Source organism: Psychrobacter faecalis, assembly GCF_016107575.1.
Lineage (GTDB): Bacteria > Pseudomonadota > Gammaproteobacteria > Pseudomonadales > Moraxellaceae > Psychrobacter > Psychrobacter faecalis.
The window spans coordinates 1-47755 of record NZ_JABAST010000023.1 but is presented as its reverse complement, the minus strand read 5'-3'; the positions used below and the strand labels follow the sequence as shown (position 1 = coordinate 47755).

At 44.5% G+C, this 47755-nt stretch carries 36 protein-coding genes and 1 pseudogene; 12 read left to right on the top strand and 25 right to left on the bottom strand.

Annotated elements, in window-relative coordinates; translation table 11 throughout:
• Positions 1-153: 153 nt before the first annotated feature.
• The 3 genes from JFC07_RS08560 to leuA all read right to left on the bottom strand — a co-directional run bounded on the left by JFC07_RS08560 (position 154) and on the right by leuA (position 3477).
• Complete coding sequence (locus tag JFC07_RS08560) at positions 154-672, bottom strand: helix-turn-helix domain-containing protein (protein ID WP_198328863.1); 519 nt, start codon at positions 670-672, stop codon at positions 154-156.
• Positions 673-793: 121 nt separating this feature from the next.
• A complete protein-coding gene (locus JFC07_RS08555; RefSeq protein ID WP_198328862.1) occupies positions 794-1405 on the bottom strand; it encodes a hypothetical protein in 612 nt (203 codons plus the stop codon).
• 287 nt (positions 1406-1692) lie between these two features.
• A complete protein-coding gene (gene leuA / locus JFC07_RS08550) occupies positions 1693-3477 on the bottom strand; it encodes a 2-isopropylmalate synthase (RefSeq protein ID WP_198328861.1) in 1785 nt (594 codons plus the stop codon).
• Between the two features lie 227 nt (positions 3478-3704).
• Here leuA and JFC07_RS08545 point away from each other — a divergent pair, with 227 nt between their 5' ends.
• Positions 3705-4193 carry an Lrp/AsnC family transcriptional regulator gene (locus tag JFC07_RS08545; protein WP_068408697.1) on the top strand — a complete coding sequence of 163 codons (489 nt, stop codon included), beginning with the start codon at positions 3705-3707 and terminating at the stop codon, positions 4191-4193.
• Here the strand turns inward: JFC07_RS08545 and JFC07_RS08540 are convergent.
• From JFC07_RS08540 to JFC07_RS08520, 5 genes are all read right to left on the bottom strand, one after another.
• Positions 4190-5518 carry a YbfB/YjiJ family MFS transporter gene (locus JFC07_RS08540; protein ID WP_198328860.1) on the bottom strand — a complete coding sequence of 443 codons (1329 nt, stop codon included), beginning with the start codon at positions 5516-5518 and terminating at the stop codon, positions 4190-4192. The two genes, JFC07_RS08545 and JFC07_RS08540, sit on opposite strands and share 4 nt — an antisense overlap.
• Positions 5519-5637: 119 nt before the next feature.
• Positions 5638-6993 (bottom strand): ABC1 kinase family protein, encoded by a 1356-nt coding sequence (locus JFC07_RS08535; RefSeq protein ID WP_068408695.1) that lies wholly within the window; start codon positions 6991-6993, stop codon positions 5638-5640.
• A gap of 69 nt (positions 6994-7062) precedes the next feature.
• The gene (locus JFC07_RS08530; RefSeq protein ID WP_068408693.1) at positions 7063-7857 is read right to left on the bottom strand and encodes a HesA/MoeB/ThiF family protein; all 795 of its coding nucleotides are present in this window, start codon (positions 7855-7857) and stop codon (positions 7063-7065) included.
• 102 nt (positions 7858-7959) lie between these two features.
• Positions 7960-8868, bottom strand: coding sequence for a peptide chain release factor N(5)-glutamine methyltransferase (prmC, locus tag JFC07_RS08525; protein ID WP_068408692.1), 909 nt, complete (start codon positions 8866-8868; stop codon positions 7960-7962).
• 65 nt (positions 8869-8933) lie between these two features.
• Positions 8934-10850 carry an AmpG family muropeptide MFS transporter gene (locus JFC07_RS08520; RefSeq protein ID WP_198328859.1) on the bottom strand — a complete coding sequence of 639 codons (1917 nt, stop codon included), beginning with the start codon at positions 10848-10850 and terminating at the stop codon, positions 8934-8936.
• Positions 10851-11324: 474 nt separating this feature from the next.
• Here JFC07_RS08520 and JFC07_RS08515 point away from each other — a divergent pair, with 474 nt between their 5' ends.
• The 3 genes from JFC07_RS08515 (at position 11325) to JFC07_RS08505 (ending at position 13785) form a co-directional block, all read left to right on the top strand.
• Positions 11325-12254: a LysR substrate-binding domain-containing protein gene (locus JFC07_RS08515; protein ID WP_198328858.1), complete on the top strand. Its 930-nt coding sequence runs from the start codon at positions 11325-11327 to the stop codon at positions 12252-12254.
• A gap of 328 nt (positions 12255-12582) precedes the next feature.
• Complete coding sequence (locus JFC07_RS08510) at positions 12583-13584, top strand: LLM class flavin-dependent oxidoreductase (protein WP_068408687.1); 1002 nt, start codon at positions 12583-12585, stop codon at positions 13582-13584.
• A 48-nt stretch (positions 13585-13632) separates the two neighbouring features.
• The gene (locus JFC07_RS08505; RefSeq protein ID WP_156508559.1) at positions 13633-13785 is read left to right on the top strand and encodes a hypothetical protein; all 153 of its coding nucleotides are present in this window, start codon (positions 13633-13635) and stop codon (positions 13783-13785) included.
• 119 nt (positions 13786-13904) lie between these two features.
• Here the strand turns inward: JFC07_RS08505 and JFC07_RS08500 are convergent, their stop codons facing one another.
• From JFC07_RS08500 to ispF, 6 genes and pseudogenes are all read right to left on the bottom strand, one after another.
• A complete protein-coding gene (locus JFC07_RS08500; RefSeq protein WP_198328857.1) occupies positions 13905-14864 on the bottom strand; it encodes an AEC family transporter in 960 nt (319 codons plus the stop codon).
• Positions 14865-15087: 223 nt separating this feature from the next.
• Positions 15088-15291, bottom strand: coding sequence for a ChaB family protein (locus JFC07_RS08495; protein ID WP_193029968.1), 204 nt, complete (start codon positions 15289-15291; stop codon positions 15088-15090).
• Between the two features lie 203 nt (positions 15292-15494).
• Positions 15495-17390 (bottom strand): tRNA uridine-5-carboxymethylaminomethyl(34) synthesis enzyme MnmG, encoded by a 1896-nt coding sequence (mnmG, locus tag JFC07_RS08490; RefSeq protein ID WP_198328856.1) that lies wholly within the window; start codon positions 17388-17390, stop codon positions 15495-15497.
• Positions 17391-17649: 259 nt separating this feature from the next.
• Entirely contained in the window at positions 17650-18198 is a 549-nt protein-coding gene (locus JFC07_RS08485; protein ID WP_102077193.1) for a hypothetical protein, read from the bottom strand.
• A gap of 201 nt (positions 18199-18399) precedes the next feature.
• Positions 18400-18750: a Grx4 family monothiol glutaredoxin gene (grxD, locus tag JFC07_RS08480; protein ID WP_068408679.1), complete on the bottom strand. Its 351-nt coding sequence runs from the start codon at positions 18748-18750 to the stop codon at positions 18400-18402.
• A 217-nt stretch (positions 18751-18967) separates the two neighbouring features.
• Positions 18968-19444: pseudogene (gene ispF, locus JFC07_RS08475) on the bottom strand (2-C-methyl-D-erythritol 2,4-cyclodiphosphate synthase); the annotation flags it as partial.
• Between the two features lie 289 nt (positions 19445-19733).
• Between ispF and mnmA the strand changes: the two are divergent.
• Together mnmA and purB are read left to right on the top strand one after the other, a co-directional pair.
• Positions 19734-20960 (top strand): tRNA 2-thiouridine(34) synthase MnmA, encoded by a 1227-nt coding sequence (mnmA, locus tag JFC07_RS08470; RefSeq protein WP_198328865.1) that lies wholly within the window; start codon positions 19734-19736, stop codon positions 20958-20960.
• Positions 20961-21048: 88 nt separating this feature from the next.
• Positions 21049-22440, top strand: a complete 1392-nt coding sequence (gene purB / locus JFC07_RS08465; RefSeq protein WP_198328855.1) for an adenylosuccinate lyase — start codon at positions 21049-21051, stop codon at positions 22438-22440.
• A 145-nt stretch (positions 22441-22585) separates the two neighbouring features.
• Here the strand turns inward: purB and JFC07_RS08460 are convergent, their stop codons facing one another.
• Positions 22586-22777, bottom strand: a complete 192-nt coding sequence (locus JFC07_RS08460) for an NF038104 family lipoprotein (RefSeq protein ID WP_068408670.1) — start codon at positions 22775-22777, stop codon at positions 22586-22588.
• A 152-nt stretch (positions 22778-22929) separates the two neighbouring features.
• Between JFC07_RS08460 and JFC07_RS08455 the strand changes: the two genes are divergently transcribed.
• Positions 22930-24102: a cupin domain-containing protein gene (locus JFC07_RS08455; protein WP_198328854.1), complete on the top strand. Its 1173-nt coding sequence runs from the start codon at positions 22930-22932 to the stop codon at positions 24100-24102.
• Between the two features lie 256 nt (positions 24103-24358).
• Here the strand turns inward: JFC07_RS08455 and guaD are convergent, their stop codons facing one another.
• From guaD to JFC07_RS08420, 7 genes are all read right to left on the bottom strand, one after another.
• The gene (gene guaD / locus JFC07_RS08450) at positions 24359-25804 is read right to left on the bottom strand and encodes a guanine deaminase (protein ID WP_198328853.1); all 1446 of its coding nucleotides are present in this window, start codon (positions 25802-25804) and stop codon (positions 24359-24361) included.
• 70 nt (positions 25805-25874) lie between these two features.
• Positions 25875-26867: a xanthine dehydrogenase accessory protein XdhC gene (xdhC, locus tag JFC07_RS08445; RefSeq protein WP_227678249.1), complete on the bottom strand. Its 993-nt coding sequence runs from the start codon at positions 26865-26867 to the stop codon at positions 25875-25877.
• Entirely contained in the window at positions 26860-29430 is a 2571-nt protein-coding gene (xdhB, locus tag JFC07_RS08440) for a xanthine dehydrogenase molybdopterin binding subunit (protein WP_198328852.1), read from the bottom strand. The genes xdhC and xdhB overlap by 8 nt, the downstream gene beginning before the upstream one ends.
• A gap of 40 nt (positions 29431-29470) precedes the next feature.
• A complete protein-coding gene (locus tag JFC07_RS08435) occupies positions 29471-31126 on the bottom strand; it encodes a xanthine dehydrogenase small subunit (protein ID WP_198328851.1) in 1656 nt (551 codons plus the stop codon).
• A 705-nt stretch (positions 31127-31831) separates the two neighbouring features.
• Positions 31832-32524, bottom strand: a complete 693-nt coding sequence (locus JFC07_RS08430; protein WP_198328850.1) for a 1-pyrroline-5-carboxylate dehydrogenase — start codon at positions 32522-32524, stop codon at positions 31832-31834.
• An 11-nt stretch (positions 32525-32535) separates the two neighbouring features.
• Positions 32536-35769: a bifunctional proline dehydrogenase/L-glutamate gamma-semialdehyde dehydrogenase PutA gene (gene putA / locus JFC07_RS08425; protein ID WP_198328849.1), complete on the bottom strand. Its 3234-nt coding sequence runs from the start codon at positions 35767-35769 to the stop codon at positions 32536-32538.
• A gap of 885 nt (positions 35770-36654) precedes the next feature.
• A complete protein-coding gene (locus tag JFC07_RS08420) occupies positions 36655-37950 on the bottom strand; it encodes an NCS2 family permease (protein WP_191690933.1) in 1296 nt (431 codons plus the stop codon).
• Between the two features lie 519 nt (positions 37951-38469).
• Between JFC07_RS08420 and tolQ the strand changes: the two genes are divergently transcribed.
• The 4 genes from tolQ (at position 38470) to JFC07_RS08400 (ending at position 42211) form a co-directional block, all read left to right on the top strand.
• The gene (gene tolQ / locus JFC07_RS08415) at positions 38470-39219 is read left to right on the top strand and encodes a protein TolQ (protein ID WP_198328848.1); all 750 of its coding nucleotides are present in this window, start codon (positions 38470-38472) and stop codon (positions 39217-39219) included.
• On the top strand, positions 39216-39674 hold the full coding sequence (tolR, locus tag JFC07_RS08410) for a protein TolR (RefSeq protein WP_198328847.1): 459 nt from the start codon (positions 39216-39218) through the stop codon (positions 39672-39674). The genes tolQ and tolR overlap by 4 nt, the downstream gene beginning before the upstream one ends.
• A 94-nt stretch (positions 39675-39768) precedes the next feature.
• Positions 39769-40785, top strand: a complete 1017-nt coding sequence (locus tag JFC07_RS08405; protein WP_198328846.1) for a cell envelope integrity protein TolA — start codon at positions 39769-39771, stop codon at positions 40783-40785.
• Between the two features lie 133 nt (positions 40786-40918).
• Complete coding sequence (locus JFC07_RS08400; RefSeq protein WP_102076756.1) at positions 40919-42211, top strand: beta-propeller domain-containing protein; 1293 nt, start codon at positions 40919-40921, stop codon at positions 42209-42211.
• 188 nt (positions 42212-42399) lie between these two features.
• Here JFC07_RS08400 and JFC07_RS08395 read toward each other — a convergent pair whose 3' ends face one another.
• The 3 genes from JFC07_RS08395 to JFC07_RS08385 all read right to left on the bottom strand — a co-directional run bounded on the left by JFC07_RS08395 (position 42400) and on the right by JFC07_RS08385 (position 46374).
• Positions 42400-43032: a c-type cytochrome gene (locus JFC07_RS08395; RefSeq protein WP_102076762.1), complete on the bottom strand. Its 633-nt coding sequence runs from the start codon at positions 43030-43032 to the stop codon at positions 42400-42402.
• 76 nt (positions 43033-43108) lie between these two features.
• Positions 43109-44710, bottom strand: a complete 1602-nt coding sequence (locus JFC07_RS08390) for a flavin monoamine oxidase family protein (protein WP_102076755.1) — start codon at positions 44708-44710, stop codon at positions 43109-43111.
• Between the two features lie 209 nt (positions 44711-44919).
• Positions 44920-46374: a cytochrome c gene (locus JFC07_RS08385; protein ID WP_198328845.1), complete on the bottom strand. Its 1455-nt coding sequence runs from the start codon at positions 46372-46374 to the stop codon at positions 44920-44922.
• A gap of 940 nt (positions 46375-47314) precedes the next feature.
• On the opposite strand from JFC07_RS08385, the gene JFC07_RS08380 reads away from it, so the two are divergent.
• Positions 47315-47755: helix-turn-helix domain-containing protein (locus JFC07_RS08380; protein WP_198328844.1), on the top strand; the 441-nt coding region annotated here is incomplete at its 3' end.

The window sequence follows — 47755 nt, the reverse complement described above, 5'->3', positions numbered from 1 at the left end:
CATATCGACCTTTATGGTGATGGTAGATATCACGGATACGCTGTTTAAGATCGGCGTATTTATCTTTACTAGTAAGACTCGCTCTATGGTAGTAGAAGCTGCTCCGCGCAAGCTTTGCTATGGCGAGTAGATCAGATAATGGATGATGCTCTCTTAATCCTTCGATGAGCCTTGCTTTGTCTGGTTGGCTTTCCTCTCTTTGAGCAAGGCATCGAGCTTTTTTAAATAAGCATTCTCCGCACGCAAATACTCATTCTCGCGTTTGATCTCTTCTATACTCTTTTCATGGTCAGGTTTGTCAGTGAGATAAGGATGCTTCACAGTGGGTCGTCCTTTAGCTTTAGCAGTTAAGCCTAGCATACCATGACGGGCATAGGAGCTACGCCAAGCACTGATTAAAGCAGGTGAGCTAATGTTAAACCTCAAAGCGGCTTGTGATTGACTTAAACTTTCACCTGCCATTGTGGTCAGGACTTGAAGCTTGAACTCACGACTGTAGATGGCTTTGCCAGTTTTAGGTTTGATTGCAAGTATACCGTCTTTTAAGTACTGGTTGACCCACTTAAAAACATCTTTATCATTAATATTAAAATGCTTTGCGGTAGCATAAGCGGAATGACCTTGCTGATAATAGACGATCACTCTTATCTTAAAGTCTATGTCGTATTTCATAAAATAACCCCCAAAAGTTGTGTCCAACTTATGGGGGTCAGTTCAAAAAGATAGCGGTTTTTTTATATGTCTAAATTTTATAAAGTGCTGCTTAAATTTTATAAATAACGCTAAAAGAATGCTAAGGTAATATTCTGGTGAAATTCATAAAGCATTCTGTACCCTCAGGATCGGCGCACCACTGCATTTTATTGCCTTCATGGTTCAAAAACGCTATTAATGCCTCGCCAGTTTGATCTACCTGATTACCCGAGCAATCGACTTCGTTATTATCATAAACCGTTTTTAGCGCAATAATAGGTAAGCCTTCATCACGATGGGTGACTAAGTAACGCCCGTAAGTCCACTCTTTACCACTGACTGCCCACATCTCATTATCGGCCGCAAAATTATAAATTTCCCGACATTGAGTAGACTTAGCGGTTAGCAGGTTTTTACTGCTAGTTGGCTGCACCTTGACGATACGCTTTTCATTTTGGATCAACACGCCACCCTCAGCGCCAGTGCCTACTTTTGGTTCATCAATTTTGCCCAGCTCCATCTTTGACGCCGCCTGCTTAGCTTGCGCTTCTTTGGTCATCGTGATGCCACTGTCTAAATCTATCTCCCACTGTCCGGCGATAGCGGGACTGATATGGGTGGTAATGGTAGGTTTACTAACCGCTTCACCGTTCACTGGCAGTGACGCTAAAATAGAAGCCAATGAAAATGAAGCAAAAGATATAGGTTCCATAATTAACCTTTTTTAATATTATAATAATAAATAAGACGTACATTAGCGTAAGTCTTAGACACCAAAAACACAAGTAACATTATGCTATTAGTCGTACGACTTTGATCAACCATGACCTCAACGTAACCCTTCATCAATAAATTCATGCCCAATATTGTTTTTAAAACTCACCTACCAAATATTAAGTGTATATACACAAAAATAACGCCATGGCTAATTTGCAAAAGCCATGGCGTTATAGACTAACATCGTAAATCGAACTATTTTATTATCGGCTAAAGGCGATATTAAGCAGCAACTGGACTAGCCGCTTGAGCAAAAGCAGATAACGCGCCTTTCAGCATCGCTGATACCGTGCTACTACAAGTGCCGATGCCTGAGTAAACATCACCGTCAACATTTAGTTGAATGTAAGCCGCGGCATTGGCGTTGGTTTTATTGTCATTATTGGTATCATCATCGATACCATTACCGCTGTTGTGCTGCGGATTAATCGCATGCTCAGCGTAGTTGATGACATGGATAGATTTACCTGTGTGCTGCGCAAGCCCATCAATAAACGATGACAAAGGACCATTACCGGTTCCGTCAATAGTAATGGTGTCGCCATTCATCTGTACTTGACCGTTAAAGTAGACCTCGCCGCCTTTGTTATTGACACTATAATCTAGAAGCTCGAAGCTGCCTTGCTGTAGATATGTCTCTTCAAAGGCTTGTAAGATTTCATCGTTTTGCAATTCACGAGCAGCGCTTTCCGCTTGTTTTTGGACCACGCCGCTAAAGTCAATTTGCATCCAGCGCGGTAAATTAAAGCCATAATTGCGCTGCAAGATATAAGCAACGCCACCTTTACCAGATTGGCTATTGATACGCACCACATCTTGATAGCTGCGACCGATGTGCGCCGGATCAATCGGCAGATAAGCAACGTCCCAAACGTTATTGGTTTCATCTTGATGTTTTTCATTGTAATCAAGAGATTTTTTAATAGCATCCTGATGCGAGCCGCTGAAGGCGGTAAACACAAGCTCACCAACGTACGGATGGCGCGGATGTAGGGGCAAGTTATTACACTCGCTCACCACTTGTACAATCTCGCTCATATTACTAAAATCAAGCTCGGGGTCAATACCTTGACTAAACAAGTTCATCGCCATCACCATGATATCCATATTACCCGTACGCTCGCCATTGCCAAGCAAAGTGCCCTCGATACGATCGGCACCAGCAAGCACGCCAAGCTCGGCAGCAGCTACCGCACAGCCACGGTCGTTATGTGTATGTAAGCTTACCGTGACATGCTCACGCTGGGCAATATGACGACAAAAATACTCAACTTGGTCGGCAAATACGTTTGGCGTTGATGCTTCAACCGTCGCCGGCAAGTTTAAAATCACTTCTTGGCCGTTTTCAGGCTGCCAAACCTCACACACCGCGTCACAGACTTCGACCGCATATTCCGTTTCTGTTTGGCTAAAGCTTTCAGGCGAATACTGAAATACCCATTCTGTTTCAGGATATTTGGCTGCGTATTCAACCAATAAATTAGCGCCAGCAATGGCTATTTCTTTAATTTCTGCTTTATCCTTAGCGTATACTTTTTCGCGTTGTACGCGGCTGGTTGAGTTATAAACGTGGACGATAGCACGCTTCGCGCCTTTTAATGACTCAAAAGTACGGGCAATCAAATGCTCACGCGCCTGCACCAATACTTGCAAGGTCACATCGTGAGGGACATGATTTTCTTCAATCAACTTGCGAGCAAAATCAAACTCTACTTGCGCCGCCGACGGAAAACCAATTTCAATCTCTTTAAAACCCACATCGACCAAGGTTTTAAAAAAGCGCATTTTTTGTTCAATGGTCATCGGATCAATCAGCGCCTGATTGCCATCACGCAGGTCCACGCTTGCCCAAATTGGTGATTTCTCAATCGTCTTGCTCGGCCATGTACGATCTGCTAGCACAGGAGCAAACGCAAATGGACGATATTTACGGAAATCAAAAGCGGCATTTTTTGGGGTGACTTTTGCAGGCGCGCGGTCTGCATTGCGTGTTGCTTGATTAGGCATAATCAATCCTTAGATAACATAAAGAGCTGAGTTGAAGTATAGTTTTAACTGGGCAACTAATGACCAAGCACTCTTTATCATACGAGATAATAAAAGTTTATGCCATTATAATAACAAAGTTTCTGTGCTAGAAATCAGCTTTATTTAGCTACTATTTATAAAATTTTAGTGAAATAGACCACTGTCTCACCTATAATTAGATTATTCCACTAGATAGGTGATATCCGATGTTAAATAATCATACGAACAATGTTTTACCTATAGATATTGATGCTACCGACAAACAGTTATTACGCTTACTACAAACCCAAGCACGTATGAGTATTACCGAGCTTGCCGAGCAGGTGAATTTATCGGCGACCCCTTGCGCGCGCCGTATCAAACGCTTGGAAGAAGCAGGTATTATCACCGGCTACCATACCCAGACCGATGCGCAAAAACTTGGCTATCCTTTAGCCGTTTTTATTGCGATTAGCATGGATCGCCATACTGCAGATCGCTTTGAGCATTTTGAAGAGAAAATTCAAAGTTTCGATGAAGTGGTGAGCTGTAGTATTGTCACCGGTCGCACCGAAGATTATCTAATCAAAGTACGGGTGCGTGATATGGCACATTATGAAGAATTTTTATTACATAGGCTCAATCGCATCGAAGGCGTCGCTCAAGTGCATACCAGTTTTGAGCTACGAGAAGTCTTTAGCCGTAGCGTGGTCTAGTTTAACTGCTTTTGAGCTTGACGCTGAAAAAAGAAGACTAAAACCAATCCCACTAATAAACCGCTCGCTGCGACCAATAAACCCGCGTTAAAATTATCCTGTTTCCCTGCCAGCGCTACCGTGACCAGCGGCCCTATGAACTGCCCTATGGCATAGGCCAAAGTTGCCAGTCCAATCAGCAAATTTGAGTAAGCGGGATTGATATTTTTAATTAAATTTAGCGTCATTGACACCATACCGACAAAGGTTAATCCTAAAATCACCGCATTACCGTACAAGCCAATAGCGCCATCAAACCATAGCGGTAAACACATGCCAAACGCTTGTAATAACGTCAACCCCATCAAGGTTCTGCTTTCGCCAATACGCTTGGCAAGCGCGCCCCAAATAGGGTTCGATAGCATGGCAAAGATACCAACCACCAACCAAATCAGTAGCCCTGCATAGCTTTGTGCTGTCAGGCGCTGCGTTGCCATGACTGGCAAAAAAGTCGCCGACGTAATATAACCAAACCCCGCCAGCACATAACTTGCCGACAGTAATGCAATCGCCTTGCTATGACCAGCGGCCGCTTCATATAACGAACGTTTAAAATTACGATAAGCTTGCGGTACAGATAGGTTTTGATTGTTATGGTTTAATTCGGCAGGCTTCGATTTGAGAGCCTTTTGCTGAAAGGATTGTAAATTAGAGGACGTGGATTGAGATGAGTGTGAAGCGGACGAAATCAAGCTTTGTGGTCTGATAGCATAAAGTAGCCATAATAACGGCAGACTGATAACTCCTGCTACCAGCCAAATAATATCAAAATGATAACCGAGCGTTAATAGCCACCATGTCAAGACGGCAGAGGCACTGATACCGACGCCAATCCCCGCATAGTGCAAAGCTGAGAGCACTGAGCGGCGCTCATTGCTAAAGTTTTGAATAACCAGCGATGAGCTTAAAATCATGGCCACACCGCTGGCGATACCCGATAGTAACCGAATAACATACCAGCTATTTAATGACAGATTTGGCACCACCAATAGCATGGTGGTCACGATGCTGACGGCTGTCCATGTTATGAGCATTTGCCATGTCAAACGCTGGGGCACAAACATCGCAATCAGCGCCCCAATAAAATAACCACTATAATTGACCGAAGCCAGCCAACCTGCAATGACCGTCGATAACGATAATTGCGTCATGATATCAGGTAAGGTGGCGGTAAATAAAAAGCGCCCAAACCCCATCACTACTGCCAGACAATACAACCCTATGCAAGCAATCGCCGTTTGATGGGTAATAATAGTAGCAGCACGGCTTTTAAGAGCAGTCATCATGACAGAGCCATTTTGTGGCAAAACGCCCACAATCCTTTGTGTTAAAAAAAGCCATACCTAACCAATTAAAAATAGAAAAACGTCTCAATACAACACTTACTGCTATCACGTGCTTACTACTAAGAAATATTGCGAATTGGATTGCTTGCTTGTTCAGCTGCTTTTGTCTGCCCTAGCATTTGCACGCGCTGATCGCTAAACATATCCATGTCAGGGGCAAGCGTGCGCATAAAGCGATCAAAATAGAGCATTTGCTTGGTCAATAAGGCAAAGTCACGTGGGAAATGAATACCATGACGCTTGCCGACCTCAACAATCTCTAGCATCATTTTATTGAGCTCATCAGCTTGCTCTTTACTATTAAAAGGCACACCGCTGGTAAAGGCTTTGTCTTCTGCCATGATGGTTTTCATCATACGCTGCAAATCATTGCCCAATGCCGCGACGTCAACCTGATTGCCGCCATGAGTCATTTCCATATCAACCATATGGCGCGCCATTGCTTGATAATCACTGTCTTGCATTGCTTGCATCATACCCATACAGGCGCGCCAGCTTTCCGCTTTTAATTTACCAACGATACCGAAGTCTAAGAAACCAATACGCCCATCGGTTAATAGCATCAAGTTACCCGCGTGCAAATCTGCATGGAAACTATTACACAGCATCAAACTGGCAAACCAAGTATTAAGGGTATCTGCCATCACTTGCGCCGGATCATTACAATACTGACGCATGGCGGCTTCATCTACCATAGAAACGCCGTATAAGCGGCTCATAGTCAGCACGCGCTTGGTGGTCAGCTCCTCATAGACAGTTGGCGCAACGACGCGTGTATTTCCTGATATCGCTAAAAACTGCTGAAAATCACGGATATTTTGCGCCTCAGCAATAAAATCGGTTTCGGCAAGCATCCGCAGACGAATCTCATCGATGATTGGCGCAATACTGGCAAAGCGCATCGAAGGCATTAGTAGCTCAACCAACTTGGTCATAGCGTGCAAGACGCCCAAATCGGTTTGCATAATCGTTTCAACGCCTGGTTTTTGTACCTTTAGCACTACTTCATCGCCATTATGTAAACGCGCGGCATGCACTTGGGCAATAGACGCTGAAGCGAGTGGTTTTTCGTCAATATAAGCAAAAATCTCTTCAAGCGACAGGCCAGCGGCGGCCAGCTCTTCTTTTAATACCTGTTCAATATAGGCATAGGATAAGGGCGTCGTTTGATCTAAACAGCTTTGAAACGCCTCTACATATTCGCGCGGAAATAATGACGGCGTACTGGCGATAAACTGCCCGATTTTAATATAAGTCGTGCCCAATTGCTCAAAGGTTTCTTTTAACAGCATCGCATCGGGTTTTTCACCCTTTGCCACTCTCAGTGCTGACAAACCAGCAACGCTTGCGGTTTGGCGCACACGATTAACGACATTAAAGGTATGCTTTAATAAATGCGGACGATGAATTTTCATAAAAAAACAACTATGGTAATAAAAAGGAGGTTATGAGGATAGGAAGAGTTAAAAAGCTTGAGCAACTTGCTAATGTTTGGCACAAATCGGACAATGCACATCTTTGCGATAGCCCATCAGTCGTTGCTGCATCTGGCTACCATCCCATATTAACAGCTTATTTGTCAGTGGATTTTTGGTTAATCCTAGATATTGTAGCGCTGCATTGGCTTGCAAGTTACCCATAATAGCGGGCGTAGTGGCGAGTACCCCTGAATTGGCACAAGTACGTTCATCCGCTGCTGCATCGACTGTTACCGAACCAAAGACGCAATGATAGCAGCCGGTATTTAAGTGCGGCTCATATAGTGCCAATTGTCCTTGCGTGGCTATCGCTGAAGCTGATAATAACGGAATCTGGTAACGCACACTAATGCGGTTGATGATATCGCGAGTGGCAAAATTATCCGTGCAGTCTAAAAGTAAGTCAGGCTTACCAGATGCCATCTCAAGCAGCTCATAAGCATTGTCTTCACTCAATCTGGCCACGGTCCCACGCGCCCTAACCAAAGGGTTAATTTTGTTCAGCATATGAGCCGCTGTCAGCGCCTTAGGTTTGCCAATATCTTCAGGTAAAAATAGCGTTTGCCGTTGTAGATTACTGGCTTCAATCACATCATCATCAATCAGCTGCACTTGCCCAAGCCCTGCCCGCACTAACATCTCAGAAGCAGGACAACCGAGACCGCCTGCGCCAATCATCACGACTCGCGAGGCTTTTAAACGTAGCTGCGCATCGATATCCCAGCCATCAAGTAATATCTGCCGCGCATAACGCAGCAGCTCTGCATCTGTTAGCTGTCCTGTTTCTTTGGAGTGCGTCATACTTTCTACCACTATTTTTCACCACAAGTTATAAGCAAAATATCCATTATTAAAAACCTATTCTTAAAGACTCACCTTTAAAAACGTACTCTTAAAAACCAATTATAACAGCTGACCTAAAGTCACCCTGTCATTACCGCCAAAGTCCTGCACAGTATGAACAGACTCAAAACGATTGTCCAAAAATAGCTGACGAACTTTCGCACCTTGATCAAAACCATGCTCAATTGCTAAAAGCCCACCTTTACGTAAGTGTTGCGGCGCCTGCTTAACAATATGCGCTATATCGGCAAGTCCATGATTGGGGGCGCTTAAGGCGCTAATCGGCTCGGCGACCAGTCTTGCTAAATGCTCATCTTCTTCATCAATATAAGGCGGATTAGACACAATCACATCAAATAATGGCTCATCCTGAGCAGACAGCACTTCATACCAACTGCTTTGGATAAACTTAATATCAGCAGCAACCTCATTTACCATTGCATTATGCCTAGCGACTTTTAACGCTTCTAGCGATAAATCAACGGCAACCACTTGCCATTTCTCAGCCTTATTGTTTGGCTGACGCTTATCTAACTCATGCGCGAGGCTAATCGCTATACAGCCAGAGCCAGTGCCCAAATCTAAGAGGCGATTTGGTTTATTATTGCCATCGGCACTTTTTGGTTGAGAGTTTATCCAAGCTAATACTTGTTCGATCAATACTTCAGTATCGGGCCTCGGTATCAATGTATGCTCATTGACTTTAAAATTCAGCGACCAAAATTCTTGCTGTCCCGTTAAATACGCCAAGGGCGTGCCCTGCTGCATCTTAGTCACACCCGCATGAAATTGCGTAAGCTCGCTATCGGTCAGTTGATAGTTTTCATCCGTGATTAAAAAAGAGCTTGGCTGCTCAATGACAAACAACAACCAATCAGTGAGCCAAAACGAGGGCAAATGACTGCTTGCAGCTGCATTCGTCAATTGCTGAATTTTTTGTTTTATTTGCCCAATGGTAGCTGCTTTCATAGATAACTCGTAAAATTACTGTTTACTAAATAAGCCTGTTGAACTGGCTATATGTCATGCATTAACTACTCTGAAGCGCGGGGCGGCTCTTTGGTATCCGTTAGGTTTGGATTGGCTTTGGTTAACTTATCGCCAATACCGCTGCCGCCTTCACCATCGCTATCGCTATCGCCATAAATATCGTCGTTATCACCAATAACGATATATTTATCAACAAAGTAAATCAGCGCTAAAATTGGAATACCAATCGCAAAGGTAAAAATAAAGAAGAACGGATAGCCCATACTATCAACGATAGAGCCCGAATAGCCACCCATGACTTTAGGTATCAAAGTCATCAATGAAGAAAAAATAGCGTATTGTACCGCGGTAAAACGTATAGAGGTCAATGCCGATAAGAAAGCAATAAATACGGCGCTGGCAAGACCAGCGGCTAAATTATCAAATATCACCGCCATATACATGATCGGCAAGCTGCCAGGGTTGTAAGTCAGCACCACAAATAATAAATTGGTCGCACAAGCGAGAATAGCGCCAATCATCATCGCGTGCATGATACGAAAACGCTGCGCCAACAGCCCACCTAAGAAACCACCAGCAATCGCCATAATGACGCCAACCAGTTTGACCGCATTGGCAATATCGGTTTTACTAAAGCCCATGTCTTGATAAAAGACGTTTGATATCACCCCTGCCACGATGTCTGAGATACGGTACAAACCAATCAAGGCCAATAACAATAACGCCTTTTTACCATAGCGTCTAAAGAAATCTAAGATAGGCTCAATCCAGGTTGCCATCGCAATTTCTTTTTTCACCAGACCGACTTTTACCAAGGCATAACCCGCTGCCAGCGCTACGGCTAAGCTTGTTAGCAAATGCAGCGTCTCACTGATAAAGCTGACAAACACGCCTTCAAACTCAGGCAATCCTTGTCCTATCAAAACATAGGCGGCGATAAATGCGACGACGGCAAACACAAACAATAAAACCAATCTGACATAGTCTTCGCGGGTTTCTGCCACCAATGGCGCTTTATTAATAATTTTAGGTTGATTAATCATAAAATAAAGCAGCAGCAATGGCGCACAAGCAACCAATGCTAAAAAGTAGAACTTAATGCTCGGCATTGCTATCAGCGGTATCAGCGCAATGCTACTATCAAAAACTTTATTAATCAGAATATTGACAAGATATATGGCGCTAAACAACAACGCCGGTATTAATAGTAACGCTGAGTAAATTAAGAAAACTTTGAGGTTGTTTTTTTGTTTATTATTTTGCAGAATCTCGGCGGTTGGCTCATAACTGGCAAAGGTGGTCAATATGCCTAAAGTCATGACTCCGGCCATAATATAATAGGTATTACGCCACGCTTCATAACTATAAAAGCTTTCCGTTGAACCAAAATAATCTGCTAAATACAGCGCACCTGCCCCAGCGACAATCATACCAATGCGGTAACCTGACACATAAATAGAGGACAAAATAGACTGCATCGATGGCGGTGCCAGCTCAATGCGGTAAGCATCAATAACGATATCTTGGGTGGCAGAAGAAAATCCCAACAAAACTGCCGCGCCCGCCATATAAACCAACACGTCTTCGCTGATAGGGTTGACCGTCGCTATCAAAAAAATGGCCAATACAATCAGCAGCTGCGATACCACCATCCAGCTACGGCGGCGACCTAACCATTTGGTCAAAAAAGGGACCGGTAGCGCGTCGATTAATGGCGCCCAAATAAACTTAAATGAGTATCCCAATGCTGCCCAGCTGAACATGGTGACGACACCGCGGTCAATGCCTGCTTCTCTTAACCATAACGACAGACTGGAAAAAATCAGCAAAATGGGAATACCGGCCGAAAACCCTAAAAACAGCATGATAATAACGCGCGAATCTAAATAAGCCTTGGCGGCTTCTGCCCATGATTTTTCGGCAATCGGTTGTTCAGGCGTTACAGGTTGGACAGCAGACATAATCACTCACCAAAAATTGAGATAAAAAACACAACTGCGCACAATTTTTATCAATCATTTCTCAGTAATACGGATAAAAAGGATCGATAAAAATTGCTCAGCGTTGCACAAAAACCATCGTTAGCACAAAATTGAATTATGGTACTTGAGAACGCTAACCTTGACTAGATGTTTTTGCATTAACTTAATAACCATAGCATTTGGCAACACCATTTATTTCAATACGGTAACGTCGTGTATCAGTAGCTCACCTAAACATTAAAACAATCTTTCTCTCGTTGTTTATTGCTTTAAACATCTATTGTCAATTTAAGAAAAATAAATTACTATATATTCCAAATTAGTATAAATTCATAGCCATTTATTATATACGAGAATAATAACTTTGATTTACACTAGCGACTTATTGAATACTTGTAGTTTTTTACTTTTATATACAGACGAGGTTTGTATATTTATATATAGGATTAAATGATGGCAATCGACGTAGTGGTCAATCAGCGGCATCTACAAATCCAGCTCAAACAGTTGGAAACAGTGTGGCATACGGTAATCAATGGCTATAATTTGAGTCAAGCAGCTACCGTGCTGCATACCAGCCAATCGAGTCTATCAAAGCATATCGCGGCACTTGAGAACCAGCTTAAAACCGAAGTGTTCGTGCGCCAAGGCAAACGCCTGACAGGGCTGACGACCATGGGCACGGCACTCATGCCGCATATCGAATCTATCTTTGCTGAAATCCGGACAATCGAAAACCTCAGTTTGGATTTTAATAATCCCAATATTGGCACACTGACCATTGCGACCACGCACACGCAAGCGCGTTATGTATTGCCAAAAGTGGTCAAAGAATTTAAAGATCGTTTCCCTAAAGTTAATTTAATTCTGCAACAAGCAGATCCCGAGACCATCGCCCAGATGGTTATTCGTGGGCAGGCGGATATTGGCATTGCGACCGAATCTTTGTTGCACAATGATTATCTACGCTGCTACCGTTATTACGACTGGACGCATCGGGTTATTGTACCGAGCGACCATGAGCTGGCGGGTTTAGAATCGATTGATTTACCAACCCTTGCCAGCTACCCGATTGTGACTTATCACGGCGGCTTTACGGGACGCGGCGCGATTGATAAAACCTTTAGCGATGCAGGCCTTGAGCCTGATATCGTACTCGCCGCCCTTGATGCCGATGTGATTAGCACTTATGTTGGATTAGGATTGGGTATTGGTATTATCGCTGAAATGGCATTTGAGCCAAGCCATTATCATAATTTAACCGCCATTCCTGTCAATCATTTTGGGCGTTTTACCAGTTGGATGGCGGTACGTGATGATGCAGAAATCCGTCAATACGGACGCGCCTTTATGGAGCTATGCCAAAAGCAATTTAGTCAGTAGTTATTAACTGAGCCAGTAGCTTTTTAAGGAGTAGCTTTTTAAAACTCAGCGCTTAAGCAATTCGTAATAATTTCAAGCACTTAGCTTAATCATCGTTTTTCTCATAAATACAAACGGCACCGTTCTCAATAGATAGCGGTGCTTTTTTGCTCTTATATACGCCGCAAATTATTATGATTTGTTACTATCTTAAGTGCTGACCTTTATATTCTCTATAACTGCCCCATCATATGAGCTATTGAATCATCAGCCTGCTTTTCATTCCTGATATTTAAAAACTAACTATAAAAACGTCGTTACAAGGCGACAACTTAAAAATAGGTGAATCATGAGCAACACAATTCCATTATCATTTTTAGATTTAGCACCCGTACCCGAAGGCAAAACCATCGCTGAAGGCATTGCCCAAACCGTTGCTATCGCGCAGCAAGCAGAAAAATCTGGTTTCAACCGCTATTGGATGGCCGAGCATCACAATATGCCGGGTATCGCTAGTGCAGCGACATCGGTGCTATTATCGCACATCGGTAGCCAAACCAAGCGCATACGTATCGGGGCTGGTGGCGTCATGCTGCCCAATCATGCACCGCTTATCATCGCTGAGCAGTTTGGCACTTTACAAGCGTTATACGGTGATCGTGTCGATTTAGGTCTAGGCCGCGCGCCAGGTACCGATGGTGCAACATTTCAGGCGCTGCGCCGTCAAATGCAAGATGCTGATCGTTTCCCGCAAGACGTCCAAGAGCTCATGTATTTCTTAGGTGATGGCACCGATGACAGTCCTGTGCAGTCATTCCCAGGGGCGAAATCAAACATTCCTATTTGGATATTGGGCTCGTCACTGTTTGGTGCCACTCTAGCGGCGCATTTGGGCCTACCATACGTTTTTGCCTCGCATTTTGCGCCGCAGATGATGACACAAGCGATTAATGCCTATCGCGAACAGTTTAAACCATCGGCGCATCTAGATAAGCCTTATGTGATGCTGGCGGCTAACCTGCTACTGGCTGACGACGACGCAACTGCTCATTATCACTTTACTTCAGCACAGCAAAGCTTTGTCCGCTTACGCCGCGGTGAGCGTGGACAAATGCCAATGCCAACTCATGATATGGATAACATCTGGAGCCCGGCGGAAAAAATGATGGTAGACAACGCTTTATCGGTGTCATTTGTTGGTTCTGTCGAAACGGTCAAACCAAAACTGGCAGAATTTATCGCAAAGTATCAACCAGATGAGCTGATTGTCACTGCCAACGTTTACGATCAAGCAGCGCGTCTGCGTTCACTTGAACTTACATCTGAGTTAAACTTGTTTACTTTACAATAACCTGCGCCGCTTGCATAATTATTGATAAACCTTAAGGAGATTATGGTCATGGAACCTTCTGCCTTTATCGGCTCATCAATATTTTTATACATCGTCGCTTTTATTGTGGTCTTGATTATTGGCGGTTATTTGACGTATCGTGTTAGCCCTAAACGCAAACATCGCCGCGTGAATAAGCATGATAAAGACAATATGAGATAACGACAATAAATGTTAAAAGTCCCCTTTTCCAATTGGAAAAGGGGACTTTTTTATAACGACTGTTTTTATTTTTATTAAAAGCGAAAGCATTTCTCATATACCTAACATTATTATCGATGCTATATCCACCCTAATCCGCGTAATATCGCCGCGCCAATCGCCATACCAAACATTGCCACCACGGTGGTAAATGCTAAAATATTGGCCGCCAATATATCATTACCGCCCATGGCTTTCGCCATCACATAACTGGCCGCCGCCGTCGGTGACGCCACCATCAAAAACAGCACGCCCATATGCACGCCTGATAAGCCAAAACCCAATCCGACTGCAATAGCGATTATAGGCGCAATCACAATACGTCCAATACTAGCTTGCATAGACAGGCCAGATGGATGCAACATCGACTTTAAATCGATACTTGCACCCGCGCAAATCAGTGCCAACGGCAATGCCACCGCTGCCAATAAGTCGCCAGTCGTATGAATAATTCCGCTAATAGGCGGTAACGGCAGGGCTTTATAAGCAAAAGCTGCGACCAAGGCGATAATTAGCGGATTGGTAAACAGTTTTTTGACAATCATTATGCTGCGACTGATCCACGTATCGTCCGCGCTTTTAGACACCCGGCTTAAGGTAATGACCGCTAAGATATTAAATAATATCGTCACCACCCCCATATAGACGGCACCAATACTTAAACCCTGCTCGCCGTAGGCATTAGCGACGGTTGCCAGACCGATAATCGCCATATTACTGCGAAAGATACCTTGTACAAACACCCCTTGGTCGGCAGGCTTATCGACAAAAGCCTTGGCATAAATTTCTGCGCCTATAAACAAAATAAAGGTCACGACAATACCAGCAATGATTAAAGTCATTTGTTTGGCATAATCGACCTCACTATCAACCACGCTAAAAAACAGTAAGCACGGCAAACAGTAATTAAAGACAAAGCTGGATGCTTGATCGATAAAAGCTTGGCTTGCCTCGCCGCGCCTTTGCATAAAAAAACCCAACCCCATCAAAACAAGGTTGGGCAATACGATGGTAATGGCAAAAATAATAGCAGCGGTCATAAATAAGCTCAGGTTATGAATATATCCAAAGCTATATTGTTAAATAAACAGCAATGGTGAGTAGGTATTTTAAAATGGGTTAGCTTGGATAACGGAAAGCTATTTTATTATAGTGTATATAACGCCGCTATTGCTGATTTGAATACGAGGGCGTGTTCTCAATTCAATCGATGTATATCTAAATGGGCTAAAAATGGTTAAAATTTTAAAATGAAAACACGCCCTAATCAGACTTTTTCACCCACTTGCCGTCCGAGTTTTTCTCATAACTGTTTTCGACAGCGGCCCATGCGGTAGCAAACCAGCGTGATTCATCGTCATATTGTTTACTGGCGCTATTGAATGCGGCCAAAAAGATTTCTTGCGCATGCTTTGGCAGATCATCTTTTACCGAATCGGGTAATTCAGACAATTTATCGTAAGGCATAGATTTTCTCCTTGTTATTCACTTTTAATTATTTTTAAAGCTTTCTACTTTTTAAACCAGCACGTCTTAAATTATCAAGTTTTACATCGGCAAACTGTTTTGAAATTGTTAAGGTATTTGCCATAAAAAAGCCCATAACGCTTTGTCATTACGGGCTTCTTTTATAATCATAGGTTAAAGCTTCAAGATTTGCTAAACCATTATTACGAGTTTAACGCCGCTTGGGCTTTTTTCTGCTTCTTGACGGTCATCGCCAATAGCTGAATGGCAGCAGGCGTGACCCCGCTGATACGTCCCGCTTGAGCAAGCGTGGCAGGACGAATTTGCGCCAGCTTTTGCACAATCTCATTGGACAATCCTGATACCACACTATAGTCAAAACCCATTGGCAAGGCAGTATTTTCCAAACGCTTCATCTGATCGATATCTTCTTGCTGACGGTCAATGTAGCCGGCGTATTTAACAGAAATCTCAATCTGCTCACCGACTTGGCTATCAACCTCTGAGCCGGTGATAGCAGCGATATCAGTAAAATGTATTTGCGGACGTTTTAATAAATCATACGCAGTCGATTCTTTAGACAGCACCTCGCCTGTCTGCGCCGTGACTTGCTGACCTAAAGCATTAGCAGGGGTTGCCCAGATGTCTTTAAGGCGCGAGGTTTCGGTAGCAATGGCTTCCATTTTTTCTTGATAAGCTTGCCAGCGCACATCATCTACCAAACCAAGCTTGCGACCAGTCTCAGTCAAACGCTGATCAGCATTGTCTTCACGCAGTAGCAAACGATATTCGGCGCGGCTGGTAAACATACGATATGGCTCAGTGGTACCATGCGTAATCAAGTCATCGACCAGTACGCCAAGATATGCTTCATCGCGGCGCGGCGTCCAAACGTCAAACTCACTGTTTTCACAGGTGACCAATGCCGCATTGGTGCCGGCTAATAAACCTTGTACGCCCGCTTCTTCGTAACCGGTCGTACCATTGATTTGACCAGCAAAGTACAAACGATCGATTGATTTGGTCTCAAGCGTTGGTTTTAGGTTCTGCGGATCAAAATAATCATACTCAATCGCATAACCGGGACGGGTGATGTGTGCGTTCTCAAGACCTTTCATACTATGGATAAAGTCTAATTGCACATCAAACGGCAAGCTGGTTGAGATACCATTTGGATATAGCTCATGCGTGGTCAAACCTTCTGGCTCAATAAAGATTTGATGACTGTCTTTATCGGCAAAACGGTGAATCTTATCTTCAATAGACGGACAATAACGTGGCCCTACGCCTTCGATTTTGCCTGAGAACATCGGTGAGCGGTCTAGGTTTTCACGGATAATGTCATGGGTGCGCGCATTGGTATGGGTGATATAGCAATTGACCTGTTCAGGATGCATGGACACATCGCCCATATAGCTCATCACCGGCAGCGGTGTATCGCCTGGCTGTACCATCATGACACTAAAGTCAACGCTACGTGCATCAATACGTGCTGGCGTCCCGGTCTTTAAGCGACCAACGGGTAATTTCAATTCGCGTAAACGGTCAGCAAGCTTGATAGAAGGCTGATCGCCTGCGCGTCCGCCTTTTGAATTCTCCAAACCGATATGAATGACACCGCCTAAAAACGTTCCTGAAGTCAGCACCACAGTTTGGGTGTTAAAAATAATACCCGTTGCCGTCACAACAGCGGTCGCGCGACCATTTTCGACTAAGATATCATCAGCTGCTTGTTGGAATATATCAAGGTTTGGCTGGTTCTCAAGCGTATGACGAATAGCGGCTTTATAAAGGATGCGATCCGCTTGCGCACGCGTGGCACGCACGGCAGCACCTTTACGACTATTAAGCACTCGAAACTGGATGCCAGATTTGTCCGTCGCTAATGCCATCGCGCCGCCAAGCGCATCAATCTCACGTACCAAATGCGATTTACCAATACCACCAATCGCAGGGTTACAGCTCATCTGCCCTAGCGTCTCGATATTATGCGTCAAGAGTAACGTTTGCGCACCCATACGTGCGGCCGCCAAAGCTGCTTCTGTGCCAGCATGACCGCCGCCGATCACTATCACGTCGTAATTTTTTGGGTATTGCATGTATGCCTCACTTGACTCTCGACGCAACCGTGAGCCAGAGGCTATCGCTGCATAGCATGGCTGCTGGTCAATAAGCGTCAGTCGAATTTAAAAAAGAGATAACGACTCAGATGAGCCATTAAAGATAGGTAAAATAGCCGGTAATTATAACAATTTTTTACCGTTTAAAAAACGTTATACGAAAAACTATTTAAATTAACTGCTATTGCCATTAATCATAAAGGTGCATCAATAAAAGCTTGATAAACCTCGAATGGATTTATTTACCAGGACTGAGTGGTACAATGCGGTCAGCCTGCCCACTGGCCAGCATATGGTGGCTGCCGTAAGCTTCTGGGTTAATCTGCAAATAGGCATTCATCTGCCCAATAGCGTCGCCGTCATTGGTCGCCAAGATTTGCTCTTTAATCATCTCAACAGGCGGCAATGGCAAGTTTTTTAGCAAAGCCAAACGCTGAGCGTTATCACCCTTTAGCACAACCATCTCAATAAGTTGCCGCGCATCGATGGGTAAATCAGGGGTGTTTTGTGCCAATAATGCCAAATGATAAGCACCAGCTGCATCTTGATCCGCGACGATACGCTGCTCAATGGCAATATAAGTCGCTTCGGTTGCGCCGCCTGCTACGCTAAGCTGATGGATACATTTAAGGGCAGAATTTGGCTCACTGCCCGCCATATCGATTAAACGGGTTGATTCGTTTTTTAGATACTCGCGGCGTTTTTCGATAGCCGCTTGTTCAGCCGCCTCCTGCTGCTCCGTTAATTCTGTGTTTGGCAATTCCGTGTTTGCTAAGTGATTACTCATATAACTCTCGCTTTTAGGCAAAATATATTTATCTTGGACACTATATGGGGCTAAAAGCGATAAAAACAATAAATTGCATAGACAATAAAAAACCCGAATAGCCTTTCTTCATAAAGTAGAATGGCTATTCAGGTTTACTTTGCTGCAATTTCTAAATGATTTATTGAGGCTTATTAACTGCCCAATAAAAACGCTTAATCATTAAGCAGCAGGACTATTGGCTTCAACCAAAGGTTTTAGCTCGCCTGATTGGTACATCTGTAAAATGATGTCTGAACCACCCATCAATTCACCGTCAATCCATAATTGCGGGAACGTTGGCCAATTAGCAATCTTCGGTAACGTAGCACGAATTTCTGGGTTTTCTAGAATATTAACATAGGCAAACGGACGGCCAATTTGGGTCAAAACCTCAATCGACTTAGCAGAAAAACCACACTGTGGAAACTGCGGCGTGCCTTTCATATAAAGGATGACTTTATTGTCTTTGATTTGATCACGAATCAGCTGTTCAACATCGTTTGCAGCAGTATTTGGGGTTTGCTCACTCATAAAAGCTCCTATTTATTAAAACTATTATCAAAAAGAGATATGTCACGCTAAATTTGGCCTGTGGCTGCTACATGGGGCGATTGCCGTTTATTGCAACCCTCATCACTGACTACTAAGCCATTAGGGATTAAACATCAGGCATATTAACATCTGAAACGTTAACATCAGAAATAGTATTGCTAGCCATATTGTCGTCAGACATCATCATATTTGGTACCAATAATACCACGGCATTGGCCATAATACCCTCTTGGCGACCAGTAAAGCCCAGTTTTTCAGTCGTTGTGGCTTTAATGCTGACATTACTCACAGCTGTTTGCAAGTCACTGGCGATATTTTCGCGCATTGCCAAATTATAGGGTGCCAATTTTGGGCGCTCACACATCACAGTAATATCAGCATTCCCTAAAGTATAACCGGCAGCTTGGACTTTACCATACACATAACGGAGTAGTACGCGCGAATCCAAACCAGCGTGCGCGGCATCGGTATCTGGGAAATGTTGCCCAATATCCCCAAGTGCCAATGCACCAAGCAGCGCGTCGGCAAGCGCATGGAGCACCACATCGCCATCAGAATGCGCCAGCAAACTATGGGTATGCTCTATCGGCACGCCTGCTAATATCACATATTGCTGCTGCTCGCCCGTATTATGAAACGCATGGACATCGATACCTTGACCAATTTTTATCATTATTATTCCAAGTGAATTACTAAGTGAATGAAGAGTGATTAAAATAATTTAGAACCGCTATCTAAATTTCTAAAGCGCTTTTAGCCAACATGAGCGTGCATAGCTCGCCACCGCTTACGATTAACTGCTATAATATGACGCTTATTTTATCACAATACCCAGACCAAAATACCCTGTCCAAAAAACGAAATGACTTCATCAGTTGCCTAAGTTTATCACTCTTAGTCGTTTTATTGATGAATAGCGTCATGTCACACTTTGGATAAGGTATAAATTGTTGAGCAATTCTATGTCAGCCACGCCAAACACCTCAAGTCTACCCGTTTCAGACGCTTTTAGCATCCATCGTCCTTTGACGCTTGCCGATATTGTCAATCCTAGCAGTAAGCACGTCATCGTTGGTATGTCAGGCGGCGTCGACTCTTCCGTATCTGCCGTTTTGCTCCAGCAAGCAGGCTTTAAAGTGGAAGGTCTGTTTATGAAGAATTGGGAAGAAGATGACGGCACCGAATACTGTACGGCGATGGACGACCTAGCAGATGCGCAAGCGGTATGTGACAAAATCGGTATCAAGCTGCACACCGCCAACTTTGCAATGGAATATTGGGATCGCGTTTTTGAGCATTTCTTAGCAGAGTACAAAGCTGGACGCACCCCAAATCCAGATATTTTATGCAATAAAGAAATCAAATTTAAAGCGTTTTTAGATTATGCATTGACCCTTGGTGCTGACTATATTGCCACCGGTCATTATACGCGCCGCAGCCTGAACTATAAAAATAACAACGGCGAAACCGTCGCCCAGCTCTTGTGTGGACTGGATAACAATAAAGACCAAAGCTACTTCTTACATGCGGTCGGCGGCGATAAAATCGCTAAAACGCTGTTCCCGGTAGGCGAGCTTGAAAAACCAGTCGTGCGTCAAATCGCTGAAGAACATGACTTGGCGACGGCTAAAAAGAAAGATTCTACTGGTATTTGCTTCATTGGTGAGCGCCGTTTTAAAGACTTTTTACAACAGTACTTGCCAGCACAAAAAGGCGATATCGTCACCGACGACGGTCATGTGATAGGTCAGCATGATGGCTTGATGTATTATACTTTAGGTCAGCGCGGCGGCATCGGTATCGGCGGCGTCAAAGACCGTCCAGAAGAGCCTTGGTTTGTACTAGCAAAAGATTTGGCTAAAAACCGTTTGATCGTCGGTCAAGGTCATGAGCATCCGATGCTAATGAGTAATGAGCTGCAAGCTTATAAGCTTGACTGGGTCGAAGGCTTGCCGCCTGCCGATATTTTTAGCACGGAAGGCTTACGCTGTATGGCAAAATCTCGCTATCGTCAGCCCGATCAGGCCTGCCGTGTTTACGCGCTAAATGATGATGGCAGTGAAGTCCGTGTGGTATTTGATGAGCCGCAACGAGCCGTTACGCCTGGTCAATCAGCGGTATTTTATATCGATGAGGTGTGTCTTGGTGGCGGTGTGATTGCCGCTATCGATGCGCCTTGTGGGTTTTGATTTTAAATAACTTTCAACCTTTCTTCATTTTTGCTTATTTTTAACACTTTTACTCCTGTTACTTTTGACAACTATTTGAGGCATCACTATGACTCCACTTACCGCACTCTCTCCAATCGATGGCCGTTACGCATCTAAAGCCGACAGCTTGCGTCCTTATCTATCTGAATTTGGTCTGATTAAAGCTCGCGTTACCGTCGAGATTCGCTGGTTACAGTCATTGGCAGATAATAGCGCAATTGGTGAGTTGGCAGCGTTTGATGCCGATACCAATGCCTTTTTAAACAGCATCGTTGACGACTTTAGCGAAGCGGACGCGCAAACGATTAAAGATATCGAAGCGACGACCAACCATGATGTCAAAGCGGTTGAATACTTTATCAAAGACAAATTCCGTGGTAATCAGCAGTTAGAAGACAGCTTGGAGTTTATTCATTTCGCTTGTACCAGTGAAGATATCAACAACTTGTCATACGCATTGATGCTAAAAGACAGCCGCGAGATTGTGGTTGCAAAAATGCAGCAAGTGACCGATAGCATTGTTGATTTGGCGATTACTCATGCTGACCAGCCAATGCTATCACGCACGCACGGTCAAACTGCAAGTCCAACGACGCTTGGTAAAGAGATGGCAAACGTCGCTTATCGCTTAGCCCGCCAAATCAAACAAATCGGTCAAGTTGAGCTACTCGGCAAAATTAATGGCGCGGTTGGTAACTATAACGCGCACTTTTCAGCCTATCCTGATGTTGATTGGCAAGCACACGCTGAGCAGTTTATTGACCAGCACCTAGAGCTAACCTTTAACCCTTACACCACTCAAATCGAGCCGCATGACTATATCGCTGAATTGTTCGATGCGGTCAAACGTTTTAATACTATATTAATCGATTTTAACCGTGATATTTGGCAATATATTAGCTTAGGCTATTTTAAACAGCGCCTAAAAGACGGTGAAGTGGGCTCTTCAACCATGCCGCATAAAGTCAACCCCATTGATTTTGAAAACTCAGAAGGTAACTTAGGCGTGGCGAACGCGATGCTTGCACATTTGGGCGAAAAGCTACCGATTTCACGTATGCAGCGCGATTTATCAGACTCGACTGTACTGCGTAATATCGGTGTTGGCTTAGCGCAAAGTATGATTGCTTTTGATGCGTGCTTAAAAGGCGTTGGTAAACTTGAATTGAATGCACAGCGTTTAAATGACGACTTAGATAATGCGCAAGAAGTGTTGGCAGAGCCGATTCAAACGGTCATGCGTCGCTACCGCGTTGAGAACCCGTACGAGAAACTTAAAGCCTTGACCCGTGGCAATGCCATGACACGTGAGGCCATGCTGACTTTCGTAGAAAGCGATGAATTATCTGCGGTTTCAGATAGCGATAAAGCGCGCCTACGTGAGCTGACGCCTGCGACTTATACTGGTAATGCCACTGAGCAAGCTCGCACGATTAAAGACTGGATTGCTAAGCTTTAATCTCTGATCAAGCTTGAAGTAGCTAGCGGACATATTTTGAAATAGATATAAATGAGTAGGACTGCCTATTCATTTATATTAAGAAAAACATTAACCTTACCTACTATTACTTGTCTTAAAAGACAGTTAGTTAATGGGTAAGGTTTTATTTTTTATCTTTTTTATCATCGTCATCACTGTCGCCCGGTATGATGGCTTTACCGACCGCCACTGTGCCTTTGACCACGCCTTTGGTGGTTTTATAAGCGATTTTAGCTGGCACGGTCACAACCTTGTGCACACAAGCTTGTAATAAAAATACGCTGGCGATAATAACGATAAAATGTAATTTTTTCATAAACTTCCTACGATTGATGAGGTGTTCTGACAGCAACTATTCATACGGTAATACTCGCTATCAGCTAGGCGATAATCATAAACTATTAAAACTTTCCTATAAAGCATCTCTTGTTATTTCTCTTATACCCATTTTTAGACATGGATTTATCAATGACCACAATTCCTCTTTGCTTGCCCGACTCTATCACGCCTGAGCAATTTTTAAGTGAATATTGGCAAAAAAAACCGCTCCTTATTAAGCAAGGCTTACCGCAGCTAATTGACATGTTTGAGCCAGACGATATGCTTGGTCTTGCTATTGAAGAAGACGCGGCTGCACGCCTGCTCACCCAAGCCGCTACTAAGCAAGACGGCCTAGCGCAATGGCAACTTAAAAAAAGTCCCTTAACTGAAAGCGATTTTGACAATTTGCCTGAACAATGGACGGTACTGGTACAAAACCTTGAACAATGGTCGCCTGAGCTCGGACAGTTGTGGCAAGCGTTTGATTTTATCCCGCAGTGGCAACGCGACGATATCATGGTGTCTTATGCGCCAAAAGGCGGCTCAGTCGGCAAGCATTATGATGATTACGATGTGTTTTTAGCGCAAGGCTACGGTCAGCGTCGTTGGCAGCTTGGCAAATTTTGTGATAAAAACACTGAGTTTGTCGCCGATGAGCCTATCCGCTTGTTCGATGATATGGGCGAGATTATTTTTGATGAGATATTAGAAGCGGGCGACGTACTTTATGTGCCGCCGAAATTATCACACTTTGGCGTCGCGCAAGATGATTGCCTAACCTTCTCTTTTGGTTGTCGTCGTCCGAATTTGATGCAAATCATCGACAGTCTGGCTGATATTGCTACCAACGACAGCGATTTATTTATTCCAATGCTACTGCCACAAACACTACAAGCGTCGGGTGAATTGACAGCAAGCAGTATCGAGGCGATTAAAGACCAGCTCTTACAAATGCTCCAATCTGAGCGCGGCAACGATATCATTCGTCAAGCAGTATCCGAAGTTGTTAGTAAACGCCAGTATGATGCGCTGGTGCCAGAAGAAACGCTAGATACTGATGAGTTGATGCAGGCCCTATCAGATGGCGCAACGCTACAAGCCGACTATAGCAATCGTTTGCTGTATAGCCAAACCAATGATGGCGTGACGCTATATGCCAACGGTCAGCGCCTTGATGGTTTGGATGCGGAAGCGGCCGCTGTGCTAATGCGTTTAGCCAATGGTAAGCATTTACAAACTCAAGATGTTAAAAATATTGACCCAGATGATTTAAGCGAATGGTTAGAGAATGGTTGGGTATGGCTAGATTATCCTGAGTAATATATTAGGGCGTGTCCTCAATTCAATCGATGTATATCTAAATAGACTAAAAATGGCTAAATTTTGCCAAACTTTGTCAAATAGCTGGCTAATATCCCGATATTAACGGCGCTATTTTCCTTGTTTGGCTGCAATTTATCTCATTTTTATTACCATTTTTAAAATGAGAACACGCCCTAGCTAGAACCCCTCACTAATTATGAATGTTATTTAGAATAACTTACCTTGAAATAAGCTGGCTATTTGTCAGCTTATTTTATATCACCCCTTTTTTATAACGGCTCATGCCAGCAATGACTGTTTCTTCAATCACTCTATCGTCGCCAAGCATCATCAGCACAAATAACTGCTCATCGAGTGATTTTGTCTGCCTCATACGGCGCGTAAGTAGCTCTGTCGCGCCCATGTCTATTATTACAAAATCCGCTTCTTTATCAGGCATAAAGTTACCGATTTTATCGTCTAATAATAGCGACTGCGCGTTACCCAAAGTAATCTGATACAAGCCTTGATGCGCGGATAATGGGTTGTTTTGTAATTGTTGCACTTTATAAGCTTCCGATAACGTCGTCAGCATCGACAAACTGGTTCCTGCCCCTACATCGGTGGCGATACTAACGCCGGTATAACGTAAAGTCTTAGATAAATTAAACAAACCACTACCCAAAAATAAATTGGACGTTGGACAATGGGCAATTTGCGTCCCAGTATCACGCAGCACCTCATACTCTGATGCTTCAAGATAAATACCATGAGCTAAAGTAGTTCGCCTTCCCAGTAACCCCAAATCATGATAAACGTCGAGATAGCCCGTATGTTTGGGATAAAGCTCACGTACAAAGGCAATTTCAGCCAGGTTTTCGGCCAGATGCGTTTGCAGATATACACTCTCATAGCTGCGATATAACTCACCAGCCATTTGCAGCTGTTTTGGCGTCGATGTGATGGCAAATCTTGGCGTAATCGCCACATGTTGACGCCCGTGCTCGTGCCATTTGTCAATAATATTTTGCGAATCGCGGATACCTTTCTCAGTCGGTACACACAAATGCTCGGGCGCATTTTGATCCATCAGTACATTACCGGTAATCATGCGCGTATTTAGGCGAGTACTTTCTTCAAAAAACGCTTCAACAGACTCAGGATGACTGGTCGAAAACACCAAAGCGCTGGTCGTACCATTGGCAAGCAGCTGGTTTAAAAAGAACTTTGAGGTATCGTGCGCAACTTTTAGATCACCAAAATTGGCTTCGGTGACAAAGGTGTAATTGTTGAGCCAATCAAGCAATTGCTCACCAAAGGCGGCAATCATATCTATCTGCGGATAATGCACATGAGTGTCAATAAAGCCTGGCATGATTAGCTTGTCTTGATAATCGTGAATCTGTACGGGCGCTTTGCTCTGTTGTGCGCTACTACTAGCATATCGCGCCATAATCACATTTTTACTGCCATAGTCTAGCACGCGACCGCTCACATCATCGACGACCAAAGCACCTTCGGCAATATACTCAGGATAAACATTAATACCTGCGATTACAGGGCGCAATATGACGTTTTTATCAACCACTGGTAGTGTGGCATCATTGGCATGTATATCGTTAGTGCTTGTATCACTGCTGTTGGTGCTTTTTTCTCTTTTAGCCAGATTGTCTTCGGTTAGATAATGCAGCAGTCGTGCTTGATAAATATGTATGGTCATAAAGGCGTCTCACCTAAATAGAGTAAAAGGCAATAAAGTTTTACTGATAAATGTTAATTAGAAATAATATTTATGCTTGATGATACAGCTGCAAAATTTGACTGGCGATAGATACCGCAACGGCCATTGGTTCTTTACCGCCAATCTCAAGGCCAATTGGCATCGTTACCTTATCAACGACTTTTTCGCTATAACCGCGCTGTAGCAACTTTTCTTTAAAGCGCTTGGCTTTGGTTGCCGAGCTGATACAGCCGACATAAGGCCGCGCACTGCTTTCCTTTAATGCAGTCTTTGAATCAGTAGCTAGCAAACAATCTAAAGCCGCGCGCACCAAGTCAAAATCAAGACTGTGATCATGAGTCATGACTAAAATAAAATATTGCGTACCTTTATTTGTAGATAGTCTGCGAGCGCCATTGGTCAAAAATGGACGGATAAAATCAACCGGATCGTCGTCAATATGCACACGAATATGCGCTAGTAATTGGTCATTTACCTGTCCGTCCACTGTGCCAGATTCAGCGCTCAGATAACGCTCAAACATCTCAGGACGACTGTCTATCCAGTCCACTTGGCAAGGCAGCTCAGCCAATATGCTCATTAATGCGGTAGCTACGTGTCCGCCCCCAAAAACCAATAGCGACATCGGTGGTGTTAAGTGAAAGCATTCAAACATCACCGTCACGCTACCACCGCAGCATTGTGCTAACTTAGCGCCCAATGGATAATGTTTGCTGTAAACTGCTTCACGGCGTACCGCTTGTGCTTTTGCAGACCTGCCTGCTTTTAATGGTTGAGAGGAAGCTTTCGAATTATTTGGCTCAAGCTCGCCATTTAATAGTTGCCGCGCTGTTAGCGTTACATCATGCTCTAAACTCCCACCGCCCAATGTATCGCAGCAGTCATCGAGCGTGACAATCATTTTAGACTGTAGTTCGCGAGGTGCCGAACCATTGACGGCAACGACCGTCGCTAAAACATGGGCAACCCCCTGCTGCTGATATTGCGCCAGTCCCTCATACCATTTCGTTGGTGGCATTGGCGTGATAAGTGACTTATTCACTGTGCGCAGGTCCACGAGCCGTTGAGACGTTGGGGTTTTCTATCGCCTCAGGCTCTTCATCAAACAATTGACCTTCAGACGTAGGCGGTTCGATATCTTTACCATGCGCTACTTGCTGCGGCAGTACGCGATCGTCATCAATGCCGCAGTCATCGTCAGCTGGTGTTAAGCTTTCAATGGTTTCGGTGTCTGGTTTAGAAGCGATTTCCCACGCTTGACCTTGTAGACGCATGACGGCTTTTAGTACGGCCTCTGGCGTCGCAGGCATGGTTAGCTCTGGGTTTTTCTTATAATCACCCAAGCTTGCGATGGCATTATTAATCGCACACCAAACGCTCGCTGCTAACATAAACGGTGGCTCACCAACGGCTTTAGAATTATAAATGGTCTGCTCTTCATTTTTACGATCAAACAGTTTGACGCGCCATTGTTTAGGCAAATCATGTGCGGTAGGAATTTTATAATTAGCGGGGCTGTTAGAAGCAAGCTTGCCTTTTTTATCCCAAATAAGCTCCTCAGTGGTCAGCCAGCCCATACCTTGCACAAAGCCTCCTTCAATCTGACCAATATCAACTGCAGGATTAATCGATTGTCCGACATCGTGCAAGATATCGCAGCGCAGCACTTTGTACTCTCCTGTTAAAGTGTCAATCTCAACTTCTGCGCAGGCTGCACCTAAAGCAAAGTAAAAGAAGGGTCGCCCCCACGCTTTTGAGCGGTCGTAAAATATCTTGGGCGTTTTGTAATGGCCAGTCGAAGACAAGCTAATACGGTGCTGATAAGCGAGCAAGACAAAATCTGCAAACGTAAGCACCTCTTTAGCACCGATATAAACGTGATTGCGCTCAAAACGGACATCTTCGGCATTGACTTGAAAATGCTCGGCAGCAAACTCAAGCAAACGATTTTTAATGGTGATACAGGCATTTTGCGCCGCTTTACCATTCATATCCGTACCCGATGAGGCAGCCGTCGGCGAGGTATTTGGCACTTTATCGGTGCGAGTAGCAGTGGCTTTTACCGTATCTAAATCGACATCAAATTCATTAGCAACGATTTGGGCAATTTTAATATATAACCCTTGACCCATCTCGGTGCCGCCATGATTGACTTGAATCGTGCCATCGGTATAAATAAGTACCAAAGCGCCAGCTTGATTGAGGGTTTGCACGGTAAATGAGATACCGAATTTCACTGGCGTTAACGCTAGACCCCAGCGTTTATCATTGCCTTCAGCTTCAGCCTTTTTATTTGCTTCGATAATTTGCTGACGGCGCTTATCGTAATCGCTATCCTGTGCGAGCGTCCGCATGATAGTCCCCAAATCAAAATGCTCAATCGGCTGACCGTAATGGGTGCTTTGACCGTTTTGATATAAGTTTGCTAGACGTACCTGCAACGGATCTCTACCTAACGTATAAGCAATGTGATCCATCATATATTCAGCGGTTAGCAAACCTTGTGGCCCACCAAAACCGCGATAAGCAGTGTTAGATACCGTATGGGTCTTGCAGCGGTGACCTGCTATCTGCGCGGCCGGATAATAGTAAGCATTATCACAATGAAACATCGCCCGATCGACAATAGCATCGGACAAATCAGGCGAATAGCCACATAGTCCTGCTAGCTGCATATCGACGCCAAGTATCTGTCCGTCTTCATTGACGCCGACCTCATAGCGATTGGAAAACTCGTGCCGTTTACCAGTCACCACCATGTCATCTTGTCGATCTAAGCGCATACTGACTGGCATATTTTGGCGCTTAGCCACGATAGCGCACAGACACGCCCACGCCGCAGCTTGCGTTTCTTTACCGCCAAAGCCGCCGCCCATTCTACGGACAATGGTAGTCACCGCATGAAAGGGTAAATCGACTACTTCAGCGACCAGTTGCTGCACTTCGCTTGGATGCTGCGACGACGTATAAACTTCAAGACCGCCATCGTCACAAGGCACAACGTAAGATACCTGCCCCTCAAGATAAAAATGCTCTTGCCCAAGCATATGAATATGCCCTGCAATACGCGTCGGTGCTGATTTTAGCTCAGCTTGCGTATCACCGCGCTGCATAAAGTGGCTCGGCCGTACAAACTGCGCTTGCTCTAATGCGTCATCGATAGTCAAAATAGCGGCTAAAGGCTCATATTCTATCAGCGCATTCAGCACTGCCTTTTTGGCGGCGCGATGACTGGTTGCGACAACCGCAAACAAGGTTTGACCGACGTATTCGGTGACTTTATCTGCCATTAATGGATCGCCATCGAACACGGGCCCGATATCAGTCTTAGCAGGCAAATCCTGAAACGTAATGACATCGACCACCCCATCGGCCGCCCATACTGCACTCAAATCCATATGTAAGATACGGGCATGGGCATGGGCGCTTTTACCAATCGCTACATGCAGGGTGTTTTGCGGTTTTAGCATGTCATCGACGTAGGTAGCCGTTCCCATCACATGGCTGATAGCACTGTCATGTTTGACTCCCGTACCGATTTTATTTTTTGGCGGGCGCTGTCGGCGTATACTATAACTGTCAAATAGTGAAGAATGATGGCTCATAGTGTCTCTTCCTTGTATTCTTTATAAATGGCGATAAACGTTAAGCGCTCGCAGGTTGTATATCCGCGACCAATTGCTTACCGCATTTAATCATTAAGCGCTGCACGACATGCATACGATACTCACGACTGGCTCTAACGTCCGTCATGGGCGAGACATCTAACGCCAGATTTTGCGCCGCTGCTTCAAAACTGGCAACCTCAACAGATTGCCCAACCAGCATTTCCTGACAATTTGTCGCCAATAAAGGAATCGCCGCCATACCGCCAAGACCGAATTTTGCATCTTTAATCGTCAACCCATCTGCTACCAAATCGATTCTTGCTGCCAATAAACAAGCAGAAATATCGTCTTCATAACGCTTACTTACCTTATGAACATATAAATACTGATGGTCTTGCAACAGCGGAATATGCAGGGCGACGATATAACTACCAGCGCGCAGTTTGGTCTTTTTATAATCCAAGAAAAATGCCTGCAAAGGTATAATCTCATCAATATAACCATTTTTATTAGCATCGCTACCATCAATAGCTGCGCAATGACGCAAGTGAATTTGCGCATCTAGTGCCAATAAAACCGGGGGCAAATCGCCAATCGGTGAAGCATTAGCGACGTTACCGCCAATGGTGCCCATATTGCGAATTTGCGGCGAGGCAATGCGTTCAAATAAATGAGCAAAACTTGGAAAATACTCTTCAAGGACAGGTAGCAGTTGCTGATAACTCATGCCCGCGCCCAATATTAAAGATGGTACTGCCGATTTCATTTCGCTATTAACCTTGTCGCTGTTAACTTTATCGGCATTAACTCTAGATTTCTCATCAGTATGTTGATGTAAGTCTTGTAGCGACCAAGTTTTTAGCGCCTCAACCGCTGACAGTTGCACAATCACTTCATGATCGACCAGGTGCTGGGTCACGCTTAACCCCAAATCAGTACCACCTGCCCAAATGGTTGCGTTTGGATACGCGGCTAACACCTGATTGAGCTCGTCAATGGACTGCGGAATAAAAAGTTTGCGTGATGCTTGAGTGAGTGCAGGCTCAATAGTATTGCTAGCAGCATGTTTACGGTTTGCCATTGCATCGGTTGCCAGTTTTATCGTTAAATCTTTAGCAATGATTTGCCCAGCATCGCGCTGCTTGCCAATCTTACCCATCGCTAAACCCGCATCGATAATAGGACGATAACCGGTACAGCGGCACAGATTTCCGGATATAGCAGCGACAATATCATTGTAACTAAGATCGTCCGATGCCAGTCCTGCTGCCACTTGCAAACGTTGGTTTTCATAAGTACTCGCCAGCGTCATGACAAATCCAGGCGTACAAAAACCGCACTGCGAGCCATGGCAATCGACCATGGCTTGCTGAGCTGGGTGCAATAAGGCGCGATCTGGGTGATTGGCGGCATTATCGGCGATATAAGCGGCAGTCATCAGATGATGATCATCCATCAATGACAGTAGCGTGATACAAGCATTAAGGGTATAAAAAGGTGCTTGCATAGATTGGTCTGCGTCATGAGCAGGCAAGCGCTGTGCCATGATGGTACACGCGCCGCAGTCGCCACTCGCGCAGCCTTCCTTGGTATCGGTTTGCTTTTCATGCAGGCGTAGATACTCAAGAACGGTGGTGTTCGGGTTTAGATCAGTGACTTGTTTGTACTGACCGTTCAAATAAAAACGAATCATAGCAACGCTCGGCTGTCAGAATAAAAGGCAGATAAAAACTATAGTTTTATCTGAAATCGAATATAAAATGTTAACAATCAATATCTGCAAAGGTTAGGCGTGATTACGACACCGCCCTAAGGTAGTATTCAATTATCATGTTAATAAAGTTTATACGATGACGATCATCATACCTACATCAATACTGATAGTTATACGGGTATTGAATAAGCTGACTGCCTATCTGACTACTGACTTGCTCAGGCTTAATCGGTTTGCGGTTTGAACTTTTTAATTCACCAATCATCTATGCGTCAATTAAAAAGCGGTCATAAAGGTCGGGTATAGGTAAAGGTAAAGCTAACTACCCTATCGAAAAAACGGAGAATATAAGCATGGGTCACACTCCTTTTTAGCTTAAAGTACCTCAACATTCCGTGTTGAAGCTGTCTATTAGCATTCAATGAATAAATGCTGACTAAACGGTTAACTTATACTAGCACTAACTTTATTTAACTTACAACTCAAAAAAGCACATTATTTTGTTTAATAATTCAAAAACTTTTTAATACTATATATTTTTAGCTAACCTTTTTGATTAATTTTATCCTTAATTTTTCATAAAACAATAAAAAAACGGTCAGTAATCATTTCCCAAATTGCTTGGAAAATGGCTACTGACCGCCGCTTATACAATCCTAGTTTTTTTATTTAGCTTTACAGCACTTACTCGGTGCCAAGCTCGAGCAAGCTGGCATTACCGCCAATCGCTGTGGTATTAATGGTCCTCACCCGCTCAGTGACAAAGCGGTACAGATAATCGGGCGTTAGCATCTCTGACATCCCCTCCATATCAGTGACCGCAATGACCTGCGTCAAGATACCATCGGTCTTAGCAAGCTCTTGGCTGATGGCTTGCACTTCGCTTTGGTTGCCTGCGACCGCAACTTGCGCTAATCGATCGATATATAGCAGTGTAATGGTTTGCGAATCATTGGCAACGCTTAAGACATCATCGCTGATGCCAGTGTCATGCAATATTTTTGCCGCTTCAACACACATCTCGCTCTGACTTGGGCAATGCAATATCACCTCGTTGCCAGTCAGTAAAGCTGCAACCAATTGCCCAAGTACCGCCATCGCGCGAGCAGATTCGCCGCCGATAACCATGGTTTTGCCGCGAGCAGTCACGTACAAATCATTGGACTCACCTGTTGCGCCCGTCATACGCTGCACGTCATCGAGCATCGGCGCGGCATTTAATAGATGGGTAAATAAACGCTGGGCTTTATTGGCGTCACCAGTAAGTAAGGCCAATTTAGCAACAGCTGCTTGTAGATAAGTTGCTCGCTCTACCGCGCTTAATAACCGCCAAGCTTCACAAACTTGGGCATGATTCTTTTTAAATTCATTCGCCATCTTGCTACTCCTTATGCGATTTGGGTTTGGGTTTCAGTGCTATTATTTTCTACCGCCGTGTTCGACTCAGTACACAGCTGCATCAGACGCGCAACGTAATGCGGCCCGCCAGCTTTTGGACCCGTACCAGACAGACCACAACCACCAAACGGCTGCACGTTAACGACGGCACCGATTTGGTTGCGGTTAATGTAAGTGTTGCCGACAAAGGCACGGCGCTCGATATGCTCGGCGATATTTTCAATACGGCTGTGGATACCCAAGGTCAAACCAAAACCTGTGCTATTAATCGCATCAATAAGCTTATTCAAGTCGCGCGCTTGATAACGTAGCACATGCAATATCGGACCAAAGTGCTCACCGCCAATCACATCGATACTTTTCACCTCAATCGCGGTTGGCAAAACAAAGGTAGAGCGCTCTTCGCTAACCACTGAGCTTGCGCTCATCGGCGTCTGCGCCAAGATCGTCGCCGTTGGTTCAGCCGCCATACGTTCGATATGCGCGTCCAGACTTTGCTTGGCATCAGCATCAATTACTGGACCGACGTCGGTTGCGGCATACAATGGATTGCCGACGACCAATTCTGCCATCGTTCCTTGTAACAGCTCGATTAAATTGTCCGCTACTTCTTCTTGCACACATAAAATACGACACGCAGAACAGCGTTGACCTGCCGAACCAAAGGCAGATAATACCGCATCTTTAACCACTTGCTCGGGCAATGCGGTTGAATCGACAACCATGGCATTCTGACCGCCGGTTTCGGCTATCAATACTGGCAACTCACCACTGATTTGCTGATGCAGGCTCTGATTGATATGCTGCGCCGTTTGGGTTGAACCGGTGAAAATAACGCCTGCAATATTATCGGCAGCGGTCAACGTGCCGCCAACTTCGCCAGCGCCAACAACAAACTGCAAAGCGTCTACCGGCACGCCAGCTTGATACATCAGCTGCACAGCAAAATGCGCGATTAAGCTGGTTTGCTCGGCAGGCTTGGCGACTACAGTATTACCTGCGGCAAGCGCCGCCATGATTTGACCAGTATAAATTGCCAAAGGAAAATTCCACGGGCTGATACAAACAAAGGTGCCCCGCGGCTTATACACTTGACGTGATTGCTTGCCTGCTAAGTCGGTAAACTCATAAACCTTGGCGTCGAGACGTTCTGCTTCATCGGCATAAAAACGGCAAAAATCAACCGCTTCTTTGATTTCATCAATGCCGTCTTGCATGGTTTTACCCGCTTCGATTTGGCAAAGCGCCATCAATTCGGCATAATTTTCTTCATACAAGTCCGCCACTTTACGCAAAATAGCCGCGCGCTTGGCAGCAGGTACGGCTCGCCATACGCTTTGACCTGCAATGGCAGCATCAATGGCTTGCTGCGCAATATCAGCATTGGCGTAGGCGACTTCACCGGCGATGACTTCATGGTTCCAAGGCGCGCGTACGGTTTGCGACTCAAGTTTTTCAGAATTGCCATCGACTTTATGTGCATCAACTGCGTTGCCGTTAATGATAGAAGTTGCCGACCAGGTTTTATGCAAATGGCTATCAATAGCGGCTTTAAATAGTAGCCACTGCGACTCTACAAAGATATTAGGGCCAAAGCTGGCTCGGCGCGCGCCATAGATATCTAATGGCAACGGAATATCAGGATTATGCAAAGTAGCATTGCTCAATAACTTATCGTACGGGTGTACCGTTAGCTTATCAATCGGATAAGACTTATCTAATAACTGATGCACAAACGAGCTATTGGCACCGTTTTCTAGTAAACGGCGTACCAAGTACGGTAGCAAGTCTTTATGAGCGCCAACGGGTGCATAGATACGAACAGGGATTTTATAAGCTTGCAGAATATGGTCATAAAGTGCATCGCCCATGCCATGAAGACGCTGGAACTCAAACTCTCGGTGCGCGCTCATGGTCATCACTGAAGCAAGCGTGTGCGCATTATGGGTAGCAAACTGGGGCCAAATCAAACCGCGCAAATGCTCTGATAATAAGAAGCGCGCACAGGCAAGATAAGCGGTGTCCGTGCCTTCTTTACGGGTCCAGACCGGATAGCCGGACAGTCCCTTTTGCTGCGCCAGTTTGATTTCAGTATCCCAGTATGCGCCTTTTACCAAACGCACCGGAATACGGTCACCGACTTCAGTTGCCAAACGCGCAAGCCACGTAAGAACGGCAATCGCACGTTTAGAGTAACCTTGTACCACCAACCCTAAGCCATCCCAACCGGCGGTTAAATTATCACGGTAAAGAGATTCAAACAGCTTTAAAGAAATCTCAAGCCGGTCTGCTTCTTCGGCATCGATACTGATATCGACATTGACCTCACGAGCCGCTTCAATCAATAACAAGCAACGCTGACGCAGTAGCCCCATCACTTGCGCTTCTTGCGTCGCTTCATAACGCGGGTGCAATGCTGATAGCTTAATAGACACTGACGGCTTTGGCATACCTTCTTTTACCTTGATGCTGGCCGTCGCTTTAATCGCATGCAGGTAATCGTTAAAGTATTTTTCCGCATCTTTATGGGTAATCGCCGCCTCACCTAACATATCAAACGAATAGGTATAGCCTTTATTACGATAAGGCTGGCTGTTTTTGTTGGCGCCCTCAATGGTTTCGCCAAGCACAAACTGATGCCCCATAATGCGCATGGCTTTTTGCATGGCACTACGAATGACCGGCTCGCCCATTTTTTTGGTCATACGGTCCAAAAACCCAGCAGCGGTAGTATCACGATCAATACTGACAACGCGGCCAGTCATCATCATGCCCCACGTCGAGGCATTGACCATAAAACCATTGTCATTTTTGATGTGTTTTTTCCAGTCAGCGACGCTCATTTTATCGTGGATAAGCGCATCAGCGGTGTAATTGTCTGGCACCCGAATCAAGGCTTCTGCCAAACTCATGAGCAAGATACCTTCTTGGGTATCAAGGCTATATTCAAGCAATAATGAATCAACCATTTTTACGGCTTTGCCATCATTACGTACATGTTCGACCAATTGACGAGTTTGCGTAGCAGCCCCTTCACGCTCGGCATCCGTTGGCTTAGCGAGCGGCAACAAGTCCGTCAACCAGTGCTCCTCGTCCACACTATATAAAGGTGAAATACGGGAGAACAGCTCGTTCGACGATTGACTGAGATAAGCTGGCTTTAATATATCGAGCGGATTAAATAAAATCGGCTCTTGCGGGGTAAATTGGTCTACTGGGTTCATAACAACTCCATAACTATCGTTTAAAAACCATAATAAATGGTGCGGTGGGAGCTTTGATTGCTAAAGATATAGCGGCAACTATTGTTAAACATTCTTAAAATTTCATCCCTACTATTCTTGATAACAAACATCTTTGATATCGAATAGGGGATAAATAATAACTATAGAAATAAGCCAATTAGCAATATACAAAAGACCAAACAGCGCCATTATAAAACGAGAAAATCCAGCATAGGCTGGAAACGGTCAAGTAGGTCGTTTTAGTGTTAAACGGGCTACGTTAACAATATAAAGGCAACAACAAACAGCTAAGCGGCATTAGTGCCTTCTTCTTGTTAGTAGTGAAAGGAGGTGATGCTCAGAGGCAAGCACGTTTTATAGAAGCCTAAGTTTATACAATCTTACGTTCTAATAAACACTTATCTGTCATCTTATAGAATACTAATTCACTGTAAGAAAAACCTCTACGGCGTTGATTGAGGTGATGCGCTTAACCTCGACATGGTAGCATGAAAAAAAATTTCCAACTAACGAATTTACCTATTTTAACCAAACAAAATACTGTTTAAAAACAAATGGTTATTAACCACTTATTAGAAATGACGCTTTAGTTATAAATTTATATTTACTATGGCTAATTAATCGTTTTTGAATCAATGACTTGTCTTTATTTATCTCATCCATTTAACTTAAACCCATACAGAGTATGAGCGAATTAATAACGTAATCATTTTATTTCGTGCCGAAGATAGCCGTTTATAGTATTTTTCTTTACGCATAAAAAACCCTTCTCATTTAAAATAAGAAGGGTTTTTTATGCGTAAAGCTGAGCATTTATCAAATGACTAAAAATGACTGAAAATGATTGTAATTTAAATTGCAATCTTAGATAAACACAATCTTCGCAAGTAACACGGCCGTTAATATCCAAACGGGAATGCTCACGTCAGAGAACTTACCGGCGACGACTTTAATAGCAGCAAAGGTAATAAATCCAAGCGCGATACCATCAGCGATTGAGTAGGTTAATGGTGTAAACAACAACACAACGACAACGGGCGCCGCCTCTGTTAGATCTAACCAATCAACATCTTTTAGAGTACCCATCATCAGTACAGCGACATAAAAAATAGCGCCTGCTGTTGCATAGCCTGGAATCATACCAGCAAGTGGAGCAAAAAACATACTTAATAAGAATAGCACCCCGACCGTCACAGCGACTAATCCAGTACGTCCTCCGGCTGCAATACCTGACACACTCTCAACAAAGCTGGTGGTCGATGAGGTACCTAGTAGCGTACCCGCAACCGTGGCGCTCGAATCTGCCAGTAGCGCTTTGCCCATATTAGGTATTTTGCCATCCTTACCAATTAAGCCTGCTTGACTGGTCGTTGCAATCAAGGTACCGGCGGTATCGAATAAATCGACGAATAAAAAGGCAAAAATAACACTAATCATCGCTACGTCAAATGCGCCAGCAATATCAAGCTGCATCAGCGTTGGCGCTATCGGTGGCGGTGCCGATATAATGCCAGTGAATTGTGTGTTACCAGTAATTAAGCTGATAAGCGCTACCAATAAAATCCCTATCGTTACCGCGCCGGGTATTTTTTTATGCGACAAGCCAACGATAACAATAAAGCCCAATGCCGCCATCGCAGGTGAGAACGCGGTCATATCGCCCAGTCCCACTAACGTCGCATCATTATTGACGATGACGCCTGCGGTTTGTAAGGAGATAAAGGCCAAAAATGCACCGATACCAGCAACTACGCCTTGTTTAATACTGTCCGGAATAGAGTTGATAATCAATTCACGAATTTTAAAAAGGCTTAATAATATAAATATACAACCGGACAAAAATACGGCGCCAAGTGCCGTTTGCCACGCGTAGCCCATTCCTAAAACCACGCCGTACGTAAAAAAGGCGTTGAGTCCCATACCGGGGGCTAGCGCGACTGGCAGGCGAGCATAAATCCCCATAATAAAACACCCAACTGCGGCGGCAAGACAGGTAGCGACAAACACCGCACCTTTATCCATACCAGCGTCAGCAAGGACGTTAGGGTTAACAAAAATAATGTAAGCCATCGTCAAAAACGTGGTTACACCGGCTAAAATCTCGGTTTTGATCGTGGTGTTTTGACCATTGATACCAAAATAGCGTTCGATTGCGTTCATAAGAGTCGCTTCCAAATTGCAGTAAGTAAATTATCATTATTTAACTGTATTGATAAGTGTCGCTTCCAAATTGCGACGCTCGATACTGCGTTTAAAACAAACATATAAAATACACCCAAATTGCGACGATAAATGACGCTTCCAGATTGCGACTGTAAATGACGCTGATACACTAAGGTTAGAGACGATGTTTTTAATCCGTTAGCCACACATAATTTGGTAAATACGAACCATCATGAAAAATGACAGCAACAAACCATAACATTCTAGTGAAATTCGCTCAAAATTTCAATGAATGGCGCATCTTCTTAGTATAAGAGTGCAAATTAGTTGACCATATGGACAATATTATAAAATACTCGTGCTGTCATTATTTTTTTCATATATTTATTGAGAGCGATTTATGCACTGCTATTAACATATTATTAATGATATTTGCGTGATTTAGCAGTACACTAACGGGTTGATATAAAATCCCTTATTAGATTAACTATTATTCATTATCCATGAGCCGCTTACATGCCTGAATCCTTAAATATTATCGACCTAATCACCCAAGCCAGTTTATTGGTACAGATTGTGATGGCATTGTTATTATTGGCGTCATTGCTCAGCTGGGTGATTATTTTTCGTATGAGTGCGCGTCTTGGTACCGCCAGAAATTTTGACCAGCAGTTTGAAACCTGGTTTTGGTCAGGGGAAGATTTGGCAAAGCTGTATCAAGGCGTCCAAGGCTCACCTGAGCGCCAAGGGCTTGAGCAAATTTTTTATGTTGGGTTCTCTGAATACCTAAGAATGCATAAAAAACGTCAGCCTAAAGATGACATTATCGACGGCGTTGAGCGTAAGCTGCGGGTTGGATTGGGTCGTCAGCAGCAATTATTAGAGTCGGGGCTAACGACGCTGGCAAGTATTGGTTCGGTGGCGCCTTATGTCGGTTTATTCGGTACCGTTTGGGGTATTATGAATGCCTTTTTGGGGCTATCGCAAAGCGAGCAAGCGACCTTAGCGACTGTCGCACCGGGTATTGCCGAAGCCTTGATTGCTACGGCTATGGGTTTATTCGCCGCGATCCCTGCGGTATTGGCGTATAACCATTTTACCGCCAAAGCGAGCCGCTTATACGACTCTCGCGCCTTGTTTTGTGACGAGATGACAGGCATGCTACAACGCGAGACCAGTATTGAGATTCCGCAAGCAGGTACGCAAGTAAGCCAAACCAATCAAAGCATTCAAAATAGCCAAAGTACTCAGGTAACTGGTCTATGAAACAAAGCCCTTATCGCCGTGAGAAAAAAGCGCTAAATGCGGAGATGAACGTCGTTCCTTATATCGACGTTATGCTCGTGCTGCTGGTGATATTTATGGTCACCGCGCCAATGCTGATAACGGGCGTCGATGTTGATTTGCCAAAAGAGCAAACCAATACCATCAGTCAAAGTCAGCTGCCTGTGATTGTTTCCTTGACCGATAGCGGCGAGATTTTTATCAGTTATGAGAACAATATCGACCTGCCGATTAGTGAGCCGGAACTGATTGATACCTTAACCAACTTGCAAAATCAAAATACGGACGTCGGCGCTCAGCCTTTACAAGTGATGATTAACGCTGATAAAAACAATCAGTACGGCGCTATCATGACACTGATGGCAACCTTGCAACAAGCAGGCATCCAAAAGGTAGGACTATTGACGGGTGCACCGTTACCCGCGCCTTCTTTATAATCTATCTACCCTGCTCTTAGATTAACCTTGATTGGCTCAAGTGGTTATAATAAAGTCGTTCATTTGATAAATATCGTATTTGAGTATCCCAACTATGCGTAATGCGCCCACCGTTTATGTACCGACCGAACCTGAAGGTAACGGGCTGACTTTACCGACACTTTTAAGCTTGTTGGCACACGGTCTTGTGATTGGCATACTAGCTTATACGTATCAAAACATGGAAGTCGAGACCGCAGGTAGCATCGAAACCGTGATGATATCTCCTGAGCAATTGGCTGAGATGCAAGGAGAGATACTGGCCAATCGTGCCGCAGCGGCGAGCGCGATGCCAGCCGATAGTGGTGCAAGTGGCTCATCAACCAGCATGCCAGAGACCAGCTTTGATGACAGCGTCAGCTACGACAATCCAAGCGAGCCGACTTCGCAGCGCGTGCCTGTTTTTACTCGTTCTGACGAGGCGGTGAACCCTCGCCCAATGCTGATGAGCGAAGAGCAACACCAGCGCCTACTTGAGCAAAATCAAGAATATGAGCGCAATATGGCTGAGTGGGCAGCGCAGTTGGATGAATCTGTACTAGATGAGCATGATCAGGTTGAACAAGAAAGAAGAGCGCAGCTGATAGAAGAGCAAAAAAGGCTGCGAGATTTTCGTAATAAACAAAATAACCCTCCTAAGATTAAACGTCCTACCGCCAATGATAGAAATATAGAAATCAATACGGGCGGCTCAGGTAGCGCAGGACAGACCCTTAGTTTAGGAGATGATGGTCAATCAACACTATCTGGTGACACCACCACTTCCAGTACTGCAAAGGGTAGCAGTCGCTCGGCATCAAGCGGTAGTCGCGGCGCCAGTAATAGTGAAATCATCAATTTAATCAAACGCAACTATAATCCGCCGACAGCGGCAAAAGGCTCAACGCAGCGTGCCACCTTGACCATCACAGTCAATTCCAGTGGCGCTGTCGTGAATGTCTCAGCGTCAGGCCCTGATAGCGCGGTCAATGAAGCCGCCAAACAAGCGGTGCTCAATACCGGCAGCTTACCGATTGATGCTGATGACCCCAAATACCCCACTTTTACCATACAGTTTAAGGGCCGCAATTAAGCAGTTGCCCACACACGATATTATTGCTAACGTTACTTTAAGCAACTTGCACCCGCGGCGATATTATTTTAACGTTATCATTGATTTAGCATTTATAAAAACAATTATCCCCATCTAGGAGTTTGACTTGGTTATGCGCATTCATAAAAAACTATGCCTTTCTTTACTTGCCACTACCTCAAGCTTATTGCTTGCTCCTAGCGTCTTGGCGGCGCCTGTCGTTTTAGAATTGGATTATGAGATTCCGGTACAACAAAGCCAAGTGGCTTTTGTCTCCTTTGCTGGCGATTCTACCTTATCACCGATTATCTTAAATGATTTGAGCAAAACTGAGCTAAAAGTAACCAGTCAAAACCTACCGCAGCAGCCGCATAGCAGTAGCGAGTTAGCCGGTACCCTACCCGTTTGGCAAAGCATGGGCATCCCTTATCTTGTCATCGGTAGCACGCGCAGCAATCGCGGTAAAGTGGTCACCGATTATGAAGTCATTGAGGTTAAAACCGGACGCGTGATCGAAGGCAAGCAAACGTTAACCGCTGATAATAATAAGGAAAGTATGCGTTACGCCGCCCACGTGATTGCGGACAAAGTATATGAGCTGATCACCGGCATTCCCGGCGACTTCTCAGGGCGTATTGCTTATATCGAAGAAATCGGCACCGGCAAAGAGAAAATCTCGCGCTTAAAGGTCATGGATGCGGACGGCGAAAACGCCAAAACCATCACAGAAGTGGCAGGCTCTATCTTCTCGCCGACTTGGTCCCCTGATGGCAATCGCATTGCTTATTCAGTCCAGCGCGATAAGTCTCACCCTGTTATCTATATTCAAAGCGTAAGCGGCGGCGGGGCTACGCCATTGACGCCATTCCCAGGTAGCAACCTTAGTCCGTCATTTTCGCCCGATGGTAGCAAGATATTGTTTTCTAGTAGCTTTGAGGGTAGCGCCGATATTTATGAGATGAGCGCTAGTGGCGGTCAACCACGACGTCTGACCAATTGGCCAAGCAGTGAAGTACAACCAAGTTATGCCCCTGATGGCAAATCTTTTGTCTTTGTTAGTGACCGTGCAGGGTTTAACAAACCACGCATTTATCGTTATGAGTTTGGTTCAGGCCGTACCACGCAAGTATCGAATAGTGGCTATGCAACCAGCCCGCAGTTTAGTAGCGATGGCTCGCAAATCGCCTTTTTAAGTGGTCGTTCAGCTGCCATCATGAACAGTAGCGGCGCCATCACTGCGAACTTAGGCGCGACAGGTATCGATGAAGCACCAAGTTTTTCACCGAACGGTAAGCGCGTGGTTTTTGCTTCAAAGCAGGGCGGTAAAGGCGTACTGACTATTAAGTCCTTAAACGGCGGCGAAGCGTTCGGTAAATCTGGTCAAGGTACTATCCGCTCCCCAGTTTGGTCATCTAGCCCTAGATAACTTAGATAATTTAGCCATCTTTATTGCGTAAAATAGGGTTATGCTATACTAAATGATCACAAATAAAAAAGCGCTCGATAAACATATCGGGCGCTTTTTTATTTTACCAAGAATGATAACTTGATTCTTATATCAGCCATCCACTTTTAAAAGTTATGAGCTAACATCCTAAGTGACATAACTCATCCCTATTCATCACTTGGATCACTAGCCGGCGGCACCGCGTGTCTCAATTGTTCAACATCTGCGGCGGTGACCGTATCCGTATAACCATTTAAATCAGTGACCACGTACTGCGTGACCGCGGCCATCTGTTCATCGTTCATCATGTGATGGAACGATGGCATACCGCGAAAGCCATTAATTAAGATATCAATGATGTAATACTTTGACTGCATTTTGCTGTTATTGGCAAGTGGTGGATAATAGCCGGCACCATAAGCACCCTCGCCTTTGTGCATATGACAAGCTGCGCAAGAGTCATGGTAGAGTTTTTTGCCATCTGTTGTCACAAAGGCATTTGTCCCTTCAAACTTGGTTTCCCATTCAGCAATACTTGGATCATTATCCATAGTAGGAAGCGAGCTGTGATCAACGACATTGACGGCTGGTGCAGTAAGCTCCTCACGACTCATGTAAACGCCGCCCCAGCTACCGGTATTACGGCTTGCTTGATAATCGTCCGTTACGATGGGGTCTTGCTCATGTAGAGTTGCCACCGTTTGTACATCGTCTGATTGTTGACTACAGCCTAAAAGTGCTGCACTACTCATCGCACCCAGCAACATCACAGTCAGCAGTTTAGGGGTCATTTCTCTCATGACTTTTTTCTTCACGATTGCCTTCTTTACGATTGCATTGTCCATGATAGCCTCTGAATTTTTATAGTTATTCATATTAACCCAGCATTTTTGCTTTTTTATGTAGGCGCTTGGCGGCATCCATGCCAGATAAAATAGCGCCTTCTTGCCATGCTGGAATGTGTGAGCAATGCTCGCCCGTCAGTACAATACGGTTATCGATACTGCATAAGGTGTCATAATGCTGACGGCGGGTAGACTCATTCCAAATACCATAACAACCCAGTGTCCAAGGAATGCGGTGCCAGACCACTGACGTACCAGCGCGGAACTCTTTTGGATACTGCGGGTGAATATATTTACCGTAGGCAAGTGCGACATTAATTCGCTCTTGCGGGGTTAACGTATTAAATTTATATGAGGTCGGTCCATAACCATAGGCCCCTAATAATACCCCAGTACCGTCTTTAAACATATTTTCTGAAGGATAAGCAATTTGGGCTATCGGCATATCGGTATAGGTCAAGCCGCCATAGATCCACTCGTCTTCTTCCCAAAAGCGGCGATTAAACTCTAAACCTACTTTATAAGAAGTCTCATAAGGTACCGCTGCCATCGCTTGTTTCATCGGCTTTGAAACATTAATATCAAGCTGGGTCAGTACAGTTAGTGGAATATTACAGACACACCAATCGGCACGGATGGTCTTAGTCGCGCCATCTGGACTGTTGCTGTCGACATAATTGACCGTAACGCCGCTTTCATCTTGATGAATCTTAGTCACTTTGGCATTAAACTCAATCATATCGCGGCATTCACGGGTGAAGGCATCACCGATTTTACCCATACCGCCAACCGGTTGAAACATCGTTGGCTGATGCGCATAGGTCATATGATTACCATAAATATCGGCCCACATGCCCGAATCTAATATTTCGCTGACCGGTAAAGGCTTTGATGGAGTTTCATCAGGCATCAAGCCACCACCTGGCAAGACACTATAACCACGATGCTTACTGGTCGCATTGCTGGCGCGGTAGCGGTAGTCTTTATCGAGCACGCCCCAACCTTTTAAGCCTTCAAGTAGCTTTTCTTTGTCTTCCTTATTCACAGAACGATCCAAACCGCCAACATTCACCGCTTTTGACAATAATTCTGCTACGTGTCCTTGGATGTCGTTTTTTACATCACCTAAGCGCTGCGGCACACCATTGAAATGAGTACTACGGTGCAGATAAGCACGGTCATTGGTTTGAATAAAGGGCTGCATCTCAACGCCAAACTGTTTGCAATAATGGAAAACGGCATAGTGATGACTTGGTAGACGCCACGGCCCACCATTAAAATAGTTGCCCTCTTCAAAATCACAAGTAACTTCTTCGCCGCCAAGCTCGGTATACCTATCGCCACTATTCAGCGTCCAACTACGACCGCCGCCACGATTTTGAAACTCCAGCACTTTGACGTCATAGCCAGCTTTACGCAGCTCATACGCCGCGGTCAGTCCGCCAAGACCGGCACCTAAAACGATGATGCTAGCACCGGGAGGCGCCCCTTTTAAGTCCATCGTTTCTTTAAAGCTTGATTCTGAGGCAAATCCTAACGTCGTCATCGCCTGATACATGGCGGTCGCGCCCGCTGTTTTACCAATCATCGAGAGCAGTTGGCGCCGCGTTGGTGATTGAAGCATGTCTTTCATAATAATATCCTTAAAGTAGACGTTCGTACATAACCGTAGGCACTTGTTCTATTTCTAGTAATAAACGCTTATATCATTTATAAGTCTTTGTAATTTGATCAGCTTGGCTTAACTCTGCGCTTATTTGCCAAGCTGTCATGCCCTACCGTTTTGCCGTTAATCCTTGTCTGGTAATAAATTCTAAACCCGTTGCAACTGATAAACTATGATTAACGGCGGCGTCTAGAACGTAAAATGGCGCGCACGATAAAGATAATAATCAATATCGCCACAATGATGCCGACAATCGCCAGTAAGCCTGCGTACTTAATTAAAAAAGGCTTTTCGACACCTGTAGACGCGATGCGCTCAATATCAGCGGCACTGACCTCACTGTTTGCATGACCGCCAAAGCTGGTACGGACGTAGTTAGTGATACCCGCAATCTGCTCACTGCTGAGCTCTTCTGAAAACCCTGGCATGATAGGCGAAGTATTGGTTGCACTCTCTACCCCATGCAAAATCATATTAACGAGAGCGTCAGGCTTTTCGCGGCGCAGACTGCTCAGTCCAACGATAGGCGCATAACGCGCGTCAGGTTGGCCATAACCATCAACCCCATGACAGCTACCACAAACGGCTAAATATAACGCTTCTGGTGAGTTACTACCGTTACTTACTTCTGACTTTGCTTGCGCCAAGTAGTCTTTTTGCGCCAGTAAGTCATGCGTGATTGATTCGTTCACAGGCGTTGGCAAGCGCGCCACATTGACGCTATTGACCTTGTCTTCTGTTTGGATAGCAGGGATGGCTTTTAGATAAGAGGCAATCGCGCTCAAATCTTCATTTTTAAGATAACGCGTACTGTGCGCGACCGCTTCACCCATCGGTCCACCTGCATAAGCGCGCTGGTCAAGTTCACCGGTGCGTAGATACGTGATAATATCCTGCTCGCTCCAACTGCCGATACCGCTCGACTCGTCAGGGGTGATGTTTGGCGAATGCCAATTACCAAGTGGTGCGCCTGATAAATACATTTTTTTATCAAAGCCCATGGTGCTGTTACGCGGCGTATGACAAGTGCCGCAATGCTCGAGATTGTTGACCAAATACTCGCCACGTTTTTGGGTCTCATTTAGACCGTCGCGCTTTTCAGTAGAGGGTATATTGAGCAAGTTCCAACCGATCATTAAGCTACGGAAATTAAAGGGAAAGGGTAGTTTGGTTTCTTGCTTAGGCGCTTCATCGACAGCCGGTACGGTTTGTAGATAAGCAAACAAGGCGCTGATATCCTCTTCTTTCATGCCGCTATAAGAAGGATAAGGCATGGCAGGATACAGCATATGGTCTGGCGCTCGGCCTTTTTGTAAAGCGTTCTTTAAATCTGCTTCGGTATAATTGCCGATACCGTAACGTTTAGAAGGGGTAATATTGGTTGAATAAATTTTCCCCATAGGGGTTTCAATCGCTGTGCCGCCCGTATAATTTTCGCCATGACAAGCCATACAGTCAGCGGCACGGGCAATATAGGCACCGCGGTTGACAAGCTCACTATTGGCGGGGCCTACATCAGGTAAGCTAGCATCGGGTAAATTGGCATTAGGAAGGTTAGCACCTTCAGCCATCGCGGCGCTGGAGGTAATACCAATGACAAGCATCGATAACATCACAGAAAGTGGCTTCATAATATCCTCATATAGCTGGCACCTAGGGTGTTGTAATTATTATTAGAACGATTGGTCAGGATAAGACATTTGATATTGAGTAAAATTATTGACAATGGCGTCAGTACTCAACGGATAATCCATTACATGATTTAGCAAATCGTCCAGTAAAATGCTTAATAAAGTGGCGTGATAAAACAACTTAATAGAGATAGTTTCTAAACAATGTCTGCTCACCCCACTAATGTAAAACTATTTCGCCACTATTACTTAAATAGTAACTCATTCACCGCACACTTTTACAAAAGTTAAAAAACCTCTTAAGAGATTTAATTTATATTTAATCACTATATATTTTCATATTATGAATTTGGGCAAGATAATTAATCCTTTAAAAAACAATTACTAAACCTAGAAAATTTATGAAATCCATTATTAAAGCGTGGAGATAAATCGCTATATATAGTAAAAAAGGACTTCTGTACTTGTTATTACAGGTTTTAAGCGTACATAATGGATACATAGCGACCGTTTGTCATCCACCTTACATTCCAAATAAGCGTTACCCTACTCGCAAAAACCCTTTTAACTGATGCAGCATTTTATTTATGATAAATGCTGTTTAATATCGCCAACCATTGCCATGTTGCCAATAACGCTCGAGATGTCCTTATGAAATCACTCTTCTTTATATTTACGTTGGCAGCGACAATTCCTGTAACAGGTTGCCAATCTTTTCAGTTCGTCGAAAGTCCGATACCTGTTAAAACTGTTTCTTCTAAAAGGGTGTCTTCTAAAACGCTTATTGTGGAAAATTTATCCAACGCGCGCCGACCCGCTAACGCTATTTCTATTCAAATCTCTTCTACTACAAATAATGGCCAATAAAAAAAGCAGCTATCGGTCTGATAGCTGCTTTTGTAACTTATACCAAACCCAAGATATATAGTATAATCCACTTATGACTATACCAATACATAACCTAGAAGACCATGACTTTGGCAAACACTCAAAGACTGAGCGCAATCCCAGAGCCCGACTACGCCTGCTCATCTTATACCAATATAGTATAGGCAAAGCCACTAACGATATTGCCAAAGACCTCTGCATACATCCTGAAACTGCCAGACGGACATTGAAGCGTTATTATGAACGAGGACTTGAGAGTCTCTACGATCGTCATCGTCGAGGTCGTCACAGCAAATTGGCAGAAGCAGACACAGCCGCTTTTAAAGCCATGATAGTCTCTGAACAAGAAAAGCGAGCTGGCGGTCGTCTAACAGGCAAAGACATTCAGCAATTGGCTAAAGAACACTACAACGCTCACTACACCGTTAACGGTATCTACGAGCTACTCAAGCGTATTGATATGAGTTGGATAAGTGCTCGTAGTCAGCATCCA

Bases quoted from the DNA above. Each gene is read 5' to 3' on its own strand.
- JFC07_RS08430 (WP_198328850.1), bottom strand. From the start codon at position 32,524: ATGGCGAATGAATTTAAAAAGAATCATGCCCAAGTTTGTGAAGCTTGG.
- JFC07_RS08500 (WP_198328857.1), bottom strand. From the start codon at position 14,864: ATGACCGCTGCTATTATTTTTGCCATTACCATCGTATTGCCCAACCTT.
- guaD (WP_198328853.1), bottom strand. From the start codon at position 25,804: ATGACCATACATATTTATCAAGCACGACTGCTGCATTATCTAACCGAA.
- JFC07_RS08495 (WP_193029968.1), bottom strand. From the start codon at position 15,291: ATGCCTTACGATAAATTGTCTGAATTACCCGATTCGGTAAAAGATGAT.
- putA (WP_198328849.1), bottom strand. From the start codon at position 35,769: ATGAACCCAGTAGACCAATTTACCCCGCAAGAGCCGATTTTATTTAAT.
- JFC07_RS08420 (WP_191690933.1), bottom strand. From the start codon at position 37,950: ATGAACGCAATCGAACGCTATTTTGGTATCAATGGTCAAAACACCACG.
- JFC07_RS08515 (WP_198328858.1), top strand. From the start codon at position 11,325: ATGGCAATCGACGTAGTGGTCAATCAGCGGCATCTACAAATCCAGCTC.
- grxD (WP_068408679.1), bottom strand. From the start codon at position 18,750: ATGAGTGAGCAAACCCCAAATACTGCTGCAAACGATGTTGAACAGCTG.
- JFC07_RS08395 (WP_102076762.1), bottom strand. From the start codon at position 43,032: ATGAGAGAAATGACCCCTAAACTGCTGACTGTGATGTTGCTGGGTGCG.
- mnmA (WP_198328865.1), top strand. From the start codon at position 19,734: ATGTCAGCCACGCCAAACACCTCAAGTCTACCCGTTTCAGACGCTTTT.
- JFC07_RS08510 (WP_068408687.1), top strand. From the start codon at position 12,583: ATGAGCAACACAATTCCATTATCATTTTTAGATTTAGCACCCGTACCC.
- JFC07_RS08535 (WP_068408695.1), bottom strand. From the start codon at position 6,993: ATGAAAATTCATCGTCCGCATTTATTAAAGCATACCTTTAATGTCGTT.
- JFC07_RS08405 (WP_198328846.1), top strand. From the start codon at position 39,769: ATGCGTAATGCGCCCACCGTTTATGTACCGACCGAACCTGAAGGTAAC.
- JFC07_RS08435 (WP_198328851.1), bottom strand. From the start codon at position 31,126: ATGATTCGTTTTTATTTGAACGGTCAGTACAAACAAGTCACTGATCTA.
- leuA (WP_198328861.1), bottom strand. From the start codon at position 3,477: ATGCCTAATCAAGCAACACGCAATGCAGACCGCGCGCCTGCAAAAGTC.
- JFC07_RS08460 (WP_068408670.1), bottom strand. From the start codon at position 22,777: ATGAAAAAATTACATTTTATCGTTATTATCGCCAGCGTATTTTTATTA.
- JFC07_RS08545 (WP_068408697.1), top strand. From the start codon at position 3,705: ATGTTAAATAATCATACGAACAATGTTTTACCTATAGATATTGATGCT.
- tolR (WP_198328847.1), top strand. From the start codon at position 39,216: ATGAAACAAAGCCCTTATCGCCGTGAGAAAAAAGCGCTAAATGCGGAG.
- JFC07_RS08555 (WP_198328862.1), bottom strand. From the start codon at position 1,405: ATGGAACCTATATCTTTTGCTTCATTTTCATTGGCTTCTATTTTAGCG.
- JFC07_RS08485 (WP_102077193.1), bottom strand. From the start codon at position 18,198: ATGAGTAATCACTTAGCAAACACGGAATTGCCAAACACAGAATTAACG.
- mnmG (WP_198328856.1), bottom strand. From the start codon at position 17,390: ATGCAATACCCAAAAAATTACGACGTGATAGTGATCGGCGGCGGTCAT.
- JFC07_RS08505 (WP_156508559.1), top strand. From the start codon at position 13,633: ATGGAACCTTCTGCCTTTATCGGCTCATCAATATTTTTATACATCGTC.
- prmC (WP_068408692.1), bottom strand. From the start codon at position 8,868: ATGAAAGCAGCTACCATTGGGCAAATAAAACAAAAAATTCAGCAATTG.
- xdhB (WP_198328852.1), bottom strand. From the start codon at position 29,430: ATGAGCCATCATTCTTCACTATTTGACAGTTATAGTATACGCCGACAG.
- JFC07_RS08390 (WP_102076755.1), bottom strand. From the start codon at position 44,710: ATGAAAGACATGCTTCAATCACCAACGCGGCGCCAACTGCTCTCGATG.
- JFC07_RS08385 (WP_198328845.1), bottom strand. From the start codon at position 46,374: ATGAAGCCACTTTCTGTGATGTTATCGATGCTTGTCATTGGTATTACC.
- JFC07_RS08400 (WP_102076756.1), top strand. From the start codon at position 40,919: ATGCGCATTCATAAAAAACTATGCCTTTCTTTACTTGCCACTACCTCA.
- JFC07_RS08455 (WP_198328854.1), top strand. From the start codon at position 22,930: ATGACCACAATTCCTCTTTGCTTGCCCGACTCTATCACGCCTGAGCAA.
- JFC07_RS08560 (WP_198328863.1), bottom strand. From the start codon at position 672: ATGAAATACGACATAGACTTTAAGATAAGAGTGATCGTCTATTATCAG.
- JFC07_RS08530 (WP_068408693.1), bottom strand. From the start codon at position 7,857: ATGACGCACTCCAAAGAAACAGGACAGCTAACAGATGCAGAGCTGCTG.
- JFC07_RS08540 (WP_198328860.1), bottom strand. From the start codon at position 5,518: ATGATGACTGCTCTTAAAAGCCGTGCTGCTACTATTATTACCCATCAA.
- tolQ (WP_198328848.1), top strand. From the start codon at position 38,470: ATGCCTGAATCCTTAAATATTATCGACCTAATCACCCAAGCCAGTTTA.
- JFC07_RS08520 (WP_198328859.1), bottom strand. From the start codon at position 10,850: ATGTCTGCTGTCCAACCTGTAACGCCTGAACAACCGATTGCCGAAAAA.
- purB (WP_198328855.1), top strand. From the start codon at position 21,049: ATGACTCCACTTACCGCACTCTCTCCAATCGATGGCCGTTACGCATCT.